We start from the raw sequence: 57,671 nt of genomic DNA on the forward strand, positions 1-57,671 counted from the left end.
CCCCTGCACCCCGAGCCACACCAACCCGCCGAGCATCGCCGTGCCCGCGCCCACCACGAGGGTGCCGAGTGCCACACCCGCGTAACGCCGGTACCAGGGCGGCTGGGACGGCCTGGCCGGTTTGGGCGCCCTGATCGACTTCGGTTTCCTGAGCGGTTTCGGTGTCCTGAGCGGCTTCGGCGTTCTGCGCGGCTTCGGTTTCCCGAGCGGTACGGGTGGCGGGGACGGCTCGGCTTCGGACCGCCCGCCTTCTGCGGCCGGTGTCTGCGCACTCGCTGTCCGCGTACTCGCTGCCTCCGTACCCAGTGTCTCCGTACCCAGTGTCTCCGTACCCGGTGTCTCCGCGGCCAGCGTGTCGCCCATGAGCCGCAGCTGGTCCCTGAGCAGGGCGATGTCCGCGAGCGCGGACCGGTGTTCCGCCAGGAACTCCGCGTCGTCCCGGGCGTCCTCGGGGAGGGGTTCGTCCGTGAGCGCGGCCATCAGCGCGTCCATTGCCGCACTGCCTTCGTATTCGGCCACTTCACACCACCTCGTCCTCGTGCAGGCGGGCGCGCAGCGCGCGGACCGCCGTGTGCAGCCTGCTCTTGACCGTGCCCTCCGGGATGCCGAGTTCCTCGGCGATGCCACGGACGGGCAGGTCGGCGTAGAAGCGCAGCACGAGGATCTGCCGCTGGGCGTCCGGCAGTTCGTCCAGGCCCTGGGCCACCGCGAGCGACATCACCTTGGTGTCGTCGCCCGAGTCGCCCTCGGTGTGCGGCGGCTGCCTCAGCGAGGCCAGCCGCTCACCGATCCGCTCCTGGCGGCGCCTGGCGCGATGCCAGTCCATCGCCAGGTTCGACGCGACGACCGCCGCCCACGCCGACACGTCACGCGGTGCCTCCGCCCCGCTCGCCGCGCGCTCCAGGAGCCGCAGCCGGACCTGCTGCACCCCGTCCGGCAGGTCCGCCTGCGGCACCCCGCCGAGCGCGAGCACAGCACGCACCCGGCGCTCCTGGGCCGCGTCCAAGGGGTCGTCGAGCGTCCCCCCGGCGCTCTCCCCGCCCCCCAGGACGCGGCGGGCTTTTCTGCGCAGCACAGCCACCCCTCCCCTCGCCGCGTTTTCTCTAGGACGCTGGTGGTGCGGGAAACGTTCGGCCCGATCGCGGGAATCTTCGGAACCGGGAGTCGAATGTCACACGGGTCCGGAAACCGGGCCCAGCACTCGGCCCGGACCCGGGCGGTCCCGTCCCAGTCCTCGGTCTCCGAGGTCAAAGGATTGGACAGGCGGGCCGGGGTGAGACGCATGATGGAAACACTGGCCAGCTATGCACAGGCAAAAGGAGTCGCCGTGAAGGTAGGAATCGTCGGAGCCACCGGTCAGGTCGGCACGGTCATGCTCAAGATCCTCGCTGAGCGGGACTTCCCGATGGAGACGCTGCGGCTGTTCGCCTCGGCGCGGTCGGCCGGTTCGACGATCGACTACAAGGGCACGGCCGTGACCGTGGAGGACGCCTCCACCGCCGACTACAGCGGCCTGGACATCGTCCTGTTCTCCGCGGGCGGCGCCACCTCCAAGGCGCTCGCCGAGAAGGTCGCCTCCCAGGGTGCCGTCGTGATCGACAACTCGTCGGCGTGGCGCCGGGACCCGGACGTACCCCTCGTGGTCTCCGAGGTGAACCCGCACGCGATCACCGACCGCCCCAAGGGCATCATCGCCAACCCGAACTGCACGACGATGGCCGCGATGCCCGTGCTCAAGCCGCTCCACGAGGAGGCGGGCCTCGAAGCGCTGGTCGTCGCGACGTACCAGGCCGTGTCCGGGTCGGGGCTCGCGGGCGTGGCGGAGCTGCACAGTCAGGTGCAGAAGGTCGTGGCTGACGCGGACAAGCTGACGCACGACGGTTCGGCGGTCGACTTCCCGGAGCCCGGCGTCTACAAGCGCCCCATCGCCTTCAACGTCCTCCCGCTCGCCGGCTCGATCGTCGACGACGGTCTGAACGAGACCGACGAGGAGCAGAAGCTCCGCAACGAGTCCCGCAAGATCCTGGAGATCCCGGCCCTCAAGGTCTCCGGCACGTGTGTCCGCGTCCCGGTGTTCTCGGGCCACTCCCTCCAGGTCAACGCCCGCTTCGCGCGTCCCCTGTCGGTGGAGCGTGCGACGGAGCTCCTCGCGGGTGCCCCGGGTGTCGCCCTCTCCGACATCCCGACCCCCCTCCAGGCCGCCGGGCAGGACCCGTCCTTCGTCGGGCGCATCCGTGCGGACGAGACCGTGGACCACGGCCTGGCCCTCTTCGTCTCCAACGACAACCTCCGCAAGGGGGCCGCGTTGAACGCGGTCCAGATCGCGGAGCTGGTGGCCGCGGACCTCAAGGCCTGACTCCTTCCCCAACCCCACCCCTTCCCGAAACTGGGGGCTGCCGCCCCCCAGACCCCCGCGTCCTCAGACGCCGGACGGGCTGGGGGGCGGGTGGGAAAGCCGGAGCGGCGCCTTGTCCTCAAACGCCGGACGGGCTCAGACGTATGTGCGGGTTCGTTGTGGCTGGTCGCGCAGTTCCTCGCGCCCCTAAAAGCCAAAAGATTGCGCAGTTCCCCGCGCCCCTGAAAAGGGGCGCGGGGAACTGCGCAATCTTTTGCGGGGGTTCGGGGGCGGAGCCCCTGAGTCAGGGACGGGAATGGGTAGGGGCGGCGGGGGCGAGGAAAAAGCCCTACAGCCGCCGCACCTCATACAGGAAGCAGCCGTACTCCACCGCACGGACGTGCACCAGAGCCACCCCAGGATCGGCGAAGGCATCCGAAAAGGCCGCGTCCAGCGATTCGTCGGGCGTCGACGGGAGGTCGAGGAGACGCCCACCGAGGATGCGCCCCTCGCCGGAGTACCGCCGCACGGTACGCAGAACCCCGGGCCGAGCGAACGGATACCGCCCACCCCCCACCGGCCCCCCACACTCCTCGGCGTGCACGAACACGGGCCCCTGCTCGTCGTACGCCCCCGGCTCGACCCCCACCCCCGCGGCCCACCGCCGCAACGGAGCGTACGAGACAAGAGCAACCCGCTCCCCCCTCTCACTCCGCCGCAGACAGCACCGCAGCGGACTCCCGCCCTCCTCCTCCACGAACGGAACACACGCCCGTCCGGCGTCATCGACGTCACGGAGTTCCTTCAGCACACCCGGTGTGATCGGGCGCGCGGTATATGTCGTCATGCCATCCAGACTCCCGCCCCCACACCCCTTCCACCGGCGGGAAACGGACATCGCGTTCCCCGCATCAGCCGTGGAAGGATGGCGCAACCGACACATAACGAGGAGATGACCGCGTGCCTGGCACAAACCTGACCCGCGAAGAGGCGCAGCAGCGGGCGAAGCTGCTCACCGTTGACTCGTACGAGATCGATCTCGACCTCTCCGGCGCGCAGGGCGAGGGAGGCACCTACCGGTCCGTGACCACCGTGCGCTTCGACTCGGCCGAGACCGGCGCCGAGTCGTTCATCGACCTGGTGGCTCCGGCCGTCCTCGAAGTCACCCTCAACGGCGACTCCCTCGACCCGGCCGAGGTCTTCAAGGACTCACGGATCGCGCTGCCCGGCATCCTGGAGGGCCGCAACATCCTGCGGGTCGTCGCGGACTGCGCGTACACCAACACCGGTGAGGGCCTGCACCGGTTCGTCGACCCGGTCGACCAGCAGGCCTATCTCTACACGCAGTTCGAGGTACCGGACGCCCGCCGTGTCTTCGCGAGCTTCGAGCAGCCGGATCTGAAGGCCACCTTCCAGTTCACCGTGAAGGCGCCGACCGGCTGGACCGTCATCTCCAACTCGCCGACGCCGGAGCCCAAGGACGACATCTGGGTCTTCGAGCCGACGCCGCGCATCTCCACGTACATCACGGCGCTCATCCTGGGCCCGTACCACTCGGTGCACAGCGTGTACGAGAAGGACGGGCAGTCGGTCCCGCTCGGGATCTACTGCCGGCCCTCGCTCGCCGAGTTCCTCGACTCGGACGCGATCTTCGAGGTGACGCGGCAGGGCTTCGAGTGGTTCCAGGAGAAGTTCGACTACGCGTACCCGTTCAAGAAGTACGACCAGCTGTTCGTGCCGGAGTTCAACGCGGGCGCGATGGAGAACGCGGGCGCGGTCACCATCCGCGACCAGTACGTGTTCCGCTCGAAGGTCACGGACGCCGCGTACGAGGTGCGGGCCGCCACGATCCTGCACGAGCTGGCGCACATGTGGTTCGGCGACCTGGTCACCATGGAGTGGTGGAACGACCTGTGGCTGAACGAGTCGTTCGCCACCTACGCCGAGGCCGCGTGCCAGGCGTACGCCCCCCAGTCGCGCTGGCCGCACTCCTGGACCACGTTCGCCAACTCCATGAAGACCTGGGCGTACCGGCAGGACCAACTGCCGTCCACGCACCCGATCATGGCCGAGATCAACGACCTCGACGACGTGCTGGTCAACTTCGACGGCATCACGTACGCCAAGGGCGCCAGCGTCCTCAAGCAGCTCGTCGCCTATGTCGGTGAGGACGAGTTCTTCCAGGGCGTGCAGGCCTACTTCAAGCGGCACGCGTTCGGCAACACGCGCCTGTCCGACCTGCTGGGCGCCCTGGAGGAGACCTCCGGCCGGGACCTGAAGACCTGGTCGAAGGCATGGCTGGAAACGGCCGGTATCAACGTCCTGCGTCCCGAGATCGAGACGGACGCGGACGGTGTCATCACCGCCTTCGCCATCCGCCAGGAGGCCCCCGCCCTGCCCGCGGGCGCCAAGGGCGAGTCGACGCTGCGTCCGCACCGGATCGCCGTCGGTCTCTACGACCTCGACGACGACAGCGGCAAGCTGCTGCGGGACGACAGCGGCGACGGCTCCGGCCGTATCGAGCTGGACGTCGACGGCGAACTGACCGCCGTGCCCCAGCTGGTGGGCAGGCGCCGCCCGGCCGTGATCCTCCTCAACGACGACGACCTCTCGTACGCGAAGGTCCGTCTCGACGAGCAGTCCCTGGCCTTCGTCACCGAGCACCTCGGCGACTTCGAGTCCTCCCTTCCCCGTGCCCTGTGCTGGGCCTCGGCCTGGGACATGACGCGTGACGCCGAACTGGCGACCCGCGACTACCTGTCCCTCGTCCTGTCCGGCATCGGCAAGGAGTCGGACATCGGCGTCGTGCAGTCGCTGCACCGGCAGGTGAAGCTGGCGATCGAGCTGTACGCCGACCCGACCGCGCGCGAGGCCCTGCTGACCCGCTGGACGGACGCCACGCTGGCCCACCTGAAGTCCGCCGCGGCGGGCAGCGACCACCAGCTGGCCTGGGCGCGCGCCTTCGCGGCGACGGCCCGTACGCCGGAGCAGCTGGACCTCCTGGAGCACCTGCTCGACGGCCGCGAGTCCATCGAGGGGCTCGCCGTCGACACCGAGCTGCGCTGGGCGTTCGTGCAGCGGCTCGCGGCGGTGGGGCGCTTCGACGAGGCGGAGATCGCGGGCGAGTACGAGCGCGACAAGACGGCCGCCGGTGAGCGCCACGCGGCGACCGCCCGTTCCGCCCGCCCGACCGAGGAGGCGAAGGCGGAGGCCTGGGAGTCGGTCGTCGAGTCCGACAAGCTGCCGAACTCGCTGCAGGAGGCGGTGATCGGCGGCTTCGTCCAGACCGGCCAGCGCGAGCTGCTCGCCCCGTACACGGACAAGTACTTCGCGGCGGTCAAGGACGTCTGGGACTCGCGCTCGCACGAGATGGCCCAGCAGATCGTGGTCGGCCTCTACCCGTCGGTCCAGGTCTCCGAGGAGACTCTCCGCAAGACGGACGAGTGGCTGGCCTCCGCCGAGCCCGGCCCGGCGCTGCGCCGGCTGATCTCGGAGTCCCGCGCGGGCATCGAGCGCGCGCTCAGGGCCCAGGCGGCGGACGCGGCGGTCACGACCCGGTAAGCAGCAGTACGTGGATGGGGCGCCCGGTGTGACACCGGGCGCCCTTCTTCATGTGCCGACCAGCTGTCGGGCCAGGTGCAGCATCGTGCGGATGTGCAGGGCGGTCTGCCGGTGCACCGGCACCCAGCGCGCGAGGAAGGTGGTCTCCAGCTCCTGGCTCCAGTCGCGTACGAGGGTGTCGAGGGCCTCGGGCGGTTCGTCGAGGGCACTGCGCATCATCGCGGCGGCGCGCAGGGGTATGCGCCGGGCGGCGATGCCGAGGGAGACGGAGTTGCCGACGGTGGTGGCGAGTTCGGCGTCGCCGAGGCCGTGCGCGTCGTGGGTGTTCCAGGTGTCCACCACGCCGGGGCCGATGTCCATGAGTTCGCGCGCGGCGGTGTGGAACGGCAGCCGGCGCTCGTCCGCGGGCGGCCGGTCGGCGAGTGCGCCGAGCACCTTCTCCAGCTGCTTGGCGCGGCTGAGCAGGATCTCGGCGGCCCGGGAGATCTCCCGCTGCGGGCGGGTGACGGGGCTCGGGTCGCTGACGCCGGCCACGCTCCAGAAGGGGGCCTCGACGACGGCCGAGACGGTCCCGTGCCGCATCGCGTACATCCAGGTCGCCTGGGAGGTGTAGCCGGAGGGGTCGCGTTCGTCGGCGGGGCTGCCGTCGGGCAGGACGAGCACGCCGGGGCTGTCCACGAACCAGCCCATGCCGTCGAACGGCCGGTACTCCAGCGGGATACCGAGCTCCGCCGCCACGGACCGGAAGGCACGCGGCGCTCCGGGCACGGGACGGGTCAGCTGCAGGAACGATCCTCCTACTTCGACGCCGTGCAGGGAGAACTGGACCACGGGCCGCAACTCGTCGATGAGCCGGGTGAGCGCCCGGGACTCGGGCATCGCGGTGTGCGGGTCCGCCTCCACGGGCGGGAACTCGGGCTGGCTCATGAACGCGGGCCGGTAGAAGCCGCGGTAGTAGCCGTCCAAGGTCGGTGCGGAGGCCGGGTGTTCGGCGAACCGGCGCTCGCCGAGGGTCGTGCCGTCCGGGTCCAGACAGAGCAGGAAGTGCCAGGTGCAGCCGAGTTCGTCCAGGACCCGCGGGTCGCGTACGAAGTCCTCGGCGAGGGTGAGGGACGAGGCACCGCCGACCGGTTCATTGGCGTGCGCGCCTGCCACGGTCAGTATCTGGTGCTCGCCATGACCTGCGGAGAGCAGCCACAGGGGTCGGCCGGCGCGGGACGTTCCCACGGTACGCAGACGCAACGTCCCGGGCCGCTCCGCGACCATCGCCCGCGCGCGCCGCGCCAGCTCGTCGACGGTGGGATACGGATTTCCCCGGCTCCGGGCGCCCTCTGCCCTCACGCCAACTCCTCACCTCGATACGGCCGTTGAGCGTCTCGAACAGGCGGTTCCGGCGCTCCGGGGAGCGCGCCCCGTCAAGGCTCGATGTGCCGGGTCAGGGTGTCAAGGGGCCCTTGGGGCGACGGCGACGGAGATCAACCAATGGGAATATGCCGGGCGGGATTTCGCCCCGGCCGCGCCTCCTTCATTCCCGTCGCTTACTCGGGGCTCCGCCCCCGAACCCCGCTGCTCGAACGCCGGAGAGGCTGATCCTCCTGACCCATGTTCGAACTCCCGCGTGTCGTACGGGGTTTCGGTCAATCGGTCGTTCGTTGCGGCCTGAGCTGGGCCGCGCCCATGCAGCAAAGCAGGTGAGCCGGGAGTCAGTTGTGGCAGCGCTGGAGTCGGACGACCCGGGATCCGTCGGGGCGTACCAGCTGATCAGCCGACTCGGTGCGGGTGAGATGGGGCGGGTCTATCTGGGGCGTTCGCCCGGTGGGCGGCTCGTCGCGGTGAAGGTGGTGCACTCCGAGCTGTTGCGGCGGCCCGAGCAGCCAGATCGTCACCACCGGGCCGGTGGTCGACACGAGCAAGGGCGCGGTTTCACCGTGTCGGCGTGCGTGCGGCTGAGCGTGACACCCGGCAGCTTCGCCACCGCCGTCAGCCAGGACGGCGAGGACCACAGCTGCTTCTACCTCCAGCACTCCACCGATGAGCGGCAGTGGTTCTTCGCCGGGGCCACCCAGCGCCCGGTGGCCCGCACCGCCCCCGTGGCGGGTGTCTGGACCCACCTCGTCGGCGTGTGCGACGGCCCTGGACGCCGGCTCCGCGTCTACGTCGACGGCGTCCAGGAGGGGACCGTGGCCGACACCATCGAGGCGGGCGGCTCCCTGGTGATCGCACGGGCCAAGTACAACGGCGGCCCCGCCGACTTCCTGCCCGGCGCCGTCAAGAACGTACGCATCTACGACCGGGCCCTGACTTCCGCCCAGATCGAAACACTGAAGCTCGCGTCCTGAGCGGCCGCGTTACGGTGCAACCACCACGAGCGCGATGCCGAGTCCGAGACCGAGGCGCGGGCGAGGGCGGGGGTCGAGACCGAGGCCGAGGCGGGGGCCGGGAACGGTTCGCTTTGGTCGGTTCGCGGCCGGCGAACTGTGCGTACGGGTGGTCTGGTCCAGGAATCCCACGGTGTACCCACGCCTCTCTTCCCGTCTTCCCGTCTTCCCGTCACCGGGAGGTCGGTCGATGTGGATCTACCGTCGCAGCGCCGGAACTGTCACGTCCATCGAATCTTTTCGACCATTCCTTTCAGTTGAGCTGAACGTTTGGGTGGCGCGCACGGGGCGTACCCCGAGCTGGCCGAACACCGTCGCTCCGAAGGCCAGGGCCATGCCCGCCAGCTGCACGGGGCCCAGTGCCTGGCCGAGCGCCGCCCAGCCGATGACGGCCGCCGTGAGCGGGGAGAGCGGGCCGAGGAAGGTGACCTGGGTGGCGGTGAGCCGGCCGATGCCGCGGAACCAGAGCCAGTACGCGACCGCCGTGTTGGCCAGGGCCAGATAGAGGTAGCCGCCGACCGCCCGGCCGTCGAGCGCGGGCGGCGCGCCCTCCACGTACAGCGCGACCGGGGCCATCAGCAGCCCGCCCGCGGTCAGTTGCCAGCCGGTGAGGGCCAGCGGGCCCACCCCCTCGGGACGCCCCCACCTCTTCGTCAGCACGGTGCCCGCGGACATCGACGCGGTCGCGCCGAGGGCCGCCAGCACACCCACGGCGTCCAGCGCACCGGCCGCCTTCAGCACGACCAGGCTCACGCCGAGGGCGGCCGCGATGCCCGTGAGCAGCGTACGGAGGGTCGGGCGTTCGCCGAGCAGGGCCGCCGCGAGGCCCACGACGAAGAGCGGGCCGACGGAACCGACGACCGCGGCCATGCCGCCCGGCAGCCGGTACGCGGAGAGGAAGAGGAGCGGGAAGAAGGCACCGATGTTCAGCGCGCCCAGGGCCGCCGCCTTCCACCACCAGACCCCGCGCGGCAGCGTACGGGCGAGGGCGAGCAGGACCAGCCCGGCGGGCAGGGCGCGCATCAGACCGGTGAACAGGGGGCGGTCGGCCGGCAGGAACTCCGTGGTGACGGCGTAGGTACTGCCCCAGGAGACGGGGGCCAGGGCGGTGAGCGCGATGACGGTGCTGCGGTTCATGACCGGCTCCATGAGGGAGGTGGCTCGGGAGGGATGACTCTGGGATGACTTGGCAGTAATTAGCTTAGCACTAAGCTACTTATCGTCAAGCCACCTTCTTGCAGCCGGGTCATACGGTGCGGATACTCGCCCCATGAGCACTTCCAAGGCCGCCAGAACCCCCGCGGACCCCGTCGACGCGATCATCGACCAGTGGGCCGCCGTCCGGCCCGACCTGGACACGGCCGCGATGGAGGTCTTCGGCCGCGTCTTCCGGCTCTCGCGGGCGATGGGCGACCGGATGGAGAAGACGTACGCGCGGCTCGGCATCTCGCGCGGCGAGTTCGACGTGCTCGCCACGCTGCGGCGGTCCGGTGCCCCGTACGCCCTCTCGCCCCGCCAGCTCTCGGCGACGCTGATGCTGACCACGGGCGGGATGACCGGCCGCCTCGACAAGCTGGAACGGGCCGGTCTGCTCCGCAGGTCCCCTGACCCTCATGACCGCCGCGCCCTCCAAGTGACGCTCACGGACAAGGGGTTGGGGCTCGTCGACGAGGCGGTCGGGGCCGGGCTCGCCGTCCAGACGGAGGCGTTGTCGTCCCTCGACGAGGAACAGGCCGGCCAACTGGCCGACCTGTTGCGTCAGTTGCTCGCCGGCACGGGCCAGACGAGTCGCTAGCGACTCGCTGGGAGGGGTTCCCTGTTTGTTGCCTGCCTGCGGGTTGGTTGCCTGCGGTTTGGTTGCCTGCGGGTTTGTTGCCTGCCTGCGGGTTGGTTGTGGCTGGGCGCGCAGTTCCCCGCGCCCCTTACGGGGCATGGGCGCCTGCGGGTCGGCTGTGGCTGAGCGCGCAGTTCCCCGCGCCCCTTACGGGGCGTGGCCCTCGTCAGCCCTGCCCCATCGCTGCTGTCAGTGCCGCCTCGAGTTCCCCGGTGGTCGGATTCTCCGCCGCCCAGGCCGCGTAGCCGTCCGGGCGGATCAGGAGGGTGGTGCGGTGGCCGCTTGCCCAACTGGCCACGGTGAGGCGGTCTTTGCGGGTGTCGGGGTCGGGGGCCCTGGGGGCGTCGGGCGGGGTGATGAGTACGAACCTGCCGCCGCGCAGGGCCTCGTACAGGCGGCCGTCCCGAAGGGATACGTCCGGGACGCGCTTGCCGGTGAGGGGGTGGGCGCCGCGTGGGGACGGGTAGGAGTAGCCGATGCCGGTGATCTGGCCGATCATGCGGGTGCGGGCCGGGCGGGCGTGGTCCAGGACCGTGGTGAGCAGGGTGCGGGCCGTGAGCGTCCAGGGCCGGTTGGCCATCGCGAGCCGGACGAGTCCGCCGCTGCTGCGGAGGACGGACTTTCCGACGGGGTGGCGTTCGGACTGGTAGGTGTCCAACAGGCCGGCGCGGGCGTGGCCGTTGAGTGTCGCCGCCAGCTTCCAGCTCAGGTTGGCGGCGTCCTGGAGGCCGGTGTTCATGCCCTGGCCGCCGGCCGGGGTGTGCACGTGCGCGGCGTCCCCGGCCAGGAAGACCCGGCCGACCCGGTAGGCCGGAGCCTGCCGCTCGTCGCTGTGGAAGCGGGACATCCAGCGGGCGTCGTGCATGCCGTAGTCACGGCCGAGGGCGAGCCGGGTGATCTCCTTGACCTCGTCAAGGTCGAGGGGCGCGTCGTCGGCGACGTCGCGCCGGCGGTCCCAGCCGATCACCCGGTAGTAGCCGTCCCCGAAGGGCGCGAGGAAGGCGAACGCGTCCCCGACCGCGTTCACGGTCAGCAGCGTCTCCGGCTCCTCGGCCAGCCGGACGTCTGCGAGGACGACGGAACGGATCGCCGAACGCCCGGGGAACGGCAGCCCCACCGCCTCCCGCACGGCACTGCGCATCCCGTCCGTCCCGACGACGTACGCGGCCCGCAGCTCCTCCAGCCCCGGCCCCCTGCCGGTCCCTTCGGCTGCCTCGGCCCCGGCAGCCGCGCGCACCCTGAGGGTCACTCCGTCCGCGTCCTGGGCCAGCCCGGTCACCTCGGTCTCGTACGCGAACCGCACCCCGGCCTCCACCGCCCGCCGCTCCAACGCCCGCTCCACCTCGTACTGCGGCAACACGAGCAGGTGGTTGAAGCGGGAGGGGAGGGTGGTCAGGTCGACGGTGAGCCGGGAGAAGAGCCGGAGCCGGTCGAGCGTCTGCCCCTTGCTCTCCAGCTCGTCGGCGAGACCTCGGGCGTCGAGCTGCTCCAGCGTGCGGGCGTGCAGGACGAACGCGCGGGAGAGGTTGCTCGTCCTGTGCGGGCGCTTCTCGACGAGGGTGACGTGGATGCCCGCGGTGGCGAGGTCGCCGGCCAGCAGCAGACCGGTGGGGCCCGCGCCGACGACGATGACCTCGCGGGAAGCGGCGGGGGTGCCGGGTGTGCCGTTCTTGTCGGTCCGGTCAGACGTGACGTTCATGGCGGCCTCCTGGTGCCAACGGTTGTTGGTCAAGGGCTGTTGGCAAACACGGGCGATCCGGTTGCCACGTAGGCCAACACATGTTGGCCAACATTCGTATGCCAACACTTGTGGGCCAACGCCCGTTTGCCACCATAGGGCGACACCCCTGGTCCGTCAACAGTTGTTGGCCTACGCTTGTTGGCATGACCGACACCGGCTCCCCCACGCAGCACGCGCAGCCCACCCAGGGCACACAGCCCGCGCAGCCCCCGCAGCCCGCCCGCCGCTCCGACGCCACCCGCGCCACCATCCTCACCGCCGCGCGCGAACGCTTCGCCGCCGACGGATACGAGCGCGCGACCATCCGCGCCATCGCCCGCGACGCGAAGATCGACCCCTCGATGGTGATGCGCTACTACGGCAACAAGGAGGGCCTGTTCGCGGCGGCCGTCGACATCGATCTGCGGCTGCCGGTGCCGGAGAAGGTGCCGAAGGAGGAGGTCGGCCGGATCTTCGTCGAGCACTTCGTGGCGCTGTGGGAGAAGAACGAGGTGCTCACGGCGCTGCTGCGGGTCGGCGTCACCAACGCCGCCGGGGCCGAGCGCATGCAGGGCATCTTCAAGGAGCAGTTGGTGCCGGTGGCCCTGCGCGTCTGCCCCGACCCCGAACAGGTCCCGGCCCGCGCCGCGCTCGTCGCGTCACAGATGCTGGGCATGGCGCTGACCCGGTACGTCCTGCGCCTGCCGCCCGCCGTGGACCTGACCCGCGAGGAGATCGTGGCCTGGCTGGCGCCGACCGTTCAGCGCTATCTGACGGCCCCGCACCCGGGCCCCTCCCGCTGAAAGCCGCCAGGCGCGGACCCCGACGGCGACACCGGCACCAGGCCCTCGGCACCTGATACCTGGTAACCGGCACCCGGCACCTGATACCCGGCCGGGAACACGTCAAGAGCACCGTCCTCGGGCACGTACGACGACTGCCGTACGTACGCGAGGACGGTGCCCTCGAAACAGAAACCTCAGTGGCCGGAGCGGGCCGAGGTCAGGAGGCCTTCACGGCCGCCTTCGTCTTGGCCTTGCCCTTCGCCTTCGGGTGACGGTCCGTCGACCCGTCCAGTACCCAGACCAGACCGGCGATCAGCAGGAACAGCCCGATCGGCGCCACGACAAAGAGCCCAAGCGTGTCGATGACGCTCAGGCCCTGACCGGGGTCGTCGCCGTCGTCAGGCGTCACCGCGAGCGCGGGGGACGACATCAGCAGCATCAGCGTCGTACCGGCAGCCAGGGCGCCGGCGCGCAGGGCGTTCTTCTTGTCCACGGTGCAAACGTAGCGAACGCCTAATCCGGCCGCGCGCCCGGGGGTGCCGTACGGGGCGGAACGCCTCCCGAGTCCGGCCCGGTTTCCACGACGCCCGGCCGGGATTCCACGACGCCCGGCCCGGATTCCGCCGGGTCCGGCCCGGGGACTCCCGTGTCCTGCCGGCATCCGCCCACCGCCCGGCCCGCGCGCACCACGTCGATGAGGGCGTGCAGCCGAGGCGAGGCGGCGAGTTCCTCCAGGGTGACGGGGCGGCCCTCGGCGTCGGCGACGGGCAGGCGCCAGTTCGGATACTGGTCCCAGGTGCCGGGCAGGTTCTGCGGGCGGCGGTCGCCGACGGTGTCCGGGAGCCAGACACCGATCATGCGGGCGGGGGTACGCAGCAGGAACCGGTGCAGTGCCTGGATCTGCGCCTCCTCCGAGTCCTCCGACTGCCCGCCGGCCGTGCCCTGGAGCAGTCCGAGCCGGGCGAGCAGCGCCAGCCACTCCCCCACGTCGGTGGCCGCCTCGGCCCGTTCCTCCTCCACGGGGCGGGTCAACAGGCCCAGCCGGTCGCGGAGTTCGACGTGGTCGCCGGTGAGCCGGGACGCGGTGGGCGGCAGGTCGTGGGTGGTGGCGGTGGCGAGGCAGTCGGCGCGCCAGCTCTCGGGGGGCAACGGCAGGCCCGTACCGTCCCAGTCGCGTTCGAACCACAGCACGGACGTGCCGAGGACGCCGTGTTCGTGCAGCTTCTCCCGGACGCCCGGCTCGACCGTGCCGAGGTCCTCGCCGATCACCAGTGCCCCGGCGCGGTACGCCTCCAGCGCGAGGATCGCGAGCATGGCCTCGGCGTCGTAACGGACATACGTTCCCTCGGTGGCCGGGCGGCCCTGCGGGATCCACCAGAGGCGGAAGAGGCCCATGACGTGGTCGATACGGAGGGCGCCGGCGTACCGGAAGAGGGCACGCAGAAGGCGGCGGTACGGGGCGTAGCCGGACTCGGCGAGGCGGTCCGGGCGCCACGGCGGCAGCCCCCAGTCCTGGCCCTGCACGCTGAACGCGTCCGGGGGCGCGCCGACCGACATGCCCGCCGCGAAGTACTCCTGCTGCGCCCAGGCGTCGGCGCCACCGGGGTGGACGCCCACCGCGAGGTCGTGCACGAGCCCGACCCCCATGCCCGCGTCGCGCGCGCTGCGCTGGGCGGTGGCGAGTTGGGCGTCCGTCAGCCAGGCGAGGCGGCTGTGGAAGTCGACGCGGTCCATCAACTCGCCCCGGGCGCGGGCGGTCTCGGCCGAGCAGGGGTCGCGCAGGGCAGCCGGCCACTTCTGCCAGTCGGAGCCGTACACCTCGGCGAGCGCGCACCAGGTGGCGTGGTCCTCCAGCGCCTCGCCCTCCTCGGCGAGGAAGTCGCAGTAGGCGGCGCGCCGTCCGGGCCCGAGCGGCACGTCCCGTACGAGCTCCAGGGCCTCGCGCTTCAGCTCCCACACGGCGTCGCGGTCGATCAACGCGCCTTTGTCCAGCACGGATTCACGCTGCCGCTCGGCCCGCTCCAGGAGCGTACGGACGCGGTCGCGGTCACGCTCGCCGGCGTACGCGAACTCGGGGATGTCCTCGACGCGCAGGTACACGGGGTCGGGGTAGCGGCGCGAGGAGGGCCGGTACGGGGAGGGGTCGGTGGGCGCGCCGGGCACGGCCGCGTGCATCGGGTTGACCTGCACGAACCCGGCACCGAGCGCCCGTCCGGCCCAGGCCGTCAGCTCGGCGAGGTCGCCGAGGTCGCCCATGCCCCACGAGCGCCGCGACAGCAGCGAGTAGACCTGCACGAGCAGCCCGTACGTACGCCCCGGTGCCGCGGGCAGCCGGGTCGGCGCGACGACGAGATGGGCACGGGCGGTCCGCCCGTCGGGAGCGGTGGCCTCCAACTCATGGACGCCGAGGGGCAGTTGCTCGGCGGATGCGCGCGTCTCGCCCTGCTCGGTACGGATCCGCAGCCGGGTCCCGGCGGGCAGCGCGGCGAGGGCGGAGGCGAGCGAGGAGTCTCCCTGGAACCCGGGCGGGGTGGCCGGGGCGGCCGGGTCCGGGTCGCCCTGCGCGGGCGCGGCACCGGCGGAACGATCCGAACCGCCTGCCACGAACGCCCGGGCCACGGGCGGCGATCCGCCCGTCGCGGGCGCATCCCCGTCGGGAGCGGGCGGGTTGTCACCTGCCTCGGGCCGGTTCTCGTCCGGCGCGGGTGGGATATCGCCCACCCCGTGCCTGTTCACGTCCGGCGCGGGTGGGATATCGCCCACCCCGTGCCTGTTCACGTCCGGCGCGGGCGGGTTGTCGCCTACCCCGCGCCTGTTCACGTCCGGCGCGGGCCAGCTCTCACTCGGCGCAGGTGGGTTCTCGTCCGGCGCGCGCCCGTCGTCGTCCGCCCCCGGGGCGGAATCGCGCGCCCCGGAGCCGTCGTCGCTCCCGGCGGCGCCCGTCGGCGCTCCGCTCCAGCTCACCAGTGTCGGTGGGAGCAGTCGCTCCCGTAGCTCCGTCTCGCGCGCCGTGAGCGCCGCGCGAATCGCGTCCGGTGTGGCGGCGGGGACGCCCAGTGCGGCGAGGGCGGCGACGACCGCGGCGTCCGAGGCCGCGACCGTGCGCCCCGGGGACGGGCTGAAGGAGGTGGCGACGCCGTGCAGCGCGGCGAGCCGGGAGAGCGGCATCAGACCCCCGATGGGTCCAGGCCCGCGGCGGCGCCCGTGGAGGTGGGCTCGCTCGTCAGGTGCGCGGCGTCGGCGAGGGGCGGTTCGCTGGTGAGGGGGGCGGCGTCGGGCAGCGGCGGCTCACTGGTGAGCGGCGTCTCCGCGCAGGGCCCTTCGGCGGTGAAGACACAGATGTACGGGTCGGGGTCGGCGGGCTGCTCCGCCGGGCGTTTGGAGAGGGCCGAGAGCAGGAGCTGTGCTGATGCGGCCACGGGGGCCTCCTTGGTCGTCGCGGGTAGCCGTACGGCGGGTCAGGGCAGCCCTACCCAGTGGGCGGGCGCGCAGACGTGACAGCCCGGACAACGTGCCCTTGTTCACATTCTGACCCTTCTGCGCCGGGTGACCAAGAGCGCCTGGAGGACCACCGTCCGCGATCAAGCTCCCCCAGCTCTCTCCCCCACCCCTCTCCCCCGAGCCCTCCCCGGGCCACGACCAAGGTTTTTCCGGGAACACTATTCACTCACTACATATACTGAGTACATAATGGTGGCCATGAGCACCCGCCACATCCTGCTGGGGCTGCTCGCCGGAGGGCCGAGCCATGGCTACGACCTCAAGCGACGCCATGACGAACGCTTCCCGCAAGCCCGCCCACTGGCTTACGGCCAGGTCTATACGACGTTGCAGCGCCTGGTCCGCGACGGTCTCGCGGAGATCGACGGGACGGATTCGGACGGCGGTCCGGAGCGGACGCTGTACCGGTCCACCGACGACGGGGCGAAGGAACTCGCCGCGTGGACGGGCGAGATCACCCCGCCCGCGCCCTTCGTGACGAACGAGATCTTCGCCAAGGTCGTGTGCGCGATCCTCGCCTCGGCCGACCCCGCCCGGTATCTGAGCGCCCAGCGAGCCGCGCACATGGCGCGTATGCGGGAGCTCACGGCGGTCAAGACGGCGCCCGGCGCCGATCTCGCAACCGTTCTCTCGGCCGACTACGCCCTCAACCACCTCGACGCCGATCTGCGCTGGATGACCACCACCGCGGCCCGGCTCACCACTCTGACCGCGGAGGTCGACGGAGCATGAGCAGCCCGTCCATGAGCAACCCACCCAAGAGCAGTACGCCCACGAGCAGTACGCCCACGAGCGGTACGCAGAAGACCGTGCCGGTCCTGGCGGCCCGAGGCCTCGCCAAGTCGCACGGCAGGACCCAGGCGCTACGGGGCGCCTCGGTCGAACTGCGCTCGGGGGAGATCCTCGCCGTCACCGGCGCGAGCGGCAGCGGCAAGTCCACGTTGCTGCACTGCCTGGCCGGCATCGTCCGCCCCGACGAGGGCTCGGTCGTCTACGCCGAGCAGCGCCTCGACCAGCTGCCGGAACAGCGGCTGAGCGAGTTGCGGCGTACGGAGTTCGGGGTGGTGTTCCAGTTCGGGCAGCTGATCCCCGAGTTGACCGCGCTCGACAACGTCGCGCTTCCGCTGCTGCTCGCGGGGGTCTCCCGCAAGGACTCCCACGAGCGGGCGGGCGAGTGGCTGGAGCGGTTCGGCGTACGCGGCCAGGAGGAGCTGCGGCCCGGGGAGATGAGCGGCGGGCAGGCCCAACGGGTCTCGCTGGCGCGGGCGTTGGTGACCGGTCCGAAGGTCGTCTTCGCGGACGAGCCAACCGGCGCGCTCGATTCCCTCGCGAGCGAGGGGGTGATGACCGCGCTGGTGCACACGGCCCGGGAGTCCGGCACGGCGGTGCTGCTGATCACGCACGACGCGCAGGTCGCGGCGTATGCGGACCGTGAGGTGGAGCTGCGGGACGGGGCCGTCGGCTCCGCGGACGACGCGTGGACGCTGGAGGGGGCGCTGTGATCAGAGATCTCAGACTCGCCTGGCTGCTGACGCGGGGCTCGGACCGGCGGGAGTGGTGGCGGGTGACGCTGACGGCGGTGGGGGCCGCGCTGGCCACCGGCTTCGGGCTCGCGGCCGTAGCGGTCGCCTCGGTGGAGGGGCAGGTGTCCATCTCGTACTTTCACGGCCTCCTGAACCGGCCGGGGGAACGCGCCGGGGTGGTTGTCGCACTGCTGCTCCTGTGGGTGCCGGTGCTCGGCTTCCTCGGCCAGTGCGCACGCATCGGCGCCGTGCACCGCGACCGCAGGCTGGCCGGACTGCGCCTCGCCGGGGCGACGCCGAGGCAGGTGCGGCGCATCGCGGCCCTGGAGGCCGGCCTCGCCTGTCTGCTGGGGTCGGCCGTCGCCTCGGTGTTCTGCGCGCTCCTCCTGGTGAGCCTGTTGCCGCAGCAGCCTCCGCTGTCGGCCTGGGGCGGCTTCGCCCTGGTGGCGCTCGGCGTGCCGCTCCTCGCCGTGCTGGTGAGTGTGGTCGCGCTGCGCCGGGTCGTGGCCTCGCCGCTCGGCTGGGTGCGCCGGGTGAGGCCGCGCCACGGCCGGGTCGCCACCCTCGCCCTTGTGGTGCCGGCGGTACTGGTGGGCCTGGCTGCCCTGCTGATCGCCATATGGAAAGGCGGACCGGGTGCCAAGACGTTCCTTCTGCTGGTGTTCTTCGCGGTGGCGCTGACCGGTGCGGGCTCGGTGGCGGTTGCCGGGATCACCGCGCGGACCACCGGCAGGCGGCTCGCCGCCCGGACCGAGAACCCCGCGGTCCTGATCGCCGCCGAACGGCTCCAGGCCGACCCGTGGGCCACCGCGCGCACCAACGCGGCCGTACTCCTGGTGGCCGTCGTGGGCGTGGGCTTCATGGGCGTACGCCAGATGTTCCTCGACGCCGTGCATCACCCGGCGGACAGCCTGCCCCACAGCCCCGAGGACCTGGCGTTCTACACCACCGGCGTCAATCTGGCGGGCGCCGCCGTCCTGGTGGCGCTGCTGATCAGTCTGGGCGGTCTTGCCGTGGGCACCGCCGAGTCGCTCGCCACCCGGCGCCGGGGCCTCGCCGCGCAGGCCGCGGCGGGCGTACCGCGGAAGGTGCTCGGCCGGGCGCTGCTCCTTGAGACCGCGCTGCCGCTGGCCCCGGCGATGCTGCTCGCGGGCTTCGGCGGCGCGGCGGTGTACTTCGTGTACGGAAGGGTCGTGGACGCCGCGACCATCCCGATGGTGGTGCCGCTGCTCGTGCCGGTGGCCGTCTACGCGGCCTGCCTCCTCGCCGCCGCCACCTCCCTGCCCCTGCTGCGCCGTTCGGTGCACCCGGCGGAACTGCGCTTCACCTAGCCGCGCACCGCAGAACTCCGGCTCTCCGGGAGGCACGAGGGGACTTCCCGGAGAGCCGGAAAAGACAGAAAGACGGAAAGACGGAAGAAACGACGGACCGGCCCGCGTGAAGGAAACGACGGACCGGCCCGTGTGAAGGAGGCGGCGGACCGGCTCGCGCCCATGAACCAGAAAGGCGGAACCGGCCCGTACAAGGCAACACAAGGCAAGACGAAGGCCCGGATCGTCAGGCGGAAATGCCGTCGATCCGGGCCATCGCGTCCTCCGCGCCGTACGGCTGCAGGTATGGCAGCCAGCGCGGGTCCCTATGCCCGGTTCCGATGATGCGCCAAGCGAGCCCCGTCGGCGGGGCCGGTTTATGGCGCAGGCGCCAGCCGATCTCGACCAGGTGACGGTCGGCCTTGACGTGGTTGCAGCGGCGGCAGGACGCCACCACGTTGTCCCAGACGTGCTGACCCCCGCGACTGCGCGGGATGACGTGGTCGACGCTGGTTGCGACGCCACCGCAGTACATGCACCGGCCGCCGTCGCGGGCGAACAGCGCCCGACGGGTCAGCGGAACGGGTCCCCGGTAAGGGACCCGTACGAACCTCTTCAGCCGGACCACGCTGGGTGCGGGGACAGTAACGGTTGCACTATGCATAAAGGCGCCGGATTCCTCGAGGCAGACAGCCTTGTTCTCGAGGACGAGGACGAGCGCGCGGCGGAGCGGTACGACGCCGAGGGGCTCGTACGACGCGTTGAGGACCAGGACATGCGGCACGGATGGCCTCCTTGTACGCCGGCGGCGCGTGGCTCGCGCCGGGACGATCTGTAGTCAGTCTCCCCTCATGCCTGGTGGAAGCGCCACCATGTCCCGGTAACGGGCTGGGAGTGTTTTCGACCACACCCTCTTCATCCCCAGGTGAGCACAGTCTCTCCCTCGAACATTGCAACGATCCGCACATGCTGCCCCGTTAGTGTGGTGGTTCTGCCCGTCGGTGCCCCTATTCCGATGTCCCTGCCACGGGCGGGCCGCTACGCCTGGAGGTACCTGCCGTGTTCTTGTCCGTCCTGTCGGCCGCCGATCCCACCGAGGAACCGACGTCGCCAACGCTCCAGGACGCCCAGGAAGGCGCGACGAACGCCGCTAGCTGGGTCGAGCAGAACTGGTCCACATGGCTCAGCATCGGCCTGCGGGTGCTGCTGATCCTGGTGATAGCGGCCGTGCTGAGAGTGGTCATACGGCGGACCATCACGAAGTTCATAGACCGCATGAACCGTACGGCGCAGGCGGTCGACGGGACGGCTCTCGGCGGTCTCCTGGTCAACGTCGAGCGCCGTCGTCAGCGGTCCCAGGCCATCGGTTCGGTGCTCCGCTCGGTCGCGTCCTTCGCGATCATGAGCACGGCCGCGCTGATGATCCTCGGCACGTTCGAGATCAACCTGGCCCCGCTGCTGGCCTCCGCCGGTGTGGCGGGCGTGGCCATCGGTTTCGGCGCCCGCAACCTGGTCACGGACTTCCTCTCCGGCGTCTTCATGATCCTGGAGGACCAGTACGGCGTGGGCGACTCGGTCGACGCGGGCGTCGCCTCCGGCGAGGTCATCGAGGTGGGTCTGCGGGTCACCAAGCTCCGCGGCGACAACGGCGAGATCTGGTACGTCCGCAACGGCGAGGTCAAGCGCATCGGCAACCTCTCCCAGGGCTGGGCCACGGCCGGTGTCGACGTCACGGTCCATCCCTCGGAGGACCTGGACCGGGTGAAGACCCTCCTCAACCAGGTCGGCGAGGACATGAGCAAGGCCGAGCCCTGGAACGAACGCCTCTGGGGCCCCATCGAGGTGCTCGGCCTCGACAGCGTCCTTCTCGACTCGATGGTCGTCCACGTCTCCGCGAAGACGATGCCCGGCAAGGCGCTGAGCGTGGAGCGCGAACTCCGCTGGCGCATCAAGCACGCCCTCGACAGGGCGGGCATCCGCATCGTCGGCGGTCTCCCCGCCCAGCAGGACACGGAGGCGGCCGCCGACCCGACGGCGGGGATGGCGGCCCCTTCGGCCTACTCCAACTCCGCGTCCCCCCAGTCGCAGACGGCGTCGCCCATAGCACCGGCCGCGGTTCCGACGAATGTGACGAAGTAGGGGCGAGAGCTTTCTCATACGCGCACGGCCTCCGTGGGGCAGTATCCGGGTCACTCCGGATGCCGCCCCACACGCGTGTCCCCACACACGCGCCCCCGTCCGCCGGGTCGCGTGTCCCCACACCGTCCGCCGGGTAACGACTTCATTGACCTGCAGTGGCCGGTATTGACGCGTCCCCCACCCCGGGCCTACCTTCCTCCCACCGATAGGAAAGTTTACTAACAATGATTCCGCGGTGGACTTCCCGGTGGCGGCACTGGGAAGCTGGGCAGCCGAAAGGCAGGTGTCGACACTCATGGCAGGAACCGCCGGTACGCCGGGCACCCCTCGCGTTCTGCGCGCCATGAACGACCGTGCCGCACTCGATCTCCTGCTGGAGCACGGGCCGTTGTCCCGGACGCGGATCGGCAAGCTGACCGGCCTGTCGAAGCCGACCGCTTCGCAGCTGCTGGCCCGGCTGGAGGCGGCGGGGCTCGTCCTCGTCACCGGCACCACCGAGGGCCGGCCGGGGCCCAACGCACAGCTGTACGCGGTGAACCCGGCCGCCGCCTACGCCGCCGGTCTCGACGTGACGCCCGAGCGGATCCTCGCCGCCGTCGCCGATGTGACGGGGCGGACGGTGGGAGAGTACGAACTGCTCACCCCCGGCCGTCGCGCGGGACAGACCGTCGTACGGCAGGTCACCGACGCCCTCGACGGTGCCGTGAAGGCGGCGGGGCTGGCCCGGGCCGACATCCAGCGGCTCGTCATCGGCACCCCCGGCGCCTTCGACCCCAACACGGGACGCCTGCGCTACGCCTCCCACCTCCCGGGGTGGCACTCCCCCGCCCTGCTCGACGAGCTCGCGGCAGCGCTGCCGATGCCCGTCGAGTACGAGAACGACGTCAACCTCGTCGCCATAGCCGAGCAGCGGCTCGGTGCGGCCCGGGGCCACGAGGACTTCGTACTGCTGTGGAACGAGGGCGGTCTCGGTGCCGCGCTCGTCCTCGGCGGACGCCTGCACCGCGGCTGGACCGGCGGCGCGGGCGAGGTCGGCTTCCTCCCCGTACCCGGCGCGCCGCTCGTGCGGCACGTCACCAAGGCCAACAGCGGTGGCTACCAGGAGCTGGCCGGCTCCCAGGCCATCCCGAAACTCGCCCGCGAACTCGGCATCCAGCCCCTGCCGACCGGGCCGTACGCCGAAGCCGCCGCCGCGCTCGTCGAGCAGGCGGCGGACATCAACGCGGGGGCCCACCGGAAGCTCCTGGAGACGTACGCGACGGGGCTCGCCACCGGTCTCGCCTCGCTCGTCTCCGTCCTCGACCCCGAACTCGTCGTCCTCAGCGGGGCCTCGCTCACGAGGGGCGGCGAACCGCTGCGCGCCCTGGTGCAGGCCGAGCTGGAGGAGCTGGCCGCGCCCCGGCCGCGCCTCGTGGTCGGCGACGTCGACGAACACCCCGTGCTGCGCGGCGCGTTGGAGAGCGCGCTCGCGGCCACCCGCGACGAGGCCTTCGACACCTCGCGCTGAGCCGGACCCCGCACGCCTCCCCCGCACATCTCCGTACAACCCGTCCCACACCACCCCGTCCCGCCCAGGGAGACTTCGCCATGCCCGGAATGCCCAGGAAAGCGGTGCTCGCCGCCGCCTCGATAGCCCTTCTCACCACCGCCTGTACCGGCCAGTCGGACACCGGCGCCACGGACGACCCGAACGCGTCGACCACGATCACGTTCTGGCACGGCTGGAGCGCTCCCGCCGAGGTCAAGGCCATCCAGGCGAATATCGACCGCTTCGAGAAGGAACACCCCAACATCAAGGTGAAGGTCGTCGGCAACATCAACGACGACAAGCTCAACCAGGCGTTGCGCGCGGGCGGTTCCAACGGCCCCGACGTGGTCTCGTCGTTCACCACGTCCAACATCGGCAAGTTCTGTTCGTCCGGCGCCTTCGCCGACCTCAAGCCGTTCATCGAGAAGTCGAAGCTCGACCTCGACAAGATCATTCCGAAGCCGATGCTGGAGTACACCCAGTTCGAGGGCAAGCGCTGCGCGATGCCGCTGCTCGGTGACGCGTACGGCCTCTACTACAACAAGGACGCCTTCGAGAAGGCCGGGATCAAGGCGCCGCCTAAGACATGGTCCGAGTTCACCGAGGTCGCCAAGAAGCTGACGAAGTCCAAGGGCGACTCGTACGAGCAGCTCGGCTTCATGCCGAACTACCACGGCTACGAGACCGTCGTGGACCACTACATGTCGCAGTGGAACCACACCTACTTCGACAAGGACGGCAAGTCCAACATCGCCAAGGACCCCGCCTTCGCCGAGATGTTCACGTACCAGAAGAAGCTCGTCGACAGCCTCGGCGGCTTCCAGAAGCTGGAGAAGTACCGCAACACCTTCGGCGACGAGTGGGGCGCCAAGCACCCCTTCCAGACCGGGCAGGTGGCCATGCAGCTCGACGGCGAGTGGCGGCTCGGCATGGCGAAGGACGCGGGCGTGAAGTTCGACATCGGCACGGCTCCCATGCCCGTCGCCGACGACGAGGTCGACGAGTACGGCAAGGGCTTCCTCTCCGGCACGGTCATGGGCATCGCGCCGCAGAGCAAGAAGCAGAACGCGGCCTGGGAGCTGGTGAAGTACATGACGACCGACACCGCGGCCGTGGTCGCCTTCGCCAACGCCATCCACAACGTGCCGTCCACGTTCGACGCGCTGAAGTCGCCCGACCTGACGGTCGACCCCGGTTTCAAGACGTTCCTGGACATCGCGCAGAACCCGCACTCCAACACCCCGCCGGCGTCCGTCAACGGCTCGACGTACCAGACGACCCTGCAGGACTTCGGCTACCAGTACGAGTCCGGCAAGGCGAAGGATCTGAAGGCCGGTCTGAAGAAGACGGCCGACCAGATCGACCGTGACATCGAGCAGGCGAAGTAGCCACCGATGTCCACGCTCACTCTGCGTGCGAAGCGCCGCCGGTCGGCGCTTCGAACGGCCGCGTTCATGTCGCCGTGGCTGATCGGCTTCAGCGTCTTCTTCGCGTATCCGCTGATCTCGACCGTGTACTTCTCCTTCATGAAGTACGACGGCTTCGGTGTCCCCGTCTTCCGGGGTCTGGAGAACTGGAACTACGTCTTCAACGACTACCCCATGTTCTGGCCGGCGCTGCGCAACACCCTGTGGCTGGTGGTCGTCATGGTCACCCTGCGGGTCGCCTTCGGCCTGGGCATCGGCCTGTTGATCACGAAGATCAAGACGGGCACGGGTGTGTTCCGCACCCTCTTCTACCTGCCCTACCTGGCGCCGCCCGTCGCGGCGACGCTGGCCTTCGTCTTCCTGCTCAACCCGGGTACGGGGCCGGTCAACTCGATCCTGGGCGATCTTGGCCTGCCGACGCCCGGCTGGTTCACGGACGCCGCGTGGTCCAAGCCCGCCCTCACCATGCTGGCCCTCTGGGGCGTCGGCGACCTGATGGTCATCTTCATGGCCGCGCTGCTCGACGTACCGAAGGAGCAGTACGAGGCCGCCGAACTGGACGGCGCGTCCGCCTGGCACCGGTTCCGGTTCGTGACGCTGCCGAACATCTCACCGATCGTGATGTTCGCGGTGGTCACCGGCGTGATCCAGACGATGCAGTACTACACACAGCCGCTGGTCGCCGGAAAGGTCGCCTCCGGGATCATCGGCGGCTCGGGCCAGTCGTTCGAACCGGGATACCCCGACAAGTCGACGCTCACCCTGCCGCAGCTCGTCTACAACCTCGGCTTCCAGCGCTTCGACTACGGCTCCGCGTGCGTGGTCGCGCTGGTGCTGTTCGCCCTGTCCATGGTGTTCACCGCGTTCCTGATGCGGCGCCGGGGCGGTCTCATCCAGGCAGGTGATTGACCCATGACCCAAGTACTCGACAAGCCCGTGGAGTTGGGAGTGCCGCCGGTCACCCCCGCCGAGCGGACCGCCCGCCGCAAGGCCCTCCTCGAATGGATCGCCGTCCACGCGCTCGGCGTCGCCGCCGCGTTGTTCTTCGTGCTGCCCTTCGTGTTCGTCGTCCTCACCTCCCTCATGAGCGACAACCAGACCCTCACCAGGGACCTGGTCCCGGACACCTGGGAGTGGGGCAACTACGCGAAGGTCTTCGACACGCCCGGCTTCCTCACCTGGTGGAAGAACACCCTTCTGTACGCGGGTGGCGGCACCGTCCTGACGGTGGTGTCCAGCATTCCGGTGGCGTACGCGCTCGCCAAGTTCCGCTTCCGTGGCCGGAACCTGTCGTTGATGCTGGTCATCTCGATGATGATGCTGCCGCCGCAGGTCATCATCATCCCGATGTACCTGTTCTGGGCGAAGCAGCTGGATCTGTCGGGCACCCTGTGGCCGCTGATCATCCCGATGGCGTTCGGGGACGCGTTCTCGATCTTCCTGCTGCGGCAGTTCCTGACGACGATCCCGAACGAGTACATCGACGCGGCGAAGGTGGACGGCTGCGGGGACTTCAAAACCCTGCTCAAGGTCGTCCTGCCGATGGCCAAGCCCGGCATCGCCGCCGTCGCGCTCTTCCAGTTCTTCTACGCCTGGAACGACTACTTCGGGCCGCAGATCTACGCGTCCGAGAATCCCGGCGCCTGGACCCTGAGCTACGGCCTGGAGTCCTTCAAGGGCGCCCACCACACCGACTGGAACCTGACCATGGCCGCGACCGTCCTGGTCATGGCCCCCGTGATCCTCGTGTTCTTCTTCGCGCAGAAGGCGTTCGTCGAGGGCGTCACGCTCACCGGAGTGAAGGGCTGACTTGACGCTCCCCCTCCTGAGGAGAGGGATCTCACGGCTCACGCCGTTGAGCTTTCTGTTTCATCGCCGACTGCCCGCCCGGAGAACTCCGTTGAGGTCTTACACCAGCTCCGCAGACTGTCACGGCCCGTCCGGCCGCCAGCAGGTTCTTCGCTGCGTTCACGTCCCGGTCATGGACGATTCCGCAGTCGCACGTCCAGGTGCGGACGTTCAGCGGCGTCCTCTCTTGCAGGGTGCCGCAGGTGGAGCACAGCTTGGACGAGGGGAACCACCGGTCAACGGCGATCACCTCACGCCCGTACCAGCGGGCCTTGTACTCCAGCATGCTCCGGAACTCCGACCACGCCGCATCCGAGATGGCGCGGGCGAGTTTCCGGTTCTTGACCATGTTGCGCACGGTCAGGTCCTCGATCACGAGCGTTTGGTTCTCACGCACGAGACGAGTGGTGATCTTGTGGAGGTGGTCGCCGCGCCGGTCAGCGATCCGGGCGTGGATCTTGGCGACCTTGCGCCGGGCCTTGTCCCGGTTCGCCGAGCCCTCCGCCTTGTTCGCCAGCTTGCGCTGCGCCTTCGCCAGCCGGGTACGGTCCTTGCGTTCGTGCCTCGGCTTGGCGATCTTCTCACCGGTCGAGAGCGTCAGAAGGTGGTCCAGGCCCGCGTCAATTCCGACCCCCGTATCTGTGGTGGCCAGCGGCTTCACGCCGGGGTCCTCACACAGTATCGAGACGAACCAGCGCCCCGCACTGTCCCAGAAGTTGACGAACGCGCCCTGCAAGTGCCGAAGGCACTGCTGGAGCGGCACCGAGGAGACATCGGACAGGTAGGCCAGTTCCTCGGTCTTCTTCCACGCCGTCAGCATCGCCGAGGTGGTGTTGTAGTTGATCCGCTCCCCCTGCTGCCAGGCCCGCGTACGGGCTTCGAGCGCCAGGTTGTAGACCTTCCTCACGCATCCGAACGTGCGCGACAGCTCTGCCGCCTGCGCATCGGTCGGGTAGAAGCGGTACTTGAATGCCCGCTTCACAGGGAAAGTCACGCTTCACAAATTAGCGTGGCCATATGTAAAGACCAAATACTGCGGGCCGGAGCACTGCGATCCGCCTTGACGGCGAATCGCAGCTCCTTGCCCTGCTCCGCAAGAGTCCTTTTCCTCACCGGCGTAAATGCCGGAGTATCCACGGAGGCAACCCGATGAAACTCGCAGTAGTGGGCGGGGGCTCCACCTACACCCCTGAACTCATCGACGGATTCGCGAGGCTGAGGGACACCCTGCCCATAGAGGAACTGGTTCTCGTCGACCCCGCCCTCGACCGTCTCGAACTCGTCGGCGGTCTGGCCCGGCGCATCTTCGCCAAGCAGGGACACCCGGGGCGCATCACCACGACCGACGATCTCGACGCGGGTGTCGAGGGCGCCGACGCGGTCCTGCTCCAGCTCCGCGTCGGCGGACAGGCCGCCCGCAACGAGGACGAGACCTGGCCGCTGGAGTGCGGCTGCGTCGGCCAGGAGACGACCGGTGCGGGCGGCCTCGCCAAGGCGCTGCGTACCGTCCCGGTGGTGCTCGACATCGCCGAGCGCGTACGGCGTGCCAACCCGGACGCCTGGATCATCGACTTCACCAACCCCGTCGGCATCGTGACCCGCGCCCTGCTCCAGGCCGGTCACAAGGCGGTCGGACTGTGCAACGTGGCGATCGGGTTCCAGCGGAGGTTCGCCGGAATGCTGGGTGTCTCTCCGACCGATGTACATCTGGACCATGTGGGCCTCAACCACCTCACCTGGGAGACCGGTGTGCGCCTGGGCGGCCCCGAGGGCGAGAACGTCCTGGCCAAGCTGCTCGCCGAGCACGGCGACGCCCTCGCCGACACGCTGCGCATGCCCCGCGACATCCTCGACCGGCTGGGCGTCGTCCCGTCCTACTACCTGCGCTACTTCTACGCGCACGACGAGGTCGTACGGGAACTGGGCACGAAGCCGTCGCGGGCCGCGGAAGTGGCGGAGATGGAGCGGGAGTTGCTCAAGATGTACGGCGACCCGGAACTCGACGAGAAGCCGGAGCTGCTCGCCAAGAGGGGCGGGGCGTACTACTCCGAGGCGGCCGTCGACCTCGCCGCGTCGCTGCTCGGTGGGGGCGGCAGTCCCCACCAGGTCGTCAACACGTACAACCGCGGGACGCTGCCGTTCCTGCCCGACGACGCCGTGATCGAGGTGCAGGCCTCGGTCGGGCACTCGGGGGCGACTCCGCTGCCGATCGCTCCGGTGGACCCGCTGTACGCGGGGCTGATGGCCAACGTCACCGCGTACGAGGACCTGGCGCTGGAGGCCGCGCTGCGCGGGGGACGTGAGCGGGTGTTCCGGGCGCTGCTCGCACATCCCCTGGTGGGCCAGTACGCGTACGCCGAGGGCCTCACCGACCGCCTGATCGCGCATAACCGGGAGCACCTCGCGTGGGCGTGACCGCAACTGTCCTCGCCGTCGACGCGGGGAACAGCAAGACCGACGTCGCGGTCGTGGCGGACGACGGGAGCGTGCTCGCCACGGCACGCGCCGGCGGGTTCCGGCCGCCCGTCGTAGGCATCCGGGCGGCGGTCGACACGGTCGCCGACGCCGTCGGCCGGGCCTTCGCCGCGGCGGGCGTCGACTCCGTGAACCATGTCTCGGCGTGTCTGGCCAACGCCGATCTGCCCGTGGAGGAGGAGCAGTTGGCCGCCGCGCTGCACGCGCGCGCGTGGGGCACGACGGTGGAGGTCCGCAACGACACCTTCGCGATCCTGCGGGCCGGTGTGGAGGAGCCGCGCGGGGTGGCCGTGGTGTGCGGCGCGGGCATCAACTGCGTGGGTATGCGGCCCGACGGGCGGGTCGCCCGCTTCCCCGCCCTGGGCCGTATCTCCGGTGACTGGGGCGGCGGCTGGGGCCTGGCCGAGGAGGCCCTGTGGCACGGGGCGCGGGCCGAGGACGGGCGGGGCGGCCCGACCGCGCTGGCCCGCACCCTGCCCGCGCACTTCGGCCTCGACTCCATGTACGCGCTGATCGAGGCCCTGCACCTGGAACACATCGAGCACGCGCGGCGGCACGAGCTGACGCCGGTCCTGTTCGCCACGGCGACGGACGGCGACCCGGTCGCCCGCGCGCTCGTCGACCGGCTCGCGGACGAGGTCACGTCCATGTCGGTGGTCGCCCTGACCCGTCTCGACCTGCTCGACGAGGAGACGCCGGTCCTGCTCGGTGGGGGCGTGCTGGCCGCCCGCCACCCCCAACTCGACGACCGGATAAGGGAACTGCTGGCCGAGCGTGCCCCCAAGGCCGTACCCAGCGTCGTCACCGCCCGGCCGGTCCTCGGCTCCGCCCTCCTCGGACTCGACCACGAGGGGGCCCCGGCCCTGGCGCACGCCCGCGTGCGGGAGTTCTACGAGAAGGTCTGAGCGCGCCGGGAACCGAACAGTTCGGGTTGGCGTATTCATGGGCAGGGGTGGTACGGGATCTTCGCCGTGCTGCGATCCGGACAAGGCCTTGCTGCAATCGGAACAAGATCGCGGCAAGGCCTGTGCGGATGTCAGTCCCGGCGGCGATACTTGCGGCCGTGTACCTCTGCCCGCGCTTCCTGGCGCCCGGGCGGAGGTGACCGGCCTATGACCATGGGGGAGGTCGAGTGACATATCAGCAGAAGGGCGGTGCGGCGCCACCGGGGGCGCCCGCACCCACGATGCCCGCGGTGCCTCCGCAGGCGCCGCCGCCCGGGCCGCAGGTCCGCTCAGCCATGCCCGACACCGGGCCTCCCCGCCGTACGGCGTGGGCCGAGGGCGTGGACCAGCTGCGGGCCGCGGCGACCACGGAGCCCGGGCGGCTGCGCATCATCGGCGCGGTGCTCGCCCTCCTCGTCGTCGCGTTCGGTGCGGTCACCGCCTGGGAGATGACGGACCGTTCGGCCGCCGCTGACGACGTGCTGCACAGCAGCCAGCCGCTGAGCGCCGACGCGGCGGAGATCTACCGCTCCCTCGCCGACGCCAACACGGCCGCCTCCAGCGGCTTCCTCGCGGGCGGCCAGGAGACGCAGGCGTCCCGCGACCTCTACGAGAAGGACATCAACAACGCGTCGGAGAAGCTGGTCACCGCGGCGGCCAACTCGGAACCCGGCTCCGCCTCCGAGAAGACCATCACCAAGCTGAACAGGATGCTGCCCGAGTACAAGGGCCTGGTGGAGCGCGCCCGGGCCAACAACCGCCAGGGCTTCCCTCTCGGCGGCGCCTACCTCCGGTACGCGAACTCGAAGATGCAGGTGATGCTCGACGACGCCGAGCGTCTCTACACGGTGGAGAACCAGCGCCTGCGCTCCGACTACGACGACGCGACGCCCTACCCGTGGATCGCGATCGGCGCCGGCGTCCTCGCCATCGGCGGCCTCGCCTGGGCCCAGCACCGCAACTACCGCCGTACGAACCGGGTGCTGAACCACGGCCTGGTCGCCGCCACGGCCGCCTCCACGGTCGTCCTGCTGTGGCTGGTCGTCGGCCACAGCGTCGCCCGCGCCGGCCTCAACGACTCGTACGACAACGCGGTCCGCTCGCTGAACACGCTCAACGACGCCCGGATCGCCTCGCTCAAGGCCCGGGGCAACGAGAACCTCACGCTGGTCGCCCGCGGCGCGGAGACCAGGACAGAGGGCACGGGCACGAACAAGAAGACGCTGGACGTCTTCGACGAGGACTACAAGACGCAGATGAAGGCCCTCACCACGAAGCTGGCCGCCGCCGAGGGCCTCGCCGACGACAGCGCGGGCATGAAGCCGGTCAAGGCCGCGACGGCGAACATGGAGGTCTGGAAGGACCGGCACGAGGAAGCCCGCACGCAGGACAACCTGGGCAACTACCAGGGCGCGCTGGACCGGGTGATCGGCTCCGACGACAAGAAGCCCACGGGCGAGTGCTTCAAGAACGTCGACACGGCTCTGGCCACGGCGATCAAGCACGAGGAGACCGAGTTCAAGCAGGCCGCCGGAGACGGCCGGGGCGCGATGAACGGCCTGGTGGTGGGCGCCGCGGTCCTCGCGGTGCTGGCCGCGGCCGGCGCGGTGCTCGGCATCGGGCGCAGGCTGTCGGAGTACCGGTGAGAGGGGGCATGACGATGAACGCACGGCGTTTGCGGACCAGTCTGAGGGGCTGGGGCGGGGTGGGTGCGATGGCGGTCGTCTGCGCCCTCGCGGCGGTGTTCGCGCTGCTGCTGCCGGTGGCCCAGAGCCGCGAGGACAACGGCACGGGCGTCGACGGCCAGGGGGTGGCCCAGGGCTCGCAGGCCAAGGCCGAGAAGTGCCCGGACCCCCAGAACCAGAGCCTGTCGCCGGACTCGGGCCCGCTGGACGGCAAGACGATCCAGCGGATCAAGACCAGCGGCCATCTGACGGTCGGCGTCGACCAGAACAGCTACCGCTTCGGCTACCGCGACCCGAACAGCGAGTCGAAGAAAGCCGAGTTGGAAGGCTTCGACATCGATCTCGCGCACGCGATCGCCCAGGACATCCTCGGCGACCCGAACAAGGTCGTCTTCCGCGCCATCCCGACCATCGAACGCATCCCGGCGATCCAGCGCGGCGATGTCGACATGGTGGTTCGCACCATGACGATCAACTGCGAGCGGCTGGGTCTCGTGGCGTTCTCCTCGCCCTACTTCAAGACCGGCCAGCAGGTGCTCGCTCCGAAGAAGTCGGACATCAAGGGATACGACGACACGCTCGCGGGCAAGCGGATCTGCTCGGCGTCGGGCTCGATCGCCCTTGAGAAACTGCAGGACGACCTGGGAAAGGTCATCCCCAAGTCCGCCGACATCAGCACCGTCGTGCCGAACCAACTCGACTGCCTGGTGCGGCTGCAGCTCGGTGAGGTCGACGCCGTAGTGACCGACGGCGCGCTCGCCGCGAGCCAGGCCGCGCAGGACCCGACGGTCCAGCTCAAGGGCGAGCCGTTCACGGACGAGTACTACGGCGTGGCGATGAAGAAGGGCGCAAACGATCTGATACGCCGGGTCAACAAGATCCTGGTGGACTACCGCAAGGCCGACTGGCAGAAGTCGTACAACACCTGGCTCGCCGGGACGCTCGGCGAGAGCGACGGGCCGCCCCCGGTCCAGTACAAGTAGCGGGAATGTTCCAGTAGTTCCCGACGAACAGTTCCTCAGGAACAGCTCTTCACAAATAGTTCTTCACGCAGTTCTTCACGAAGCGAGGGGTGATCGATGGGCGACACGGGACCCTCCGGGCCGGTGATGGACCGGGACGAGGTGGACCGTGCGCTGGCGCGGCTCGGCGCGGAGCACGAGGCCATCGAGACCTCGCTCCTCGCCCTCCAGGACCACGCGGGCCGCAGGCTCCTCGAAGGCGCCGAGCTCACTGGTACGACCAAGGAGCGCTGGGGGGCCGCCGAGGCGTCGATCTCCCTGCTGTGGGCGTACTTCGACGCGTACGCCGACGCGCTGCGTTCCGCGCGGGAGATCCGCTCGCGCAGACGCTGGTCGAACCGCGACGACCTGGTGGAGCTGACGGAGCTGCTGCGCGGCGAGAGCGTCACGGTCGCCGGCAGCGCGTCCGCCACGGCCGCCGCGCCCACGATGGCGGGCACGGGCAAGCTCAGCGAGCGCTTCTCGCTCGCCGAACTCGTGGAGCGCATGAACGAGTTGTACGCGACCTCGCTGGACATGGTCGTGACGGCCGACGCCGTGTGGTCGGCTCTGCCCGCCCGGATCGATTTACTGGCCGCGGAGTTGCAGCGCACCCGCCAGCTCGCGCACTCCGTGGGCGTCCGGCCCGGTGAGCACCCCTCGGGCGACGACCTGGAGCGGATCACGCGCACCCTGACCACGCTGCGCGAGCGGGTGGTGTCCGATCCGCTGGACTTCTGGCTGCCCGCGCAGGGCAGTTCGGCGCCTGGCGGCGGGCGCCCCGACACCACGCGCTACGACCGCGAGGCGCGCGCCCTGGAAGAGGTGCGCCGCGAGATCGACGCGGTGCTCACCGTGCGGCAGGACGCGGAGGCGCGGCTGGTGCGGCTGCGGGACGTGCTGAGCCGCGCGGACCGCACGCTCGCCGAGGCGCGAAGTGCCCGCGGCGAGGTCCTCGCGAAGATCGCCGCGTCCGAGGTGCCCGCGGTGAGCGGCCCGCCGACCGCGCTGCAGGAACAGCTGGCTACGGCCGCCGAGTACCGCAGGCACGCCCAGTGGCACCGCCTCTCGCCGCTCCTGGAGTCCCTGGAGGCGAAGGCGGACGACGAACTGCTGCGCGCCCGCGAGTCGTTGACCGCGGTCACCGCGCCGCTCGCGGTCCGCGCGGAGCTGCGCGGCCGTCTCGACGCGTACAAGGCGAAGGTCGCCCGGCACGGCTTCGCCGAGGACCCGCTGCTGGTGGAGCGGTACGACGCGGCGCGCCGCATGCTGTGGAGCGCGCCCTGCGACCTGCGTGTGGCGGAACAGGCGGTGCTGCGCTATCAGCACGCGGCCGCCGAAGTGCTGGTGCCCAGGGTCCCCGAGCACGGTGGACCACAGGACCGGAGGGGGCCCTCGCGTGAGCGATAGAGGTGATGCAGTGTGAGTCAGCAGAACGTCAACACCGAAGCGAGTGGGCAGAGTTCACAGCAACCGTGTCAGCGGCCCGGCTGCTCGGGGTCGTACGAGGACGTGGGCGGCGGCGAGCTGTACTGCGACACCTGCGGTCTGGCCCCGGTCGTCTCGTCGACCGGCATGGTGGGCTCCCCGCCGACCGGGATCACCGGGGGCGGCCGGAGCGGTTCGCGGAGTTCGGGCAGCGCCAGTTCGCGCTCCAGCTCCCGCGCCTCCTCACGTGCCTCGTCCCGGTCGTCCCAGTCTCGGCGCTCGGTGTCGGGCCGTCTCTCGCGCTCGGTGTCGGGCCGCACCACGGGCCGTTCGGTGTCGGTGCGCAGCTCCGGCTCGACCGCCGGGTCCTCGGGGCGCGGCCGGCTCGGCGTCGGCCTGGTGCAGGTCCCGGACGTGCCGCGTCCCGACCCGCGCGTGATGATCCAGGAGAACCCCGAGGTCCCCGAGCGCAAGCGGTTCTGCTCGCGCTCCGACTGCGGTGCGCCGGTGGGACGTTCGCGCGGCGAGCGGTCCGGCCGTACGGAGGGCTTCTGCACCAAGTGCGGCCACCCGTACTCGTTCGTGCCGAAGCTGCAGACCGGTGACATCGTGCACGGCCAGTACGAGGTCGTGGGCTGCCTCGCGCACGGCGGGCTCGGCTGGGTCTATCTCGCCGTCGACCGTGCGGTGTCCGACCGCTGGGTGGTCCTCAAGGGCCTCCTCGACACGGGCGACCAGGACGCGATGGAGGCCGCGATCTCCGAGCGCCGCTTCCTCGCCGAGATCGAGCACTCCAACATCGTGCGGATCTACAACTTCGTGGAGCACCTCGACCAGCGGACGGGTTCGCTGGACGGGTACATCGTCATGGAGTACGTGGGCGGCAAGTCCCTCAAGGAGATCGCCAACGGCCGCCGCACGGCGACCGGCAAGCGCGATCCGCTGCCGGTCGAGCAGGCCTGCGCGTACGGCATCGAGGCCCTTGAGGCCCTCGGCCATCTGCACAGCCGCAACCTCCTGTACTGCGACTTCAAGGTCGACAACGCGATACAGACCGAGGACCAGCTCAAGCTGATCGACATGGGCGCGGTGCGCAGGATGGACGACGACGAGTCGGCCATCTACGGCACGGTCGGCTACCAGGCGCCGGAGGTCGCCGACGTCGGCCCGTCGGTCGCCTCGGACCTCTACACGGTCGCCCGCACGCTGGCGGTCCTGACCTTCGACTTCCAGGGCTACACGAACGTCTTCGTGGACTCCCTGCCCGACCCCGACAACATCGAGGTCTTCCGCACGTACGAGTCCTTCTACCGGCTCCTCGTGCGCGCCACCGACCCCGACCCGGCCCGCCGGTTCGCCTCCGCGCAGGAGATGGCCGAGCAGCTCACGGGTGTCCTGCGCGAGGTCGTCTCCGTGCAGACGGGACGCGCCCGGCCCTCGCTGTCGACCCTGTTCGGTCCCGAACTGAAGGTCACGGACACGGAGTTGTTCGGCTCACTGGCCGGCGATGTGTCGCGGCTGGGCATGCGGGTCGAGCCCGTCCGGGGAAAGAAGGGCGCGCCCGCGCTGACGGCCGGGGCGAACGGGACGAACGGCACGAACGGGGCGGGGGCGGCGAGTGGGTCCCCAGGGGCGAACGGCACGCCGTTCCTCCCGCCGCCCTCCGCGGCGGCTCAGGCCTCCCTCATCAGGCCGCTGAACACCGCCGCCGCGGCCCTCGCGCTGCCGGTGCCGCGGGTGGACCCGGGCGACCCGAACGCGGGCTTCCTGGCCGGGCTGATGACGTCCGCACCGGCCGAGCTGATCACCGCGCTGCAGGCGGCGCCCACCGGCTCCCTGGAGCTGCGACTGCGCGAGCTGCGGGCGCGCCTGGAGATGGGCGAGCTCGACCAGGCGACCAGGACGCTGGAAGCCCTGGAGGCAGACCATGCCGACGACTGGCGGGTGGTCTGGTACCGGGGCGTGGCGGCGCTCGCGACCGGCGACCACGAGATCGCGGCGGTGTCCTTCGACGCGATCTACGACGCGTTCCCCGGCGAGCCCGCGCCCAAGCTGGCCCTCGGAGTGTGCGCGGAGGTCCTCGGGCAGCTGGACAACGCCGCCGAGTACTACCGCCTGGTGTGGACCACCGACCCCAGCTATGTGAGTACCGCGTTCGGCCTGGCCCGCGTCCAGCTCGCGGCGGGCGACCGCCGTGGCGCCGTACGGACGCTGGAGTCGGTGCCGGAGGCGTCGATCCACTACACGGCGGCCCGGGTCGCCGCCGTCCGGGCACGGCTGCGCCAGCGGCTGGCCGAGACCGCGCCGCCCCCACCGGGCCCGCCGGCTCTGGGTACGTCCGGTACGGGGGTGCCCGCCGCGGGCGTGCCGGGTACGGGAGTTCCCGGTCCTGGGCTGTCCGGTGCGGGCGTTCCCGACGCCCCGTTCCTGGACGACCTGACCTCGGCCGCGGCCCAGGTCGAGGCGCTGGACGGGTACGGTCTGGACGCGGTGCGCCGCGAGCAGTTGTCCACAGAGGTCCTTGGTTGCGCCCTGGACTGGGTACTCTCCGGTAGCCAGGGTTCCGCCCCGCCGAGCACTGGGGCGCGGACCGTACTGCTCGGCAGCGACCTGGACGAGCGGGGCCTGCGCTTCGGTCTGGAGCGCTCGTACCGGACACTGGCCCGGCTCGCCCAGCGTGGCGAGGAGAGGATCGATCTGGTGGAGCGCGCCAACCGCTACCGCCCCCGGACGTGGGTGTAATTGATGTCGCAGATGCCTCAACTGGCCGCCTGCCCCAGCTGCGAGGAGCCGCTGGAGTCGGGAGACCGTTTCTGCGGTGCGTGCGGGTACGACCTCACCGCCGTACCCGCGCCGCCGGACGACAACCCCACGGTCGCCGTCAACGGCGCGGCGCCCCGGCCCCCTTCGGCCGCGGCGTCCGTGGACTGGCCGGTCGCCCCGGAGGTGGACACCTCGGACACACCCGCGCCCGTGGTCCTGCCGACGGACATCGACGGCCGCGAGTCGGCGGGCTCCGACAGTCCGGGGGTACGGTTCGACCGGCCCGCGCAGCCGTCGTCGCCCGCCGCCGCGCCTCCGCCGGGGTCCTCCCCCGCGCAGGCGCCGGGGCCCGCCGGCCGGTCCGCCGCTCAGGCGTCGGCGGAACCGGACGAGTACCCGCTCGCCGCGCCGCTGCCTCCCGAGGTGCCACCCGCCGATCCGCGTACGGCCGACCTTCCGACGCCCCCCGCGGGCCTGAAGGTCTGTGTGGCCTGCCGCGCGGGCCAGGTCGACCGGGACGGCTACTGCGAGAACTGCGGGCACGCGCAGCCGCGCGAGCGCGACCACATGGAGCAGGAGCTGGGCTCGGTGGCCGCGGTCAGCGACCGGGGGCTGCGCCACCACCGCAACGAGGACGCGTTCACGGTGTCCTCGACCGCGCTGTCCGACGGCTCGCCCGCGGTCGTCGCGATCGTCTGCGACGGCGTCTCCTCGGCGACCCGCCCCGACGAGGCCTCCCTGGCCGCCTCCCGCGCGGCCAACGAGTCCCTCCTGGCGGCCCTGCCGCGCGGCACGCACCCGCAGCAGGCGATGCACGACGCGATCCTCGCGGCCGCGGAGGCCGTCAACTCCCTCGCGGACCGCAGCGCTCCGGCCCACGAGCACCAGCCGCACGTGAACGCGCCCGCCTGCACCATCGTCGGCTCCGTCGTCACCCCCAGCCTGCTGATCGTCGGCTGGGTCGGCGACAGCCGCGCCTACTGGGTGCCCGTGGACCGCTCGTCACCCCCGGCCCGGCTCACCGAGGACGACTCCTGGGCCGCCCAGATGGTCGCCGCGGGCCTGATGAACGAGGCCGAGGCGTACGCGGACGAGCGCGCCCACGCCATCACCGGCTGGCTCGGGGCGGACGCGTACGAACTGGAGCCGCACACCGCTTCCTTCAAGCCGGACCGGCCGGGTGTAGTGGTGGTGTGCACCGACGGACTGTGGAATTACGCGGAGGCGGCGGAGGAAATGGCCGAGGTCATCCCGCCCGACGCCGCGGACCGGCCGCTGCACAGCGCACAGGTCCTGGTGGGTCACGCGCTGGACGGCGGGGGCCACGACAACGTAACAGTGGCCGTCGTGCCGTTCCCGGCCCCGCCGCAGGGGGCAGGATCGGCCTGAGGCCGAAGCGGTACGAGCCGTATGAAACGGCATCGGCCTCGGAGGGGCCAAGGCCGGAGGGGACCGGTCCGCCCACCGACATCACCCACACCTCGTGGGAGTCCTGAGGGGGAGCAGAGAAGGCATGGCCAATTTCTCGAAGTCGAACGTGCCGCAGTTCTCGGTGGACGTCTACCAGAACGAGTACCTGCCGGAGGGCGGCCGCGAGGTCAACGCGATCGTCACGGTGACCTCGACCGGCGGCGGCACGGTGGGCAGTGCCGTGGCGGCACCCCACCTCTACACGCCGGGTGAGGGCCCGGACGCGGCCGTGGCGATCATGGTCGACTGTTCGGGGTCCATGGACTATCCGCCGACGAAGATGCGGGGCGCCCGGGACGCGACGGCGGCGGCGATCGACGCGGTGCGCGACGGGGTGCACTTCGCGGTGATCGGCGGAACGCATGTGGCCAAGGAGGTCTACCCGGGCGGCGGGCGGCTCGCCGTCGCCGACGCGGGGACCCGCGACCAGGCCAAGCAGGCGCTGCGCAAGCTGAGCGCGGGCGGCGGCACGGCGATCGGCACCTGGCTGCGGCTGGCCGACCGGCTGCTGTCCTCGGCGGACGTCGCCATCCGGCACGGCATCGTGCTCACCGACGGCCGCAACGAACACGAGTCGCCCGAGGACCTCAAGGCGGCGCTGGAGGCCTGCGCGGGCCGGTTCACCGCGGACGCGCGGGGCGTCGGCACGGACTGGGAGGTCAAGGAGGTCACCGGGATCGCGTCCGCGCTGCTCGGCACCGCCGACATCGTCGCCGATCCGGCGGGCCTGTCCGCCGACTTCACGCAGATGATGGAGACGGCCATGGGCAAGGAGGTCGCGGACGTGGCGCTGCGGCTGTGGACCCCGGTCGGCACGTCGATCAAGTTCGTCAAGCAGGTCGCGCCCACGGTCGAGGAGCTGACCGACCGCCGCACGGAGGCGGGCCCGCGTGCCGGGGACTACCCCACCGGCTCCTGGGGAGACGAGTCCCGCGACTACCACGTGTGCGTCGAGGTCCCCGAGGCCGACCTCGGCCAGGAGATGCTGGCCGCCCGTGTCTCCCTGGTGATCCCGCAGGGCGACGGCACCGCACAGACGCTGGGCGCCCAGGGTCTCGTACGGGCCGTGTGGACCGACGACATGGCGGCGTCCACGTCGATCAACCCGCAGGTCGCGCACTACACGGGTCAGGCGGAACTTGCACAAGTCATCCAACAGGGCCTGGATGCCCGCAAAGCGGGAGATGTCGACGGCGCAACGGCCAAGCTGGGGCGGGCCGTTCAGCTCGCCAGCGCCTCCGGAAACGCGGATACGGCGAAACTGCTTTCGAAGGTGGTGGACGTGGTCGACGCCGCGGCAGGTACTGTGCGATTGAAGGCGAAGGTCGCGGAGGCCGACGAGATGACTCTCGAGACACGGTCCACAAAGACTGTTCGTGTAAAGAAGTAGAGCGGTACGCGCAAAGAAGTAGAGCGGTACGCACTCGGTTGCGAGCGCGGCGACAAACAGGCAGTAACCAGCAGTACGCAAGCGGTTTGCACGATTTGCGGCCCTCTCGGGCCGGAACAGGAGAGGGGGAAGCGCCGACATGCCGACCTGCCCGAACGGACACCAGTCGGGTTCCGACGACTGGTGCGAGGTCTGCGGTCACCGCATGGCCGGTGCCGTGCCCCCGCCACCTCCACCGCCGCCCCCGGCGGCCGGCTACGGCTATCCGCCGCCCGGTTCGCCCCCGCCGCCCGGCCAGGGCGGCCGCCCGCATCTCTCCGCCGTGCCCGACCCGGCGCCCTCGGCCGAGCTCTGCCCGCAGTGCCGTACTCCGCGTGAGGGCGGGGCACCGTTCTGCGAGGAGTGCCGGTGGAACTTCCTGACGAACACCGCGACCTCGTACACCCCGGCCGCGCCGCGTCCTCCGGGGCCCGGCGGCGGTCCCGGTCCTGGTCCTGGTGGCCCCGGTGGTCCCGGTGGACAGAACCCGGCGCTGCGCTTCCAGCAGCAGCCGCCCGGACAGCCCGGTGGCGGCCCCGGCGGGTACGACTACCAGGGCTCCCGGCCCTCGCAGATGAACCGGCCCGCCGAGCCGATCCCGCCGTTCGGCGAGAACCCTTCGGGCTTCCCCGGTGACCCGTCACGACCAGTACCGCCGCCGCCCGGCCCGGGCGGCACGGGGCCCGGGATGCCTGGCGGCTTCGGCGGTCCTGGTGGGCCCAACGGTCCCGGTGGACCTGGTGGACCTGGTGGCCAGGGTGGTCCCGGCGGTCCGAACGGTCTCGGCGGTCCTGGCGGGCCTCCCGGCGGTCCGGGTGGCCCCGGCGGGCCCGGTGCTCCGCAGGGGTACCAGCAGTCCGGTCCGCCCGCTCCGCCCGCGTACCCGCAGGAGACCGGGCACCCTCAGGGCCCCGGTGGCCCCGGTGGGCAGTCCTTCGGTGGCGGCGAGGACGACTGGGTGCTTCCGCCCCCGTCGACCGGTACGCCCGGCGGCCCAGGTGGCCCCGGCGGGCCTCCCGGCCCGGGCGGTGGCTACGGCTACCCGCAGCCCGGCTCGACGCAGGCGCCCCCCGGCTACCAGCAACAACAACAGCCGCTGTCGTGGAGCATCACGATCGGACCCGACCGTGAGTACTTCATGGCGATGATGCAGCGCTCGGGACCGGAGGCCGCGGGGCTGAACCTGCCCGCGTACTCGCCCGAGCAGCAGCGTCCGCTCACCGGCAACCAGATCACCATCGGCCGCCGCCGTCACTCCACGGGCGAGTCCCCGGACATCGACCTGGCGGTGCCGCCGGAGGACCCGGGCGTCTCGCACCAGCACGCGGTCCTCGTCCAGCAGCCCGACGGCAGCTGGGCGGTCGTCGACCAGAACTCCACCAACGGCACCACGGTCAACGGCGCCGAGGAGCCCATCCAGCCCTTCGTCCCCGTACCGCTGCAGGACGGCGACCGGGTGCACGTGGGCGCCTGGACGACGATCACGATCCGACGGGGCTAGGCGAGAACAGACATATTCGTGCCGCCCGGTACCGAAAGGCACCGGGCGGCACGGTCATGGCAGGGGCCAGGCGTACGGCCCCGCCGGGTCGTCCAGCCACGCCCACGCGCGACCGCCGTCGACCGTGATCCCGTACCGCTGCCGGGGCGGCTGCCCCTCGCGCTCCCAGATCCCGTACGCCTCGTGCGGGTCGAGGCTGTCCGCCGTCAGGGTCAGCAGGAATCGGAACAGCTCGTGGCTCCTGGTCCGGCGCGGCAGCTCCGACAGGTCCACATCCGGGAGTTCGGGCCCGGGCCGGCCGCCGCGCAGGGGCACGAAGTAGGCGGGCGTGTGCAGGAACCGGCCCTCGGCGTACTCGGAGTCGCGCACCCGCAGCGCGATGAGGCCGGTGGCGAACGGCGCGAGGATCCGGGCGCCCGGGGCGCACTGGGCCAGCCAGGCGCGCGGGATCGTGCTGAGCGTGCAGGTCGCGATGATCCGGTCGAAGGGGGCGCGCTCCGGACAGCCGCGCGCCCCGTCGCCGGTGACGACGGTGGGATGGTGGCCGGCGAGGGCCAGGTGCCGCCGGGCGGACTCGGTGATCTCCGGGTCCAGGTCGACCGTGGTGACCTGCCCGTCGCCCAGCCGGTGCGAGAGCAGGGCCGCGTTGTAGCCGGTGCCCGCGCCGATCTCCAGGACCGCGTCGCCGTCCCGTACCGCCAGCTCGGCCAGCATCTTCGCCATCAGGGAGGGCTGGCTGCTGGACGAGAGCAGCTCGCCGTCGCGCACCCGGGTTGCCAGCGGGGCGTCCGCGTAGGCGCCGCGCACCCAGTTCTCGCGCCTGCGCGGGCTGGGGTCCTCGCCCCACCGGCGCTCGTAGCCGCCGCCGAGCGCGCCGACGTAGTAGTACGGCACGAAGAGGTGGCGCGGGACGCTTTCGAAGGCCTCCCGCCAGACCGGGTCCGTGGCCCAGGCCCCGCTCGCCTCGATCTCGCGCACCAGCGCCGCCCGCGCCGTGGCGGCGAGGTCGTCGAGACCGGGGTCGATGGCATGCGCGCCCATACCTCCACTGTGCTGCCGGACGGGCCGGGAGGCGAGCGCCGGGGACGACCGATCCGGAACCAGCCCTTCAAACAATCCGGAACCGGCCCTTCGATGATCCCGAACCGGCCCTCCGATTCCGGTGGTCCTAAGCCTTGAGTCCTCGGTCACCCCGTCTGAGACCATGGACGGTGTGCTGCATTCACCGGGGGACAAACCCCCGGACCCCCGGCCGAGACGACCAGGGGCTGACCGGAGCGACCTTTGTGAGGGCCAACTGACGTGAAAGAGATTCCGCGCGGCACGCTTCAGGAGCAGACCTTCTACGAGCAGGTCGGCGGCGAGGAGACCTTCCGGCGACTGGTGCACCGGTTCTACGAGGGTGTCGCCGAGGACCCGCTGCTGCGGCCCATGTATCCCGAGGAGGACCTGGGCCCGGCCGAGGAGCGCTTCACCCTGTTCCTGATCCAGTACTGGGGCGGCCCGACCACGTACAGCGAGAACCGCGGTCACCCCCGGCTGCGGATGCGGCACGCCCCGTTCGCGGTCGACCGCGCGGCGCACGACGCCTGGCTGAAGCACATGCGGGTCGCCGTCGACGAACTCGGCCTCTCCGAGGAGCACGAGCACACGCTGTGGAACTACCTGACGTACGCGGCGGCGTCGATGGTGAACACGGAGGGCTGAGCGCGGAGGGCTGGGCACGGAAGGCTGGGCACCGCCGGGCCGGACGCCCGCGCGGCCTGAAGCCGTCGGGGTGGACTCGGTCGCCGGCCCCCGTAGACGCGCGCATTCCGGTCGTACGTCGCCGGATTCCGGTCACGATCGGTCAAAGTCGGTTCTCAAGCGCTTACCCCGGGGCCGTCACCTCTGACAGCATCGCTCGAAGATCCGGAGTGACGGGGATTCCGGGATACGGCGGGGGGCCGGGTGACGGGGTTCGTCTTTTCGCGCGTGCGGGCACATCGACTGCTGCTGACCGCCGCGCTGCTCACCGTCGTGCTCACCACGGCGGTCCTCGCGACCCTCACCGCGTACTCCGGCGCGATCGGTGACGCCGCCCTGCGCCACTCGCTCCTCGACACCTCACGGGATGCCGGGCGCGAGGAGAGCGCGGCGGCCACGACGCTGATCGTCAAGGCCGACGTACCCCCGCAGGAACGCGCCGCCGCCGACAAGGCCGTACGGGAGGGCGCGCGGCGCACCTTCGACGGGCTGCCGGTGACGCTGCGGACGCTGACGCGGTCGGGGCCGTACGCGCTGCCGAGGTCGCTGCAGCCCTCCGCCGAACGCTCGGGCGATCCGGACCTCACACACTTCGCGGCGCTCGACCGGGCCCAGGTGCGGATGGTCTCGGGCCGCCGGCCCGGTGTCCCGGGGGACGACCGTGAGATCGAGGTGGCTCTTCCCGAGGCGGCCGCGCGGGAACTCGCGCTGAAGGCGGGCGCCCGGCTGACGCTCGTCGACCGGTTCGGCGGGCCAAAGGTCCGGATCCGGGTGACCGGGGTGTACCGGCCCGCGCGCGTCACCTCCCCCTACTGGCAGTTGGAGGACCTGCGCGGACGCGGGGTCAGCAGGCTGGACTTCACGACGTACGGGCCGCTGCTCGCCGATCCGACCGTGCTCGCGGCGGCGACGGGCGGTGGAAAGACGGGCGGGACGGACCGGACCGGCGTGACGGTGAGCGCCGGGCAGACCGGCTGGCTGGCGTCCGCCGACTTCTCCACGCTGACGACCGGGCGGATCGACGCTCTGCGGGACGCGGCGCGCTCCGGGCCCCGTTCGCTGCTCAAGTCCCCCGCGCTGCACGGCACCACGGCCGTCACGACATCGTTGCCGGAGGAACTGGACCGGGTCGAGCGGTCGTTGCTGGTCTCCCGTTCGACACTGCTGATCGTGGCGCTCCAGCTCTCGCTGCTCGCCGGGTACGCGCTGCTGCTCGTGGCCCGGCTGCTGAGTGTCGAACGGGCCGGTGAGACACGGCTGTTGCGGGCGCGTGGCGCCACGCGCGGGCGGGTGGCGTGGCTCGCCGCGCTGGAGGCGCTGCTGCTGGCGATCCCGGCCGCGGTGTGCGCACCGCTGCTCGCCGGGCCGTTGACGCGGCTGCTGGCCGGGCAGGGGGCCCTGTCGCGGATCGGGCTGCGGCTGGACACCTCGGTGACGGCCGGCGGTGTGTGGGTGGTGGCGGCCGGGGTGGCCCTCGGGTGCGCGCTGGCGGTGACCGTGCCCGCGCTGACCGGGGGTTCGGGAGGCGGCCGCGCCCAGGCACTGCCCGCGCCGGTACGGGCCGGTGCGGACGTGGGGCTGCTGGTGATCGCGGCGGTCGCGTACTGGCAGTTGAGCCGCCAGAACTCCGGTGCCGTCACCGACGACCGTTCGGGAACGCTCGGCATCGACCCGCTCCTCGTCTCCGCGCCCGCGCTCGCCCTGCTCGCCGGAACGGTGCTCACCCTGCGTCTGCTGCCTCCCGTCGCCCGTCTCGCCGAGCGGCGCGCGGCGAGCGGCCGGGGGCTGCCGACGGCGCTGGCGGGCTGGCAGTTCAGCCGCCGTCCGATGCGCGGCGCCGGGCCCGTCCTGCTGCTCGTCCTCGCCATCGCGATGGGCATGCTCGCGATCGGCCAGGGCGCGTCGTGGGACGGCTCGCAGGACGACCAGGCGGACTTCAGGGCCGGCACGTCCGTACGTGTGACGGGGGCGGGCGAGAGCGGACTGGGACAGGCTGGGATCTACTCGGCGGTCGACGGTGTGAGCGGGACGGCTCCCGCGATGCGTACGACGCTGCCGCTGTCCGGGAACCGGACCGCGACGGTGCTGGCGCTGGACACGGCGGACTCCGGGGGCGAGGACGGTTTGCTGATGCGCGGGGATCTGGCCCAGGAGCCGGTGGGCCGGATGCTGGCGGGGCTCGGGCCGAAGGGGGCCGCGTCGGCCGGCGCGGTGCTGCCGAAGGGGAGTACGCGTCTGGGGCTGGTGCTGCGGATCCGGGCGGAGGCCGCGCCGGGGAAGAAGGGTTCGGCCACTGAGGGGTCGGGCACCGGGGGTTCGGGCACTGAGGGGTCGGGTTCGGACACGGCGGGGTCAGGTTCGGGCTCGGGTTCGGGCTCGGGTTCGGGCTCGGGTTCGGGCTCGGGCTCGGCGGCGTTCCGCTCCGAGATGTCGGCCGACGTGGCGGTGACGCTGGAGGACCGGTACGGCACCCCGTACCGCGTTCCCGTCGGTGAACTGCCCGCCGACGGACGGGCCCACCGGCTCACCCTGGATCTGGCTAAGGCGGCCGAGGCCCCCGCCGGCCGGGCCGCCGAACCGCTGGCGCTGACCGGGATGCAGTTGGACATGCTCCAGCCGACGGGCCGCGCCGAGCGCCACCTGCTGTCCGTCGAGGAGTTGACGGCCACGGGAGCCGACGGCTCGGAGCAACGTCTTGAGCAGCCCCCGTCCTGGCTGGCGAAGTCCCGCAACAACAGCAGCACGGCGGATCCCGAGGCGGACTCCAGTCCGACCGCGGCGACCGTGAAGTCGGAGAAGCCGCTGACGGTCGGCTACGGCACCGGTTACGTACCCAGTGAATACGCCTGGGAGGTCTCGTCGTTGACGATCCGGCTGCGGGTGGACCGGCCCGACGTGCCCGAGGTCGCCGCGGTGGCGACGGACGGCTATCTGAAGGCCGCGGGCGCTCGCACGGGGCAACGGGTGGACGTGACCTTCGGCGGCTCGGCCGTACCGGTGCGGATCGTTGGGCGCGTACGCGCGCTGCCGACCACGCAGGACGCCGGTGGCGGGGACCCGTCCGGCGGGGCGCTGCTGGTCGATCTCCGGTCCGTGAACCGGGTGTTGGAGCAGCGGTACGGGGAGAGCATCGCGCCCAGCGAGTGGTGGCTGCGTACCGAGCCGGGGGCGGCGGCGCGGGTGGCGGCGGAGCTGCGCGAGCGGCCCGATGTCGAGCCGTCGCAGGTGGTCGTGCGCGACGAGGTCGCCGAACAGTTGCGGGACGACCCCTTCGGGGCCGGTCCCGAGGCGGCGTTCGCGGCGGCGTCCGTGGTCGCGGCGGCACTGGCGGCGGTCGGTTTCGCCGTGAGCACGGCGGGGTCGCTGCAGGCGCGCAGCGGTGAGTTCGCGCTGTTGCGTGCGCTGGGGGCGCCTCGACGTCAGCTCGCGCGGCTGGTCGCCGCCGAGCAGGGCGTGCTGATGGCGCTGGCGTTGGTGGTGGGCGTGGCGCTGGGGGCAGTTCTGACGCGGGCGGTGATTCCGTTGATCGTGCTGACGTCCGGGGCGAGCCGGCCGGTCCCGGAGGTGCTGGTGGAACTGCCGCTCGGCCAGGTCGTGTTCCTGCTGGCCGCCGTGGTGGTCGCGCCGCTGGCCGTCACCGCGGTGCTGGCGCTGCGGCGGGAGGACACGGCACCTTCGCTGCGGTCGATGAAGTCGCTCAACGGGCAGGACGGTGAGTGAGATGGGGCGTGATTCCGGCTCCGACGGACGTCCGGGCCTCCGGCAGCCCGGCTTGGACTCGGGCGGGCGTCCTGGCTTCCGGCGGCCCGGCTCCGACGGATTTCCAGGTTTCCGGCGATCCGGTTCCGGCGGACAACTTCCAGGCTTCCGGCAGCGGGACCACTCCGTCGCCCCCTGGATCCGTACCCGACTGCGCACAGCCCCCGGCGCCGCGGTCGCCCTCGCGCTCCTGGTGATGGCGACGGCCTGTCTGGCCGCGGCCTTCCCCCGTGCCGTCGAACGGTACGAGGACGCGGGCCTGCGCCGGGCCGTCGTGGACGCGACGGCGCCCAGGACCTCCCTTCAGGTGTACGCCCCGCAGCCCGGCACGTACATCCCGCAGTCGGAACGGGAGTCGGCCGTGAGCCCGGCCAGCATGCGCAAGGCGTACGAGCGGGTGCTGAACCTGGTGGAGCGGCCGCTCGCCGTCGACCCCGCGCAGTCCGTCTACGGCGTCCGCAACGTCAACAGCCTCGAAGCGGCGGAGACCTGGCTGCCGATGCCGAGCGGGCTGCCCGCGCAGATGTCGCTCGCCGCGCAGAGCGGACTCGCCGAGCACTCCAGGACGAGCGCGGGGCGCCTCCCGCGCGTCGAGGGCACGGTGTCCGCCGCGACCCGGGAGGTGGAGGCCGCGGTCACCACGGAAACGGCCAAGCGGCTCAACATCAAGGTGGGTTCGGTGATCCACGTGCCCGGCATGCAGCGCGACCCGCTCGCCGTGCGCATCACCGGCATCGTCTCCCCGCGCGATCCCGAGGGCGCGTACTGGACCACGCAGCCCCTCCTGCGCACCCCGTCCCTGATCCGGCCCCCCACACAGGGCGGCGAGCCGGAGACCTACTGGCTGGGCGCCCTGCTGCTGTCCCCGGACGCGGCCCCCGTGCTCCTCGGCACCCCGGGCGAACCCGCGCGCTACTGGCTGCTCACCCCGGACCCCACCGCGCTCACCGCGCACGACCTGTCCCGGCTGGGCAGCGCGGTCGCCTCGCTGGAATCGGGCCCGGGTCTGGTGAAGGTCCGCGACTCCACGGACGCGGACGCAGGTGTGAGCACCGACCTCGACGAGGTCCTCGCCTCGTACGCCGAACTCCGTTCCGGCGTACGGCCCCTGGTCTCCGTCGCCGCCTTCGGCACCGGTGCGGTCGCGGTCGTCGTCCTGCTGATGGCGGGCCGCCTCACCGCCGACCGCCGCCGCACCGAACTCGCCCTTCTGCGTGCCCGTGGCGCCTCGCTGCGCGGGCTCACGAGGCGGCTGCTCACCGAGACGGCGGTGGTCGCGCTGCCCGCGGGCGCGCTCGGCCTCGCGGGCGCGCTGCTCCTCGTCCCGTACGGCCGCGTGTCGTACGCCGTCGGGGCGGCCCTCGCCGTCACCCTCCTCGCCTGCGCCGCGCTGCCCGTGCGCGCCCTGGCCGCCCACCGGGTCGTAGGGGTGCACGGCGCACGCGAGGACCTGGCGTCCGTACGGCCCTCGCGGCGCCGCACCATCGCCGAACTCACGCTGCTCGTGCTGGCGTCGGCGGCGGTGCTCGCACTGCGCAGCCGGGGGACGTCGGGCACCTCCGACGAGGCACTCGGCTCCGGCGCCTCCGACAACCTGGGCAGCTCCGGCGACCAACTCGTCGCGATGGCCCCGGTGTTGATCGGTGTCATCGCCGCGCTCCTCCTGGTCCGGCTCTATCCGCTGCCGCTGCGCTGGCTGGCCCGTCCCGCAGGGCGGATGCGCGGCGCGATCGGCCATCTGTCGCTGGCCCGCGCGGGCCGTACCTCCGTCTCCACGGTGCTCCCGCTGCTCGCCCTGCTGACGGCGCTCACCACCGCCGCGTTCGGGGGTTCGGTCCTCGCGGGCGTCGCGGACGCGCGGGACCGGGCGGCCGTGCTCAACCTCGGCGCGGACGCCCGCGTCGAGGCGGAGGGCGCCCTCCCCGCCACCCTGCCTGAGCGGGTCCGCTCGGCACCCGGCGTACGGGAGGTCACGCCCCTGAGCATCGCGTACGAGGCCAAGCCGGGAGCGGGCGTGGAGTCGGTACCCCTGGCCGGGGTCGACCCCGAGGGCTACGCGCGGCTGGCCGACCGGACGGGTCTCGGGGCGTTCCCGGCGGGCGAGTTGAAGGCTTCTCCGGCCGGCGGCTCGGCGAAGTCCGGTGCCGAGGGCTCCGCGAAGTCCGGCGAAGGCAGCCCGTCAAAGTCCGGCTCCGGCGGCTCGGCGAAGGCCCCGACGCCGATTCCCGCCCTCGCCTCCTCCGCCGTCGCCGACCGCTACGGCACCCATCCCTTCTCGCTGCGGCTGTCGGACGGCAGCGACGTCACCGTCCGCATCACCCTCGTACGCGACCTGACCCCGGCCCTGCCGGGCACGGACTTCCTCATCGTGGACCGGGCAGGCCTCGGCACCGTCGCCGCGCGCCCGACCACACTCCTGGTCACGGGCGACCAGGTGAGCGGGGGCGCCCTCCGCAAGGCCGTCGCCGCCGGTACGGGGGCCGATGCGGATGCCACGGCCCGTGCCGACGTACGGCTGCGTTCGGAGGAGCGCGCGCGGTACGTCGACTCCCCTCTCCAGTCCGGCGCGGAACGCGTCTACGCGGCCGCGGTGGCGGCGGGCTCCGGATACGCCGTACTCGCGCTGCTGCTCGCCCTGGTGCGCGCCGCGCCCGAACGTGCCGCCCTGCTCGCCCGGCTGCGCACGATGGGCCTCACCCGGAGCCAAGGGCGCCGACTGCTCGTACTGGAGGCGTTGCCCCAGGCCCTCCTCGCCGCGGCGGGCGGCATCCTGACCGGCTGGGCGGCGGTCCGTCTGCTGGCGCCGGGCATCGACCTCACCTCCATCGCCCTCGCCACCCCCGGCGGCGCACCCCCGACCGGCACCGCCGCCCTGCACACGGACCCGGCGTCCCTGTTCCTGCCCGCCCTGACCGTCCTCCTGCTGGCCACCGGAATCGCGGCGGGCCAGGCCTGGTGGACGGGCCGACGCGGCTCGGTACGGGAGCTGAGGGCGGGGGACAGCCGATGACTCGCGACAACGGCGGATGCGTGCCCGTCACGACAGCCGGCAGCACCGGACATGCACCCGTGGCAACGGCCGAAATCGGCGGATGCGTGCCCACCACGACGACCGGCTTCGGCGGACAGGTGCCTTCCAGAACAGCCGGCTTCGGCGGACACGTGCCTTCCACGACGACCGGCTTCGGCGGACACGTGCCCTCCGCCACGGCCGGCACCGGCGCAGACAGGCTCTCCACGACAACTGGCACCGGCGGAGACGTGCCCTCCATGACGATCACCACGGGAGTCGCCCGATGACCACCACCGAGCCCACCGGCCCCAGCTTCGCCGACCTGGCCGAACGTGCCGCCGCCCGGCGCGACCGGCCCGCCTACGGTCACGACGCCCTGATCACCTGTGACCGGCTGGTGCGGATCTTCTCCGCGGACGGCGTCGAGGTCCAGGCGCTGCAGGGCCTCGATCTCCTCGTCCGGGAGGGCGAGTTGATGGCACTGGTGGGTGCGTCCGGCAGCGGCAAGTCGACCCTGATGAACATCCTGGCCGGCCTGGACACCCCCACCGCGGGCGCCGCCCGGGTCTCGGGCCACGACCTGCTGACCATGAACGCGAAGGACCGGCTCCGCTACCGCCGCGACACCGTCGGCTTCGTCTGGCAGCAGACGGCCCGCAATCTGCTGCCCTATCTGACGGCGGCCCAGAACGTCACCCTGCCGATGCAGCTCACCGGCGGCCGCAGGGGCCGCCGCGCCCAGTCCGAACGCGCCCTGGAACTCCTGGAGTTGCTGGGCGTCGCCGACTGCCGGGCCCGGCGCCCGTTCCAGATGTCCGGCGGTCAGCAGCAGCGCGTGGCCATCGCCGTGGCCCTGGCCAACGCCCCCGCGGTGCTCCTCGCCGACGAGCCCACCGGTGAACTCGACTCGCACACCGCCGAGCAGATCTTCGCCGCCTTCCGCACGGCGAACGAGCACCTCGGCACCACCGTCGTCATCGTCACGCACGACCAGGCGGTCGCGGGCGAGGTCCGCCGTACGGTCGCCATCCGCGACGGCCGCACCTCCACGGAGGTCCTGCGCCGGACCGAGGTCGACGCCACGACCGGCCACGAGACGGTGGTGGCCCGTGAATACGCGATGCTCGACCGCGCGGGTCGGCTGCAACTCCCCGCCGAGTACACCGAGGCCCTCGGCATGCGCGACCGCGTCGCCCTGGAACTGGAACCGGACCACATCGGCGTATGGCCGGACGACAGCGAGCACGGCTGACGAACGGCCGGGGCAGGACGCTCAGCGAACGCTGACGTCCAGCGCCCCGAGTCCCGCCCTGCGTACGGCGATCGACCCGTACGGCGTACGCAGCCTGAGCCACGCGCCCGAAGAGAGCAGCCGCAGTACGGCGTCGGGCCCGGCCTCGTTCGGGGTCGCCGCCGGGTTCGTGGCCGTGGCCACCGCCGCGTTCGTGGCCGTGGTCGCGGCCGGGCGCGCGGGCCGCAGGAATCCCAGCGACTGGGCGGCGTGCGCGGCCCGTACGGGGAGTTCGGTGTCGCCGACCGGCCGGGACCAGATCTCCCGCCCGATCCGGTCGAGCGCACTCCGCGTACGTCCCTCGGGGGCCAACTCGTCGATGCGCGAACGGAATTCGGCGACGGCCCCGGCCACCATGGTCCGCACCGCGTCGGGCCCCGGCAGCCCCGGCTCGGACCGCCAGCCCCCGCGGGGCGGCAGCACCCCGGCCCACGGCGGGCCGGTGACGGCGGCGGGCACGGCCGCGGTGGCCGCCGACTCGTCGAGGGACTCCAGGAGTTCACCGGCGGAGACGGTCACGTCGAGCGAGAGGTCGAGCCCGTTCTCGTACGGCTTGTCGAGGCGTGCCGTACGGATCGCGAGCACCTCGAACGACGGTGGCCGGCCGAACACCGCGAGCGTCGTCCCCGACGCCTGCAGCCGCACCGCGGCCGCGCGGTCGTAGTGGATCAGCCGGGCCAGGAAGGCGGCGAGATCCGCCGCCTCCCCCTCGTCGGCGAGGTGCAGGGCAGTCATGCCGCGACGGCCCCCGCAGGGTCGTCCTCGTCGTCCGCGTACTCCGCGAGGAACTCCCGCTCCTCGGCGGTGAGTCGGCGCGGACGCTGCGCCTCGAAGTCGAACGGCACTATGACCGTCTGGGCCCGGACGTACACCTGCTCCGGGTCCTTGACCTCGTAGGCGATGGTGAACGACGCCGCCCTTATCCGCGTGACCCACAGCTCGATGTCCACCGGTGTGTGCCGGTGGACCAACTGCTGCTTGTAGTCGATCTCATGGCGTGCCACCACGGACCCCTGCTGAAAATCCTTGTCCGGGCGGAACAGGAAATCGATACGCGCCTCCTCCAGATAGCGGAGGAAGACCACGTTGTTGATGTGGCCGTACGCGTCCATGTCCGCCCAGCGCAGCGGGCAGCGGTAGATGTGCCGCAAGAGATCAGCCCCGAGTCAGCTTCTTGTAGGTGGCACGGTGCGGACGTGCGGCGTCCGGTCCGAGCCGCTCCACCTTGTTCTTCTCGTACGACTCGAAGTTGCCCTCGAACCAGTACCACCTCGACTCGCCCTCGTAGGCGAGGATGTGCGTCGCGACCCGGTCCAGGAACCAGCGGTCGTGGGAGATGACCACGGCCGCACCCGGGAACTCCAGGAGCGCGTTCTCCAGCGAGGACAGGGTCTCGACGTCCAGGTCGTTCGTCGGCTCGTCGAGGAGCAGCAGGTTGCCGCCCTCCTTGAGGGTGAGAGCAAGGTTCAACCGGTTGCGCTCACCACCGGAGAGGACACCGGCGGGCTTCTGCTGGTCCGGGCCCTTGAAGCCGAAGGCGGACACGTAGGCCCGCGACGGCATCTCGACCTGACCGACGTTGATGTAGTCGAGCTCGTCGGAGACGACGGCCCACAGCGACTTCTTGGGGTCGATGTTGGCGCGGCTCTGGTCGACGTAACTGATCTTGACGGTGTCGCCGACCTTGATCGCACCGGCGTCCGGGGTCTCAAGGCCCTGGATCATCTTGAAGAGCGTGGTCTTGCCGGCGCCGTTGGGACCGATGACCCCGACGATCCCGTTGCGCGGCAGCGTGAAGCTCAGGTCGTCGATGAGGACCTTGTCGCCGAACGCCTTGGAAAGGTTCTGGACCTCGACGACGATGGACCCCAGACGCGGGCCCGGCGGGATCTGGATCTCCTCGAAGTCCAGCTTCCGCATCTTGTCGGCCTCGGCTGCCATCTCCTCGTAACGGGCGAGGCGCGCCTTGGACTTGGTCTGGCGGCCCTTGGCGTTGGACCGGACCCACTCCAGCTCTTCCTTGAGACGCTTCTGACGCTTCTCGTCCTTGCGGCCCTCGACCTTGAGCCGGGCGGACTTCTTGTCGAGGTACGTGGAGTAGTTGCCCTCGTAGGCAATCGCACGGCCGCGGTCCAGCTCGAGGATCCACTCGGCGACGTTGTTCAGGAAGTACCGGTCGTGAGTGACGGCGATGACGCAGCCGGCGTACTTCGAGAGGTGCTGCTCCAGCCAGTTCACCGACTCGGCGTCGAGGTGGTTGGTGGGCTCGTCGAGGAGGAGCAGGTCCGGGGCCTCGATCAGCAGCTTGCAGAGCGCGACGCGGCGCTTCTCACCACCGGAGAGGTTGACGACCGGCCAGTCGCCGGGCGGGCAGCCCAGCGCGTCCATGGCCTGCTCCAGCTGGGCGTCGAGGTCCCAGGCGTTGGAGTGGTCCAGGTCCTCCTGGAGCTTGCCCATCTCGTCCATCAGCGCGTCCGAGTAGTCGGTCGCCATCAGCTCGGCGACCTCGTTGAAGCGCTTGAGCTTGCCCATGAGCTCGGCGGCACCGTCCTGGACGTTCTCCAGAACCGTCTTGGTCTCGTCCAGCTCCGGCTCCTGCATGAGGATGCCGACGCTGTAACCGGGCGTCAGGAACGCGTCACCGTTCGACGGCTGCTCGAGCCCCGCCATGATCTTCAGCACGGTCGACTTACCGGCACCGTTCGGCCCGACCACACCGATCTTCGCGCCTGGCAGGAAGTTCAGGGTGACATCATCAAGAATCACCTTGTCGCCGTGCGCCTTGCGCGTCTTGCGCATGGTGTAAATGAACTCAGCCAAGAGAAACCGTCCGGACGCTTGAAATCGGCAGTGGGCAGATACACCCCATCTTGCCGTACCGCCACCCCTCGAAGGAAACCCGTTCGGGTCGGCGGCCGGCGACCGGACACCACCCGGCCGATCCCGTAACCGCGCCGCCACCTACCGTCACCATCCGTCGCCGCGGGCCGGGGCCGCATACGCATGGGGACCGGGCGGGGACGGGGACGGCACCGCTCGGCGAGTCAGCGAGCGGTTACCCACTGTCCAGTTGTCAAGGAGCCGTCTTCGTGCCGCTTCGTGCCGTCTTCTTCGTTGGTTCAGTCCTGCCCAGGGGTCTTCTTCGTGCGGACGAAGAGCACCGCCGCGCCGCCGATCACGACCAGGCCGATCGCGATCCCCGCTATCACCGGGGTGGAGCTGGAGGCGCCGGTCTCGGCGAGGTCGACCGTGGTGGCGGAGGTGCCGCCCACCGTGGCCGGGCTGGGGTCGCTCAGGGTCTGGGTCGTCTCGCCGGCCGTACTGCTCTGCGTCCGGCAGTCGAGTACGCCCTTGAACCGCTTCTCGTAGCCGTTCGGTCCCTTGATCGTGAAGTCGTACGCCTGGTCCTCCTGCAGCGGGATCGTCACGGTCTGCGACTCACCTGCCGGGATGGTGTGCTCGACGCCCATCAGCTCGAAGGTGAACGCCTCGTCGCCCTCGTTGGCCGCCGTGATGTCCACGCCCCCCTTGGCGCAGTTCTTCTCGGCCGACAGCGCGGGTATCGCGCCGGTCTTCGCCCAGTTCGCGGTGGCCGTCGCCGAGACCGTCGACTCGCTGGAGCCGGCGAGGATCTGCGTCTGGCTCCTGGTCTCGGAGGCGAAGGCCCGGCCGACCGGGACGGTGGTCGAGGCCTGCACCGTCAGCGCGGCCGAACCGTCCGCGGTGTCCTCGGGGACATCGAAGAACAACTGACCGCCGTCGGCCGCGGACGTGATCTCCTGGCCGTCCTTGTCGACGACCAGCACTCCGCTGGTCGCGTCGGCGGGCGGCGTCACCGTCACGCTGTCCGCGTTGGTGTGCACGGTGACCGGGCCGAGCAGCTCACCGGCGTGACCGGAGACCGCGGGCGGGTCCAGGGTCAGCGAGGCCTCGGGCTCCGCGAGGTTGCGCGCGTTGCGCTGCAGATAGTCGGCGAGCTTCTCCGCCTGCGGGTCGACGGCGTCCACGTCGGCGCCGTCCGAGTACCGCCAGATCGCGACCTGCGTGCCGGCCGCCGCGTCCTGCTCGGTGAGACCGCTCGCGCCCGCCTTGGCGGCCAGCGCGGCGAGGTCGTTCACCTGCGGGTAGGAGTTCTGCAGGATCCAGCGGATGCGGCCCGCGTCGGGGTTGCCGTTCAGTGACGTGCCGCTCCAGGGCGTCTCCTGGTACTTGGCGTCCATCTGCGTCGGGTTGTGGAGGTCGACGCAGTAGGTCTGCAGGGTGCCGCCGTTGTCGACGGACATCTCGAACAGCCCCGCGGGCACCTGCTTGTCCTCGCCGTTCTCGTGGATGACGGCGGTCCCGGACGTCTTCAGCTCACCTATGGTGGCGGTCGCGCCGCCCCAGCTCAGGGGGAGTTCGTCGGCGGCGGCCGTGCCCGCGGCCGTCAGAGCGCTCACGGCGGCGAGTCCGGACACCAGCGCCGCCGCGGCGAGCCGGGCGGCGCCCCGCCCGCGCACGGACGACGCAGAGAACGAAGAAAGCACAGAATTCCCCTTCGAGCAGGACCCGTTGACGTGGGGGGTTACGGTCCCACCAGCAGAATCAGAAGCCCCGAGAGCTATGCCCGGCATCCTAAGGACGGGGCGCACCTCTCTCCCCGGTCATGACATCGGACAAGCGATCCGACTCGGAATCGTTATCGCCGGGATGAGGTGTGAGCTGGGCTTATCGACAAATCCATGGGGACCGTTCGGAGCACATTCGCCGATAAGCCGCACTTCGGTCGGACGGTGAATCCAGCACCAGGTGTGCGCCTGGTATGTACCTGATGTCACGTCACCAGAGCCGGTTCCTGTTGCTGTTGCTGTTGCTGTTGAGGGGGCTCGGCCGCCTGAGCCGTCGGCTCCGTCTCCCAGCTCGGCTCCGGCCTGGCCGGCGTCTCTGACGGCGTCTCACCCTTGTGGGCCCGCCGGAACGCCGCGGTTCCGCGCGCCAGATCGTGGCCGATCGCCGTGGCCTCGATGTCCGCGCCCGTCCGCGACTGCCCGTCACGCTGCTCGGTGCGGATCTTCAGCCTCCCCCGCACCACGAGCGGCTCGCCCACGGAGACTGAGGCCTGCACATTCGTCGCGAGCGCCCGGTTGGCCCACACCGTGAAGAAGTTGGTGTGCCCGTCCGTCCAGGTGTTCTTCTCGCGGTCCCAGTACCGCTGCGTCACCGCCAGCCGGAACCTCGCCGACGCGCCCATCGCCGTCTCCCGGAACACCGGTTGCGTCGCCACGTTCCCCACCACACACACCGTCGTCTCGTTCATCGCGGAATCCCTCCCTGCCCACGCCGACGGGCCCGTCCCGTACGGCTGCGTCCGGTGCGGCGACCGCGATGTGATCGCGTCGTGATCGCCGCGGTTCCAGACTGCCTCCGCCGGCCCGAGCCCGCTGAGCACTGTGGGTTACCGCCCGGTTGTGGACAACTCCGCCACCCGAACGAGCGCTTCACCCCGCCAATGCCTGTCCGACGGTTCCCTCCCCAGCCTCGCGAACCGTCAGCCGGGCCCTAGACGCCGACCCCCGTGACCCGCAGGTACTGCTCGCGCACCTCCCGGTACCTCAGCAGCTCCGCCGCCAGCGGATCGAGGACCCGGGCCCGGCCGCACCCCGACGCCGCCTCCCGCAGCCGCCGTTCCGCCTCCAGCCCGTACCGCCGCGCCGGCCCGCGCGCCGCCAGCCGGCAGGCCCACTCGACACCCGGTCCGCCCACGATGCCGATCACCATCAGCAGCACCGGCACCCCGAGATTCGGCGACATGAAGCCGACAACCTGCCCCAGCAGCCAGAGCCCGCCGACGGCCTGGAGGATCGTCATGGCCGCCTGGGCCAGTACGGCGACCGGCCACCAGCCGGGCCGCGGCGGCCGTCCGACCGGCGCACCGGCTCGTAGGGCCAGCTCGTCGAGCGCCTCGCACAACCCCTGTGACCCTCGTACGGCCGCCTCGCGCACCGCCTGTGCCCAGGGCGTGGGCAGTCCGCCGGCGGCCTGCTCGGCGACCGTACGGACCGCCTGCTCGACACGCTGACGTGCCGTGGCCTCCTCGTCGGCGTGGGTCCGTACGGACAGGCGCCCGGTCGGTGGTTCGCGCCGGTCCTGGTACCAGCGCCACAGTCGCAGCCAGGGCGTGCCGCACGCGCGGTTGGCGTTGCGGCGCCACGCGCGCTCGGCGGCCTCGCCCGCGGCCGTCGCGCCGACCGCGTCCGCCAGCCGGTCGGCGAACTCGTCGCGCGCCTCCTCGGTGAGCCCGGCCTGCCGCCGGTTCGCGTAGACCGGCCACAGACGGGCCGCGGCCGCGTCGACGTCGGCGGAGATCCGGCGCGCCGCGGCTCCCCGCTCGGCCACGAAGTGACCGAGCACCTCGCGCAGTTCCGGGACGCCGTCCCCGGTGAGCGCGGACAGCGAGAGGACGGTCGCGCCCGGCTCGCCGTACTCGCCGAGCGCGATCCCGTCCTCGTCGAGCAGCCGCCGCAGGTCGTCGAGGACCTGGTCGGCGGCCTCCCCGGGCAGCCGGTCGACCTGGTTGAGGACTACGAAGGTGACCTCCGCGTGTCCCGCCATGGGCCGCAGATAGCGCTCGTGCAGCACGGCGTCGGCGTACTTCTCCGGGTCGACGACCCAGATGACGGCGTCGACGAGCGCCAGGATGCGGTCCACCTGTTCGCGGTGCTGGACGGCCGCGGAGTCGTGGTCGGGCAGATCCACCAGGACGAGCCCGCGCAACTGCGCCTCGGCCTCAGCGCTCTGCAGCGGTCGCCGTCGCAGCCGCCCTGGGATGCCGAGCCGGTCGATGAGACTCGCCGCGCCGTCGCTCCAGCTGCACGCGATGGGCGCGGCGGTGGTCGGCCTGCGTACGCCGGTCTCCGAAATGGCCACTCCGGCGAGCGCGTTGAAGAGCTGCGACTTGCCGCTTCCGGTGGCGCCCGCGATGGCGACCACGGTGTGCTGTCCGGAGAGCCTGCGGCGCGCCGTGGCCTCGTCCAGGACCTGTCCCGCCTCGGCCAGCGTCCTGCTGTCGAGGCGGGTGCGGGAGAGCCCCACCAGTTCACGCAGCGCGTCGAGACGGGACCGTAGCGACCCGTCGTACGCGAGAGGGGTCACCACGGGTGGCCTGCTGTCCACGACTGCCTCCTTCACGGGCCTGGCCTGTCCCTCCGCCGTGGGGGACACGCGCCGCGCGATCAGCCCGTCGTCCCAGGAGACGCCGGAGTCCGCGGCGTCGGCGGCATCCGCGCCGGCCGCGCGGC

44 protein-coding genes (2 of these 44 cut by a window edge) are annotated in these 57,671 nt (G+C 71.4%); 26 read left to right on the forward strand and 18 right to left on the reverse strand.

What is annotated here, in order from left to right; genetic code table 11:
• Together ACIBEI_RS31160 and ACIBEI_RS31165 are read right to left on the reverse strand one after the other, a co-directional pair.
• Positions 1-519, reverse strand: partial view of a hypothetical protein gene (locus ACIBEI_RS31160; protein ID WP_398893541.1) — the 5' portion only. 414 nt of this gene lie to the left of the window's left edge; 519 of the gene's 933 nt are visible here — the first part of the coding sequence; its start codon is at positions 517-519; its stop codon lies beyond the left edge, outside the window.
• 1 nt (position 520) lies between these two features.
• Entirely contained in the window at positions 521-1,075 is a 555-nt protein-coding gene (locus tag ACIBEI_RS31165) for an RNA polymerase sigma factor (protein WP_398893542.1), read from the reverse strand.
• Positions 1,076-1,327: 252 nt separating this feature from the next.
• On the opposite strand from ACIBEI_RS31165, the gene ACIBEI_RS31170 reads away from it, so the two are divergent.
• A complete protein-coding gene (locus tag ACIBEI_RS31170) occupies positions 1,328-2,356 on the forward strand; it encodes an aspartate-semialdehyde dehydrogenase (protein WP_398893543.1) in 1,029 nt (342 codons plus the stop codon).
• A 328-nt stretch (positions 2,357-2,684) separates the two neighbouring features.
• Here ACIBEI_RS31170 and ACIBEI_RS31175 read toward each other — a convergent pair whose 3' ends face one another.
• Complete coding sequence (locus ACIBEI_RS31175; RefSeq protein ID WP_398893544.1) at positions 2,685-3,182, reverse strand: DUF1203 domain-containing protein; 498 nt, start codon at positions 3,180-3,182, stop codon at positions 2,685-2,687.
• A gap of 113 nt (positions 3,183-3,295) precedes the next feature.
• Between ACIBEI_RS31175 and pepN the strand changes: the two genes are divergently transcribed.
• The gene (pepN, locus tag ACIBEI_RS31180) at positions 3,296-5,896 is read left to right on the forward strand and encodes an aminopeptidase N (protein ID WP_398893545.1); all 2,601 of its coding nucleotides are present in this window, start codon (positions 3,296-3,298) and stop codon (positions 5,894-5,896) included.
• A 48-nt stretch (positions 5,897-5,944) separates the two neighbouring features.
• On the opposite strand, the gene ACIBEI_RS31185 is transcribed toward pepN, so the two are convergent.
• Positions 5,945-7,237 (reverse strand): M14 family zinc carboxypeptidase, encoded by a 1,293-nt coding sequence (locus ACIBEI_RS31185; protein WP_398893546.1) that lies wholly within the window; start codon positions 7,235-7,237, stop codon positions 5,945-5,947.
• Between the two features lie 368 nt (positions 7,238-7,605).
• Between ACIBEI_RS31185 and ACIBEI_RS31190 the strand changes: the two genes are divergently transcribed.
• Positions 7,606-8,235, forward strand: a complete 630-nt coding sequence (locus tag ACIBEI_RS31190) for a LamG-like jellyroll fold domain-containing protein (protein ID WP_398893547.1) — start codon at positions 7,606-7,608, stop codon at positions 8,233-8,235.
• 237 nt (positions 8,236-8,472) lie between these two features.
• Here ACIBEI_RS31190 and ACIBEI_RS31195 read toward each other — a convergent pair whose 3' ends face one another.
• Complete coding sequence (locus tag ACIBEI_RS31195; protein WP_398893548.1) at positions 8,473-9,411, reverse strand: EamA family transporter; 939 nt, start codon at positions 9,409-9,411, stop codon at positions 8,473-8,475.
• Between the two features lie 133 nt (positions 9,412-9,544).
• Here ACIBEI_RS31195 and ACIBEI_RS31200 point away from each other — a divergent pair, with 133 nt between their 5' ends.
• Complete coding sequence (locus ACIBEI_RS31200; protein WP_398893549.1) at positions 9,545-10,069, forward strand: MarR family winged helix-turn-helix transcriptional regulator; 525 nt, start codon at positions 9,545-9,547, stop codon at positions 10,067-10,069.
• Positions 10,070-10,274: 205 nt separating this feature from the next.
• On the opposite strand, the gene ACIBEI_RS31205 is transcribed toward ACIBEI_RS31200, so the two are convergent.
• Entirely contained in the window at positions 10,275-11,807 is a 1,533-nt protein-coding gene (locus ACIBEI_RS31205) for an FAD-dependent monooxygenase (protein WP_398893550.1), read from the reverse strand.
• 185 nt (positions 11,808-11,992) lie between these two features.
• Here ACIBEI_RS31205 and ACIBEI_RS31210 point away from each other — a divergent pair, with 185 nt between their 5' ends.
• A complete protein-coding gene (locus ACIBEI_RS31210; RefSeq protein WP_398893551.1) occupies positions 11,993-12,631 on the forward strand; it encodes a TetR family transcriptional regulator in 639 nt (212 codons plus the stop codon).
• A gap of 199 nt (positions 12,632-12,830) precedes the next feature.
• Here ACIBEI_RS31210 and ACIBEI_RS31215 read toward each other — a convergent pair whose 3' ends face one another.
• The 3 genes from ACIBEI_RS31215 to ACIBEI_RS31225 are packed head-to-tail and all read right to left on the reverse strand — an operon-like array spanning position 12,831 to position 16,032.
• Positions 12,831-13,106 carry a hypothetical protein gene (locus ACIBEI_RS31215; RefSeq protein WP_398893552.1) on the reverse strand — a complete coding sequence of 92 codons (276 nt, stop codon included), beginning with the start codon at positions 13,104-13,106 and terminating at the stop codon, positions 12,831-12,833.
• A 20-nt stretch (positions 13,107-13,126) separates the two neighbouring features.
• Complete coding sequence (gene malQ, locus ACIBEI_RS31220) at positions 13,127-15,781, reverse strand: 4-alpha-glucanotransferase (protein WP_398893553.1); 2,655 nt, start codon at positions 15,779-15,781, stop codon at positions 13,127-13,129.
• Complete coding sequence (locus tag ACIBEI_RS31225) at positions 15,781-16,032, reverse strand: hypothetical protein (RefSeq protein WP_055611419.1); 252 nt, start codon at positions 16,030-16,032, stop codon at positions 15,781-15,783. The genes malQ and ACIBEI_RS31225 overlap by 1 nt, the downstream gene beginning before the upstream one ends.
• A gap of 280 nt (positions 16,033-16,312) precedes the next feature.
• Between ACIBEI_RS31225 and ACIBEI_RS31230 the strand changes: the two genes are divergently transcribed.
• The 3 genes from ACIBEI_RS31230 to ACIBEI_RS31240 are packed head-to-tail and all read left to right on the forward strand — an operon-like array spanning position 16,313 to position 18,968.
• Positions 16,313-16,846, forward strand: coding sequence for a PadR family transcriptional regulator (locus ACIBEI_RS31230; RefSeq protein WP_398893554.1), 534 nt, complete (start codon positions 16,313-16,315; stop codon positions 16,844-16,846).
• An 11-nt stretch (positions 16,847-16,857) separates the two neighbouring features.
• Complete coding sequence (locus ACIBEI_RS31235; RefSeq protein WP_398893555.1) at positions 16,858-17,616, forward strand: ABC transporter ATP-binding protein; 759 nt, start codon at positions 16,858-16,860, stop codon at positions 17,614-17,616.
• Positions 17,613-18,968 (forward strand): FtsX-like permease family protein, encoded by a 1,356-nt coding sequence (locus ACIBEI_RS31240; RefSeq protein ID WP_398893556.1) that lies wholly within the window; start codon positions 17,613-17,615, stop codon positions 18,966-18,968. Before ACIBEI_RS31235 ends, ACIBEI_RS31240 begins: the two co-directional genes overlap by 4 nt.
• A 226-nt stretch (positions 18,969-19,194) precedes the next feature.
• Here the strand turns inward: ACIBEI_RS31240 and ACIBEI_RS31245 are convergent, their stop codons facing one another.
• Complete coding sequence (locus ACIBEI_RS31245; RefSeq protein WP_055611422.1) at positions 19,195-19,731, reverse strand: HNH endonuclease; 537 nt, start codon at positions 19,729-19,731, stop codon at positions 19,195-19,197.
• Between the two features lie 275 nt (positions 19,732-20,006).
• Here ACIBEI_RS31245 and ACIBEI_RS31250 point away from each other — a divergent pair, with 275 nt between their 5' ends.
• The 5 genes from ACIBEI_RS31250 (at position 20,007) to ACIBEI_RS31270 (ending at position 25,850) form a co-directional block, all read left to right on the forward strand.
• Complete coding sequence (locus tag ACIBEI_RS31250; RefSeq protein WP_398893557.1) at positions 20,007-21,086, forward strand: mechanosensitive ion channel family protein; 1,080 nt, start codon at positions 20,007-20,009, stop codon at positions 21,084-21,086.
• A 295-nt stretch (positions 21,087-21,381) separates the two neighbouring features.
• Positions 21,382-22,593 carry an ROK family protein gene (locus tag ACIBEI_RS31255; RefSeq protein ID WP_398893558.1) on the forward strand — a complete coding sequence of 404 codons (1,212 nt, stop codon included), beginning with the start codon at positions 21,382-21,384 and terminating at the stop codon, positions 22,591-22,593.
• A gap of 80 nt (positions 22,594-22,673) precedes the next feature.
• Positions 22,674-24,002, forward strand: a complete 1,329-nt coding sequence (locus ACIBEI_RS31260; RefSeq protein WP_398893559.1) for an ABC transporter substrate-binding protein — start codon at positions 22,674-22,676, stop codon at positions 24,000-24,002.
• Between the two features lie 6 nt (positions 24,003-24,008).
• Positions 24,009-24,950 carry a carbohydrate ABC transporter permease gene (locus ACIBEI_RS31265; protein WP_398893560.1) on the forward strand — a complete coding sequence of 314 codons (942 nt, stop codon included), beginning with the start codon at positions 24,009-24,011 and terminating at the stop codon, positions 24,948-24,950.
• 3 nt (positions 24,951-24,953) lie between these two features.
• Positions 24,954-25,850: a carbohydrate ABC transporter permease gene (locus ACIBEI_RS31270; RefSeq protein WP_398893561.1), complete on the forward strand. Its 897-nt coding sequence runs from the start codon at positions 24,954-24,956 to the stop codon at positions 25,848-25,850.
• Positions 25,851-25,881: 31 nt separating this feature from the next.
• Here ACIBEI_RS31270 and ACIBEI_RS31275 read toward each other — a convergent pair whose 3' ends face one another.
• Positions 25,882-26,883, reverse strand: coding sequence for an RNA-guided endonuclease TnpB family protein (locus tag ACIBEI_RS31275; RefSeq protein WP_398893562.1), 1,002 nt, complete (start codon positions 26,881-26,883; stop codon positions 25,882-25,884).
• Positions 26,884-27,038: 155 nt separating this feature from the next.
• On the opposite strand from ACIBEI_RS31275, the gene ACIBEI_RS31280 reads away from it, so the two are divergent.
• The 9 genes from ACIBEI_RS31280 (at position 27,039) to ACIBEI_RS31320 (ending at position 40,585) form a co-directional block, all read left to right on the forward strand.
• The gene (locus tag ACIBEI_RS31280) at positions 27,039-28,304 is read left to right on the forward strand and encodes a 6-phospho-beta-glucosidase (RefSeq protein WP_398893563.1); all 1,266 of its coding nucleotides are present in this window, start codon (positions 27,039-27,041) and stop codon (positions 28,302-28,304) included.
• Positions 28,295-29,269, forward strand: a complete 975-nt coding sequence (locus ACIBEI_RS31285; RefSeq protein ID WP_398893564.1) for an N-acetylglucosamine kinase — start codon at positions 28,295-28,297, stop codon at positions 29,267-29,269. Before ACIBEI_RS31280 ends, ACIBEI_RS31285 begins: the two co-directional genes overlap by 10 nt.
• 227 nt (positions 29,270-29,496) lie before the next feature.
• Positions 29,497-30,954, forward strand: coding sequence for a hypothetical protein (locus ACIBEI_RS31290; RefSeq protein ID WP_398893565.1), 1,458 nt, complete (start codon positions 29,497-29,499; stop codon positions 30,952-30,954).
• A gap of 14 nt (positions 30,955-30,968) precedes the next feature.
• On the forward strand, positions 30,969-31,976 hold the full coding sequence (locus ACIBEI_RS31295; protein ID WP_398893566.1) for a glutamate ABC transporter substrate-binding protein: 1,008 nt from the start codon (positions 30,969-30,971) through the stop codon (positions 31,974-31,976).
• A gap of 96 nt (positions 31,977-32,072) precedes the next feature.
• Entirely contained in the window at positions 32,073-33,404 is a 1,332-nt protein-coding gene (locus ACIBEI_RS31300) for a hypothetical protein (RefSeq protein WP_398893567.1), read from the forward strand.
• A 12-nt stretch (positions 33,405-33,416) separates the two neighbouring features.
• A complete protein-coding gene (locus ACIBEI_RS31305; RefSeq protein ID WP_398893568.1) occupies positions 33,417-36,164 on the forward strand; it encodes a tetratricopeptide repeat protein in 2,748 nt (915 codons plus the stop codon).
• Positions 36,165-36,167: 3 nt separating this feature from the next.
• Positions 36,168-37,574 (forward strand): PP2C family serine/threonine-protein phosphatase, encoded by a 1,407-nt coding sequence (locus ACIBEI_RS31310; RefSeq protein ID WP_398893569.1) that lies wholly within the window; start codon positions 36,168-36,170, stop codon positions 37,572-37,574.
• A 124-nt stretch (positions 37,575-37,698) separates the two neighbouring features.
• Positions 37,699-39,045: a VWA domain-containing protein gene (locus tag ACIBEI_RS31315; protein ID WP_398893570.1), complete on the forward strand. Its 1,347-nt coding sequence runs from the start codon at positions 37,699-37,701 to the stop codon at positions 39,043-39,045.
• 139 nt (positions 39,046-39,184) lie between these two features.
• Complete coding sequence (locus ACIBEI_RS31320) at positions 39,185-40,585, forward strand: FHA domain-containing protein (RefSeq protein WP_398893571.1); 1,401 nt, start codon at positions 39,185-39,187, stop codon at positions 40,583-40,585.
• Positions 40,586-40,639: 54 nt separating this feature from the next.
• Here the strand turns inward: ACIBEI_RS31320 and ACIBEI_RS31325 are convergent, their stop codons facing one another.
• Positions 40,640-41,626 (reverse strand): methyltransferase domain-containing protein, encoded by a 987-nt coding sequence (locus tag ACIBEI_RS31325; RefSeq protein WP_398893572.1) that lies wholly within the window; start codon positions 41,624-41,626, stop codon positions 40,640-40,642.
• Positions 41,627-41,887: 261 nt separating this feature from the next.
• Between ACIBEI_RS31325 and ACIBEI_RS31330 the strand changes: the two genes are divergently transcribed.
• The 4 genes from ACIBEI_RS31330 (at position 41,888) to ACIBEI_RS31345 (ending at position 50,355) form a co-directional block, all read left to right on the forward strand.
• Positions 41,888-42,292 carry a globin gene (locus tag ACIBEI_RS31330; protein WP_055611684.1) on the forward strand — a complete coding sequence of 135 codons (405 nt, stop codon included), beginning with the start codon at positions 41,888-41,890 and terminating at the stop codon, positions 42,290-42,292.
• Between the two features lie 267 nt (positions 42,293-42,559).
• Positions 42,560-46,051, forward strand: coding sequence for an FtsX-like permease family protein (locus ACIBEI_RS31335; RefSeq protein ID WP_398893573.1), 3,492 nt, complete (start codon positions 42,560-42,562; stop codon positions 46,049-46,051).
• A gap of 1 nt (position 46,052) precedes the next feature.
• Complete coding sequence (locus tag ACIBEI_RS31340) at positions 46,053-49,100, forward strand: FtsX-like permease family protein (protein WP_398893574.1); 3,048 nt, start codon at positions 46,053-46,055, stop codon at positions 49,098-49,100.
• A gap of 286 nt (positions 49,101-49,386) precedes the next feature.
• Positions 49,387-50,355, forward strand: a complete 969-nt coding sequence (locus ACIBEI_RS31345; protein WP_398893575.1) for an ABC transporter ATP-binding protein — start codon at positions 49,387-49,389, stop codon at positions 50,353-50,355.
• A 21-nt stretch (positions 50,356-50,376) separates the two neighbouring features.
• On the opposite strand, the gene ACIBEI_RS31350 is transcribed toward ACIBEI_RS31345, so the two are convergent.
• From ACIBEI_RS31350 to ACIBEI_RS31375, 6 genes are all read right to left on the reverse strand, one after another.
• On the reverse strand, positions 50,377-51,129 hold the full coding sequence (locus tag ACIBEI_RS31350; protein ID WP_398893576.1) for a hypothetical protein: 753 nt from the start codon (positions 51,127-51,129) through the stop codon (positions 50,377-50,379).
• The gene (locus tag ACIBEI_RS31355; RefSeq protein WP_398893577.1) at positions 51,126-51,545 is read right to left on the reverse strand and encodes an acyl-CoA thioesterase; all 420 of its coding nucleotides are present in this window, start codon (positions 51,543-51,545) and stop codon (positions 51,126-51,128) included. Before ACIBEI_RS31355 ends, ACIBEI_RS31350 begins: the two co-directional genes overlap by 4 nt.
• A gap of 4 nt (positions 51,546-51,549) precedes the next feature.
• A complete protein-coding gene (gene ettA, locus ACIBEI_RS31360; RefSeq protein WP_398893578.1) occupies positions 51,550-53,214 on the reverse strand; it encodes an energy-dependent translational throttle protein EttA in 1,665 nt (554 codons plus the stop codon).
• A gap of 299 nt (positions 53,215-53,513) precedes the next feature.
• Positions 53,514-54,920 (reverse strand): TQXA domain-containing protein, encoded by a 1,407-nt coding sequence (locus ACIBEI_RS31365; RefSeq protein ID WP_398893579.1) that lies wholly within the window; start codon positions 54,918-54,920, stop codon positions 53,514-53,516.
• Positions 54,921-55,207: 287 nt separating this feature from the next.
• The gene (locus ACIBEI_RS31370) at positions 55,208-55,690 is read right to left on the reverse strand and encodes a single-stranded DNA-binding protein (RefSeq protein ID WP_398893580.1); all 483 of its coding nucleotides are present in this window, start codon (positions 55,688-55,690) and stop codon (positions 55,208-55,210) included.
• A gap of 242 nt (positions 55,691-55,932) precedes the next feature.
• Positions 55,933-57,671, reverse strand: the 3' portion of a protein-coding gene (locus ACIBEI_RS31375; protein ID WP_398893658.1) for a GTPase. Its footprint extends 355 nt past the window's final position; the window shows 1,739 of its 2,094 coding nt (coding positions 356-2,094); the start codon falls outside the window, past its right edge; it ends in the stop codon at positions 55,933-55,935.

Origin of the sequence: Streptomyces sp. NPDC050988, assembly GCF_044456225.1 — a bacterium.
Lineage (GTDB): Bacteria > Actinomycetota > Actinomycetes > Streptomycetales > Streptomycetaceae > Streptomyces.

What these genes read in the sequence shown, in the direction of transcription:
- ACIBEI_RS31175 (WP_398893544.1), bottom strand. Translation starts at nt 3,182, where the DNA reads ATGACGACATATACCGCGCGCCCGATCACACCGGGTGTGCTGAAGGAA.
- ACIBEI_RS31195 (WP_398893548.1), bottom strand. Translation starts at nt 9,411, where the DNA reads ATGAACCGCAGCACCGTCATCGCGCTCACCGCCCTGGCCCCCGTCTCC.
- ACIBEI_RS31200 (WP_398893549.1), top strand. Translation starts at nt 9,545, where the DNA reads ATGAGCACTTCCAAGGCCGCCAGAACCCCCGCGGACCCCGTCGACGCG.
- ACIBEI_RS31205 (WP_398893550.1), bottom strand. Translation starts at nt 11,807, where the DNA reads ATGAACGTCACGTCTGACCGGACCGACAAGAACGGCACACCCGGCACC.
- ACIBEI_RS31210 (WP_398893551.1), top strand. Translation starts at nt 11,993, where the DNA reads ATGACCGACACCGGCTCCCCCACGCAGCACGCGCAGCCCACCCAGGGC.
- malQ (WP_398893553.1), bottom strand. Translation starts at nt 15,781, where the DNA reads ATGCCGCTCTCCCGGCTCGCCGCGCTGCACGGCGTCGCCACCTCCTTC.
- ACIBEI_RS31230 (WP_398893554.1), top strand. Translation starts at nt 16,313, where the DNA reads ATGAGCACCCGCCACATCCTGCTGGGGCTGCTCGCCGGAGGGCCGAGC.
- ACIBEI_RS31235 (WP_398893555.1), top strand. Translation starts at nt 16,858, where the DNA reads ATGAGCAACCCACCCAAGAGCAGTACGCCCACGAGCAGTACGCCCACG.
- ACIBEI_RS31255 (WP_398893558.1), top strand. Translation starts at nt 21,382, where the DNA reads ATGGCAGGAACCGCCGGTACGCCGGGCACCCCTCGCGTTCTGCGCGCC.
- ACIBEI_RS31260 (WP_398893559.1), top strand. Translation starts at nt 22,674, where the DNA reads ATGCCCGGAATGCCCAGGAAAGCGGTGCTCGCCGCCGCCTCGATAGCC.
- ACIBEI_RS31265 (WP_398893560.1), top strand. Translation starts at nt 24,009, where the DNA reads ATGTCCACGCTCACTCTGCGTGCGAAGCGCCGCCGGTCGGCGCTTCGA.
- ACIBEI_RS31270 (WP_398893561.1), top strand. Translation starts at nt 24,954, where the DNA reads ATGACCCAAGTACTCGACAAGCCCGTGGAGTTGGGAGTGCCGCCGGTC.
- ACIBEI_RS31280 (WP_398893563.1), top strand. Translation starts at nt 27,039, where the DNA reads ATGAAACTCGCAGTAGTGGGCGGGGGCTCCACCTACACCCCTGAACTC.
- ACIBEI_RS31295 (WP_398893566.1), top strand. Translation starts at nt 30,969, where the DNA reads ATGAACGCACGGCGTTTGCGGACCAGTCTGAGGGGCTGGGGCGGGGTG.
- ACIBEI_RS31300 (WP_398893567.1), top strand. Translation starts at nt 32,073, where the DNA reads ATGGGCGACACGGGACCCTCCGGGCCGGTGATGGACCGGGACGAGGTG.
- ACIBEI_RS31310 (WP_398893569.1), top strand. Translation starts at nt 36,168, where the DNA reads ATGTCGCAGATGCCTCAACTGGCCGCCTGCCCCAGCTGCGAGGAGCCG.
- ACIBEI_RS31315 (WP_398893570.1), top strand. Translation starts at nt 37,699, where the DNA reads ATGGCCAATTTCTCGAAGTCGAACGTGCCGCAGTTCTCGGTGGACGTC.
- ACIBEI_RS31320 (WP_398893571.1), top strand. Translation starts at nt 39,185, where the DNA reads ATGCCGACCTGCCCGAACGGACACCAGTCGGGTTCCGACGACTGGTGC.
- ACIBEI_RS31325 (WP_398893572.1), bottom strand. Translation starts at nt 41,626, where the DNA reads ATGGGCGCGCATGCCATCGACCCCGGTCTCGACGACCTCGCCGCCACG.
- ACIBEI_RS31340 (WP_398893574.1), top strand. Translation starts at nt 46,053, where the DNA reads ATGGGGCGTGATTCCGGCTCCGACGGACGTCCGGGCCTCCGGCAGCCC.
- ACIBEI_RS31345 (WP_398893575.1), top strand. Translation starts at nt 49,387, where the DNA reads ATGACCACCACCGAGCCCACCGGCCCCAGCTTCGCCGACCTGGCCGAA.
- ACIBEI_RS31350 (WP_398893576.1), bottom strand. Translation starts at nt 51,129, where the DNA reads ATGACTGCCCTGCACCTCGCCGACGAGGGGGAGGCGGCGGATCTCGCC.
- ACIBEI_RS31370 (WP_398893580.1), bottom strand. Translation starts at nt 55,690, where the DNA reads ATGAACGAGACGACGGTGTGTGTGGTGGGGAACGTGGCGACGCAACCG.